Here is a 57,671-nt window from a genome sequence, read left to right on the forward strand (position 1 = left end):
CTTTAGGGCCTGGGCGGCTTATCAATATACTATCGAACATTCGGTATATGTACATGCAGATTACCGTAGGCGGGGTATTGCCAAAATGCTATTAATGCAGCTAGTTGAAACAGTTAAGCAAAAGTCTGTGCATACTATTATTGCGGGTATTGATGGGGATAACGAAGCAAGTTTACAATTACATCAACAATTGGGGTTTATCCAAATTGGTACATTTAAGCAGGTAGGCTATAAATTTAACCGTTGGCTCGATCTTAAATTCATGCAGCTGATTTTAGACAATGATCCGGCAATTCTTGAAAAATGATCCCAAAAAAGGGATGATATATGCTAACAGGGCTTCAAAAAAATAAAATTACTTAAGGATTTTATTTTATGGCTTAAAGGTATATATTTGCACTCCCGAAATGGGGGATTAGCTCAGCTGGCTAGAGCGCTTGCATGGCATGCAAGAGGTCATCGGTTCGACTCCGATATTCTCCACTGATTATTAAGCACTTACGAATTTGTAAGTGCTTTTTTTATGCTTTATCACCTCCTTTTTCCGAAATAACTTATTCACAATATAAGTCTATAATCTTATTAAGTGTTTGAATATAAGATGTTTATTGATAAATTGTCTTCAAGGGGTCAGCACAGAGAATAGATAGAAATTTTCTATCTAAATTCTGATTTTGCAAAAAAGTAAAACAGGGGTAAAATATGCATCATTTAAACCGTTAAATAAGAAGGTAATCGACTTGCTGCCCGAAATTGTGTTCAGGAGTTAAAAAAAAGTATTTTCATTTTATTGATGCGAGACAAGAGCTTAGATTACGCTGCAAGTTGGGTATGTTACATAACGACCGCAGGCTGAGTAGAAAGGCTGCTTAGGTGTTTGCTCAGTGATTGGGGCTGCTAAAAGGTATACGGGAGGAGGTCCGGTGAGCACCACAGGCTAAACAATCATCTTCAATTTTAAAAATGATTTAATAGATTTATGCAGTCGGGATAAGTCCACCTAATTAGAATCAAAGATGCTCCTAAATGGAACCTGTAATCATAAAAAAATCAAAAGAAGGGGAAGCGGACACAAGGATCGGGTGTTTACTTGTAATCATTTTTCCTATCATTTGGGCGATATATGGAATAATTCATCCGCTCGGTGCTTTTGATGTATGGTTTTTTTTCTGCTTCATTGCAGCCCTTTTGCTATTACCATTGGAGAGTTTTTTGGTTTCCAGGCTCCCGGTAGCTCCTTCAATAACCTTGGCAAAGGAAGGATTAACACTTTCCAGGAATCACAAAAGATACGGAGGGCTCGCTATAGTAAGGAGATTTTTTCCAGTTCAGGAACAGCTGATTCAATGGGATGACATAGAAAATTTCAGACTGGATACCAGTTACAGCGAGAGGCCAAGTGGAGATCAGGGCGGCACTTATATCTTAAGGACAGATACCCTTTTTATTAATGGAACTCCCGGCAAGAGTAGTAATTATTACCCGATAGGTGGTTTAGATATTTTGCCTGAGGAAATCCTGACGCTTTGCAAACAGTTTCACAATGCATATCACAATTCACATTTAGCGCCCCAATAAGTAACAATTGATTTTTCCATCTTGAAATGAAGCTCGCCGATCGGATAACATGGATTATATCGAGGTTGTCTGGATACTAATATTCCGCTGTTCGAAATTGTAGATTATGCTTTACCGGACAGTAATAGTCGGAGATCAAACTGCGGGGATATAACCGGATTATAATGAATGTAGTCTAATTTCTGTTCAAGTATAAAAATCTTTAAGTTGTTGATAATGATTTGTTTGTGACTTTCTGACTGTAGCAAAAGTTGCCAGTTTAGACACATAGCTGTGAAAAATTCTATTCCCTAATGTAAGGAATAAATAGAAAAGTTGCGTTGGTGTTACCGCCTGAGATTTTAATATTTGATAACGACGAGAAACAAGCTCGTCGTTATCAAAGTCTAAGGATATCAAATGAAAAGCTTATTCGAAATGGGCTCGGTGTTTACGGATAAACTCCCGCATGCCCAATGGCTCGCGACCGGTAATATCCTTTACCGCTGAGTTGGTCCCCGCAAACACCCCGCCCCGGCAGTCTTGCGCCACACTTGATATATGCTGAATAAAGTGCGGATGGTAACCTTGCTTAGGAGCTTCTGCCTGATAAGTTTCGATACTTATGGGTTCATAAGTAATTTTCCTGCCCAATTCTTCGCTCAGGATGTCGGCAAGATCAAAAACGTTGTACTCAACCGGTCCGTAAAGCGGATAGATCTTACCTTCATGTCCTTCCGGGTTTAAAAGTAATTCTGCGATAACTCTTCCCTGATCCTCTGCTGCTATAGGTGCATAGCGGCCTTCGCCAAATGGCAGGATCACTTTGTCCTGTGTTTTGATCGTGTCGCTGTATATCAGCCATTCTGCAAAGAACGTTGGACGAATATGGCTGACTTTAAGACCTGACAGGTCCAGCATACGCTCGGCAACCCAATGGTCCCTGGCACCGTTGCTTTTTGCCTCACGGCGGGCAGAAATCTGTGACATATTTACAATGTTGCGAACATCTTGTTCCCTTGCAGCCTGTATCAAATAACTTGTACTGGCAAGTATTCCCGGAGTAAGGATCGGATAAAGAAAATAAACCCCTGTGATACCTTGCAACGCATTGCTTATCGCATAAAAATCATTGATATCACCTTGCACAATTTCGACGCCCTGTTCTTCCAATTTTTTGGATCGTTCGTCAATTTTGTGTACCAGGCCACGTACCTGTACGCCTCTCTTTAGCAGTTCGGGTATTACATAGCCTGCTGTGTAACCTGTTGCTCCTGTAACCAAAAATTTTTGCTGATTGCTCATCATATTAATTTGAATGTTAATTACTAACTGTTTGTTTAATAAAATACCGTTTGGTATATTTTATATTAAAAAATTGCCGCAAGTTCTCCTTGATTTTACTGGTCAATTTTCATTTTTTTTAATGGCGGGACAGATTTCCGGAAACTGATCAAGTATTACCATCCAGGAATAATTTTGCTTGCAACACGAAATGTTCATGGAACTGATAATGCGAGGCATGGTTAGCATCCGGGTATAGGATCAGTTGCGCATTGGGTAAGTTCTGTTGCAGCAGGTAAGAGTTGACGGTGGGAAAGATAATGTCATGCTTACCATTAACTACCAGCACGGGATGCGTTATTTTTTGCAGGTACTCAAATGATCCTTCGCTTTTCCTGCCCCATTCCGAGATTGCAGCAAGTTGCGCCGGTACCACCTTGTCGCTTATGGCGATATCCCTGTCCTCTTTTCTTGCCCTGATGCGTTCCAAAAATTGCCGGCCGGCAGCCTGGCTGCTCTCTGTTGGTACAAAGAAAGTATCCAGTAATAGCTCATCCGGTTGATTGTAGGGCTTGTCGAACAATGCCCATACTTCCGGCAGGAAGGTTTCCAGTCCTTCGCCGCCTCTCGGGCCCGAACCCACCAGGATAATGCGGTTAACTAATTCAGGGCGATCCACAGCTACCTGCTGGGCCGCAAAGCTGCCCATGGAAAAGCCGAACAGGTCGACTTTTTTAAGCTCGAGGGCGTCAATAAAATCTTCAGCATCTTTAGCAATTTCTGCAATACTGTGCTTTGGGTCACCGCCTGATTTAGCGATTCCCCTGGTGTCAAAAATGATGACTTCCCGGTTTTCAGAAAGCGGATCAAGAACGGCCGGGTCCCAGTTGTCTAAAGTTCCGGTGAAATGCTGGAAAAATACAAGAGGCAGGCCGCTGCCTTTTCCAAATCTGCGATAGGCGAATGAAACGCCGTTAACATCTGCGAACTGCGTTGGTGCAGTATTATGGGTGTGAATACTCATGATTTTTATATTTAAAAAGTTTACTTTGAATCAGCCTTATTGAAGGAACTCGTTTACCTGTTGCAGGAATTGCGCGGGGTATTGGTAATGCGGCGCATGATTAGCATCCGGATAAACGATCAGTGAGGCATCAGGCAGGTGCTCTTTCAGGATCAGGGCGTTAACTGTAGGACAGATAATATCCTGGTCTCCGTGTATGATTAGGGTTGGCTGTTTGATCTCTTTGAGGTAATCAAAGCTATTTTCTGCAGGTTTTCCCCAACTGAAGATCGCTGCCAGCTGTGCGGGCACAACTTTATCAGTAAGCGCAGGATCTTTTTTTACCCGCGCCCGGATCCGGTTCAAATAAGCCCATCCGGCTTTCTGACTTTTCGCGGTCGGTGTAAAAAAAGTATCCAGCAATAATTCATCAGGATGCGGGTACTGCTTTTTGAACAGCGCCCAAACCTGCGGCGAATAATCTGCCATCCGCTCACCCCCGCGGGGGCCGGTTCCCAACAGGATCAGTTTCCGAATGAGTTCCGGACGATCATAAGTCAATTGCTGGGCCACCATTCCGCCTATCGAAAAACCGAACAAGTCGATTTTCTTCAGACCAAGCGCATCAATAAATGCCGCGGCATCCTTTGCCATTTCGGCGATAGTATCAGGTGTTTTGCCCGCTGAGGCTGCCACGCCGGCATTGTCGAAAATGATCACTTCCCGGTCCTTCGCAAAGCGGTCAATGACTGCCGGGTCCCAGTTATCCATAGTGCCGGTCAGGTAATTGGTAAGTACCAGTGGCAGCCCGCTTTTTTTACCATACCTGCGATAGGCAAATTTTACACTTTGTACATCGACAAAGCTGGTAGGTACCGTTCTGGCTGTATAGGTGCCGACCGAGCCGGCTAACAGCTTGCTTTTTGGCAGCAGCGCAAGCCCTGCGGCGGCAATTGAGCCAAGTTTTAAAAATTCTTTTCTTTCCATATCAGTAAGTGTTTACCCGCCATATAGTTGATCAGGCTATCCGGAGGGTACTGTGTTATAAACTAATAATTATGCGTTCATGCTAGCCACGATCGACGGGACAAATATAAAATGAACGATTGTTCATTATGAATAGCCGGAATTGATATTTACTTATTAATGACAAAAATGAACAATCGTTCATTGTACATTTGCTTTTGTATTCAGAGTCAGATAATGAACAAAGCGGAAAGAACAAGGCAGTTTATCATTGAAAAGACCGCTCCGATCTTTAACACCAAAGGGATAGCGGCAACTGCGGTAACAGATATTATGGAGGCCACAAAAATGGCCAAGGGCAGCCTCTATGTACACTTCCAGAACAAGGAGGAGCTGACCCATTGCGCTGTTGACTGGAACCTCCGCCAGTTGACGGATAAGTTTAAAGCAGAGGCAGATAAGTATACGGGTGCAAAAGATAAGTTTTTTGGACTGCTGGATTACCTGAGCGACCCGATGAATCCTCCGGTCCAGGGAGGCTGTCCCATGATGAATTTCGGTATGGAAGCCGACGATACCAGTCCGGTAATACGGGAGAAGGTGCATCAAACTATCTGCGATGTCAGGCAGGGCATGATGGATATCCTGGAAAAAGGGATTGAAGACGGCGAATTTAATTCTGACTGGAACTACACAGAATTTGCGATGAAGGCCTATGCGATGATTGAGGGAGGAATCCTGGTAGCCAGGGTATCCCAGGACATTTCGCAAATGAAAATGCTGATGGACATCCTCAAACGTGAGCTTAACGGACATGCCGGAGAAACTCATTAAATAGACAACATCAGCTACAAAATAAAAATGAAAAAACATCCATTAAGGCAATTCAAAGAGTCGCCCGGTGCGACATTAACAGGACTAAAAGCGCTGCTCGCAGATGATGTGGTTTTCTCGAGCCCGATATTTTCCAGGGAAGTGAAGGGCAAAGACCTGGTGGCGCAGGTTATGCTCACTTCCACATCAGTCCGCGACGGTCGGTTCACGCACGAATTTAAGCAGGATAACGAGACGGTGCTGATCTGGGAAGGCAAAATCAATGGGCATAAGCTGGTCAGTTTTGAGCTGATTGTGGATAATGAGGAGGGGAAGATCAAGTACCGCTCTGTCGCTTTTAAGCCGTTCCCGGTGACCGGATTATTCAGGGATGCAATGTATGAGCAGTTAAAAGGTATTATCCCGGAGGATATGTGGCATCTTCAGCCGGTATCTGAGGAATGAGTTGCTTGATTTAGTGTGATTGATAAATGGCTGCCTGAATATTCAGCAGCCATTTTTATTTATTGACATCAGCCGGAAGGTTTCAAATTAAAGAAATGGAAAAAATAGAGCGATTGGAAAACATGGTGAGGGGAATTTCCGGAATGTCGGAAAATGACTTTGCGATATCAAAGCCATTTTGGCAAGAGAAAGATTACCGAAAGGGCGAATTTTACAATGAGTACAAAAACGTATGTAAGTATTTGGGCTTTGTGGTGTCGGGTGTTTTCAGGATCTATAAGTACCATGAACCGACAGGGGTGGAAAGGAATATGCTGTTTTTCACCAACAACCAGTTCATGAGTTCTTTTAAAAGCTTCTTAAGCCAAACCAGCTGCGAATATTATACCGAGTCGATGACCGATTCAGAAATACTGTATATTCATTACGATAATCTGCAGCATTTGTACAGCACTTCACCGGCCTGGGAGCGGTTTGGGCGCATCTTTGCAGAATCTGCACTCCATGCGATCATGCACAATACCGAGGGATTTCTGTTTAAAACAGCGGAAGAACGTTACCTGGAAATGCTTAAGCAGCACCCGGAGATCCTGCAGTCTGTACCACTTTACCATATCGCTTCCTATCTCGGAATTGAAGGGCCATCCTTGAGCCGTATTCGTAAAAGGCTGATGCATAAATGAACTTTATTGTTCGATGCATCCGCTACCGATTTTAACCCAGGTTAAAGTTTCCCCACTATTTCAGGGATAGTTTTGCCCTGTCTGTACAATCAGGCAAAACATAGACAATGAAAAAAGTAATATTATCACTACTGTTATTAGTATCCTTTACAGTAGTGTTTTCCGCATGTTCAAAAGATGATAACAATCAAATTTTTAAAACAAAAACCTATATGCTCGTACACGGTGCGTGGCAGGCACCGTATGTGTGGGACGCTGTGAAGTCAGGCCTGGAGAAAGCAGGTAATCATGTAATAGTGGTTGAATTGCCGGGCCATGGCAGTGACCAAACCGCACCGCAAAATTTAAGCATCGATGTTTACAGGGACAAAGTAATAGAAGCGCTTTCCAAAGTAAACGGAAAAGCAATACTGGTAGGTCACAGTCTTGGAGGTGTGATTATTTCAGCAGTCGCAGAAAAAGTGCCTTCCAAAATAGAAAAGCTGGTTTATATAGGGGCCTATCTGCCTGCTTCCGGCCAGTCACTGTTAGATCTCGCACAAACCGACCCTGATGCGCTATTGGGAAAATCCTTGATTCCATCGGCTGATCAGCTGACACTGGATGTTGTGCATGACAATATTACCGGCATTTTTATCCAGGATGGAACCGAGGCGATCAAAAGCCTGGTATTAAAAAATTATCGCGCCGAACCTGCAATTCCTTTTACGAATAAGATCATATTGACCGGTGCCAATTTCGGATCGGTTGAAAAAGTATATATTAAAACCCTGCAGGATCATGTGATATCACCAGGTTTACAGGTTCGGATGATCGCTGCGGCCGGGATCAAAAACGTCTACCAGTTAAATACCAGCCATTCGCCGTTCCTGTCTAAACCGGATTCAGTAAGTATCCTTTTAACAAAAATAGGCCAATAGATTAATCAAGTAATTATTGATCCTGATCCCGTAACCCGGTAAGAGCAACCGGGAAAGGGATCAGGATTTAATTCACACAATAATGAAAACATCAGGAACCGGAGGTTATATCCCGGATCCGCCGTTCGTTCGGAGAATCGAGCTTCTATAGCTGTAGTCGCCAGACTACAGGGTTGATAATAATTTGTTTGCGGCTTACTGCTGTAACAAGGTTTGCCAGTTTAGACACGAGTTGTGAAAAATTCTATTCCCCGGTGCATTCCCTAATGTAAGGAATAAATAGAAAAGTTGCTTTGGTGTTTTGCTTAGTGATTGGGGTTGCAAAAAGGCAAACCTGAGGTAGCAGTGAAAATACTGACCACAGGCTGAACAAGTTCATTCAGCAGTTGCATAGCTGTGCCTTTATTAAACTTTCCTATTGTAACGGGTAAAACGCAATGAAAAAGGCGTAATATCCGCATGATAATCACGTAGTTAAACTCGTGCCCGAAGCAAAAATACCTTGTTATTTTGCTATGCGATTTAAGATAAGGCTAAGGAAAAGCCTTTTATATTTTAACAAACAATTAAAACATCAAACTACCATGAAACATTTTAATCATTTAATTTTCACATTTATTACTGCAACTGTAATTCTTACCTCTTGTGGTAAAGATGGCGCTGTAGGGCCGGCGGGGCCGTCAGGTACTGCAGGCACAACCGGAGCCGCAGGCGCTGTTGGTGCAACCGGTGCTGATGGTACCAAAATTTACTCTGGCACAGGCGCCCCTGCAGCAACGCAGGGAACCACAGGCGATTTCTACCTTGACGTTTCTAACAGCAATTTTTATGGCCCTAAAACAAGTTCGGGATGGGGAGCAGCCACCAGCCTGAAAGGAGCAACAGGAGCAACAGGAGCAGCTGGAGCTACAGGAGCAGCAGGAGCTACAGGAGCACAAGGGACCGCCGGCTCTAAAATTTATAGCGGCGCTACTGCACCGGCATCTTCATTAGGGAAAGATGGAGATTATTACTTAAATTCTACAAATTACTTATTTTACGGCCCCAAAGCAAGTGGCGCATGGCCCTCACCTATTAATCTAAAAGGAGCCAAAGGCGACCCGGGAACCGCTAATGTAATATATTCTGACTGGTATACCCCAGCTACATATGCCAAAACAACCATTTTTGGCACTATTAACTTTACAGCCGATATCGCTGCCTCTAAAATTACCCAGGCTATTTTAGACAATGGCGCAGTAGTGGTATATGCCAGGCTTAATGGATATAATCCTGCTATATGGCCTACTAACCAGGTGAGTACCTTACCTATTGCAATTAATTATATGAGTGGCGCTACTCCTAACCTTGATACATGGTCGGCACTTTGCACAGTTGGGAATGTAAGGATAAGCTTAACCAGTAGTACAAATGCTTACAGCAACATATCAAACGCACACCAATTCAGGTATATTATAATTCCGGGTGGCGTACACACACTCAGCGTTGTCAATCTCAAAAACTATAAGGAGGTACAACAAGCATTGCATATAAATGACTAACCTGTAAAAAACTATCATCTACCTTTGCAATTGTTAGCATAAAAAATTAAAACGCCGGGTACCAAAGTTTCCGGCGTTTTAATTTCCAGGCCGAATTACACAGTTTATCATCTTTATTTGTCCATAAATTCAAGCGAGGGGCGTTCCCCCAGGGAAAATGCGCAGCAGCATGAAAGTCGGTTTTGTATAAAATAAAGTCTGTTTGGAGTAATTCAACTTGGGTGACTTTATATAGTTTTGTTTTAATCAAATAGCCTGACTGACCAACATAAGAGTTATTTGCCAAAAGCCTTTATAAGCCAACCGAAAAATGGACCACACGCTAACTACAGCGGCAACCGGTATTGAAACCGGAACCTGCATTAACTGTGCAAGGTTTTTATGGACACCAGCCAGCTCAGTGTTTTCAAATTATGTATAAGCAATTTCTTATTGTTATCATCCTAATTGCTACTGTTAAATCAGTAAGAGGGCAGGATAATGATAATCCAAAATGGAACACCTGGGCCACCTGGGGAGATCAGAATAATGGCACTTATCGGAATCCTGTATTGCCGGCAGACTACAGCGATCTTGATTGTATCCGTGTAGGAGATGATTATTATGCCATATCTTCTACTTTTCAATATTCTCCGGGAATGATCATTCTTCATTCAAAGGATCTGGTAAACTGGAGGATAAAAGGCCATGCAGTGCCGGATATTACACAAATATCTCCTGAAATGAATTGGAATCGGATGAACCGGTACGGTACTGGTATCTGGGCAGGAGCAATACGCTATCACAAAGGTAAGTTCTGGATTTTTTTCGGAACGCCTGATGAGGGGTATTTTGTGACAACTGCTAAAAATATAGAAGGGCCCTGGGCTCCGTTACATAAAATCATCGGGGAAGCAGGTTGGGACGACTGTTGTCCTTTCTGGGATGATGACGGCCAGGGATATTTCATTGGTACAAATTTTAAAAATGGCTATAAAATACATCTCTTTAAACTTACTGCCGACGGTAAAGATATCATTAAGGAGACTGATAAGGTTATTTATCAATCGAAGGGAAGTGAGGCCAATAAACTTTATAAGATAAATGGAACCTACTATCATTTTTTCAGTGAAGTGAAGGGCGACAGCCGGACTGTAATGATGGAGCGCTCAAAGAATATTTGGGGGCCTTATACCGAAGTTAAGCAATTGAGCCATGCTCAAAATGATATAAAATCACCCAACCAGGGCGGTATTGTACAAACCCAGAATGGCGATTGGTATTTTCTTACCCATCACGGAGACGGAGATTGGTTCGGCAGGGTCATGAGTTTAATCCCGGTGAACTGGGTGGATGGATGGCCTATTTTAGGAAAAGTGGGAGATGATGGTGTTGGTACCATGGTTTGGGATGGCAAGAAGCCGGTTAGCGGAACAAAAATCATTACTCCCCAAACAAGTGATTCTTTTTCGGGAACCCGGTTGAATGAGCAATGGGAGTGGAACTACCAGCCGAGGGGAGGCAAGTGGTCTTTGCAAGAAAGAAAGGGGTGGCTTAGGCTTTACGCGTTCGGTTCGCTTAAAAAGAATGACAACCTTACAAAGGTGGGTAATATCCTTACGCAGCGGTCTATGTCAACTAAGGCTAACGAAGTAATTGTTAAACTGGATTTAAGCGGAATGGCAGACGGCCAAAAGGCCGGTTTCACTCATTTCGGACACCCAACTTATTCGGCCATAGGTGTACGTTGTGATGGCAAAATAAAAAGATTGGAATACAACTTAAAGGGCCAGATAACAGAAGGTGATCAAATAAATCAAAATGTTCTTTGGCTGCGGTCTGTCTGGGGCCTTGATGGTGTTAGCCAGTATTCTTATAGTACAGATGGTAAGAATTTCAAGGATTTCGGGCTCGCGTACAAGTTAATGTGGGAGGCATACAGGGGTGATCGACTGGGAATATATTCTTACAATAACAAACAGGAAAAAGGATATGTCGATGTCGACTTTTTTAACTATACGTTCTCGGGACCTGAAAAAACAAAGAAATAGTAAAGCTTCGTTTTGTGGGTTTTGATACTTCAAATTCTGTTAATTGAATTTCAATTGCTTTTTGAATGTGGAAATCACTGGACCGTCGACCAGCTCATTCGAGAATAGCGGCCCCGCTGTTCTCTGATTTCGAGCCTATATGCTTGTAGTCTCCAGGCTACAGGGTTGATAATAATTTGTTTGTGGCTTACTGCTGTAACAAAGGTTGTCGGTTTAGACACGTAGCTGTTAAAAATTCAATTTCCTGGTGCATACCCTAAGGTAAGGAATAAATAGAAAAGTTGCTTTGGTGTTTTGCTTAATGAATAGTAAGTGCCGAGCGTACCTTATTGCGTCTGGTCTTTTTATTGAAATTAAAAACTTATTAAATATTTTAGAAAGTTAAAAAAGAATTTATATTTTCGTAACATAAAATCAACATCAAAGTGTTATTGGACAATTCAAATCACTTATCTGTAATTAAGGCATTGTATTTTAACGGATCGATCGGTTGTTCTGAGGTCAGTAAAATCACGGGGTTCAGTATTCCCAATGCTCAAAAAAACTTAACCGAGCTTATAGAAGAAGGAATTGTAATTGAAAAAGGCCTTGCTTCTTCAAAAGGGGGGCGCAAGCCCATACTTTACGCCCTGGTACCTGGCAAATTTTATATCCTATCAGTAGCTGTTGATCAATTTAATACAAAAATTGGCCTGGTAAATGCGCATAACGAATTTATTGGAGAGGTTGAATACTTTAAATTTAACCTGTATGATAAAGCAACAACTACCGATAGTTTGATCAGAAAGATCAATGGTTTTATTGCCAGGTTAACTATAGATACCACTAAAATTTGTGCTATTGGAATATCAATTCCGGGTTTTGTAGATGTTGAAAAAGGTATCAATAAAATTTTCCTTAAAGATACTGGGGGAAGTCTCCGCGATTATATAGCTCAGCATACCGGATACTCCACTTTTATTGATAACGACTCCAGTGCTATAGCGCTGGCAGAGCTGAAGTTTGGAATAGGGCGGGAGAAGAAGGAGGTTATGGTGCTCAATATAGGCTGGGGTATTGGTTTGGGGATGATTGTAAAGGGCGAGATTTTTAGAGGCTTTAGCGGGTTTGCAGGTGAGTTTAGCCATATACCCCTTTTCAAAAATGAAAAAATATGCAGTTGCGGTAAAAGAGGCTGCCTGGAAACCGAAGTTTCACTTATACTTTTAGAACAGGAAGCGGCGGCAGCTATAAAAGATGGGCAAACCACTACTATTACGGCTGATGATAATGGCCGTGTTTCCATCGATTCAATTATAGCCGAAGCAAAAAGTGGCGATGACCTGGCTATAAAACTGATATCCAATGCCGGGTATCAAATAGGTAGAGCCCTGGCTGTGTTGGTACATATTATGAATCCCCAGGCCATTGTTCTAAGTGGCAAGGGCCGCGAAGCCGGCAAATTGTGGCTGGCCCCAATACAGCAAGCTCTCAATGAGCTATGCATACCAGTACTATTAAATGACAGCGAAGTAGTACTATCTACCATCAGAAGCAACACCCAGCTTATAGGCAGTGCCGCCTTAGTGATGGAAAACATTCAATGTATCACTTTCTAAAGTTCAAATTCAAATTCAACAACAAATAAACAAATACATTAAATCACTAAATTTTTATGCAAAAACTCTACGAAGTTTGTAAATGTTCATTAGTACTGCTGCTGATCATCCTATCGCACAGTGCTTTTGCTCAGGCTCCGGTAACCGGGAAGGTTACTGATGAAACAGGTGCGCTACCAGGTGTTAGCGTAATGATAAAAGGTACAACCACGGGAGTACAAACCGATGTTGAAGGTAAGTTTACCATTAACGTAAAAAGCGGCGACGTACTCAGGTTTTCCCTTATTGGTTATGGTACAAAGGAGGTAAGCATTACTGGCCAAACGGTGCTTAATGTTATCCTTGTTGTAAACACCAATCAATTAAAAGATGTTGTTGTAACCTCTTTTGGTATTAAAAAACAAGAGAAATCTTTGGGTTACGCAACAAGCACTATCAGTTCAAAAGACATTACCGAATCAGGTAACACCAACTTTGCATCGGCTTTATACGGTAAAGCCGCGGGGGTTATTGTTAGAAGCCAGCCCGGTGGTGCAAGTAGTGCTGTTACCGTACAAATTCGAGGTATTAACTCTATTAACTATAACAGGCCGCCATTATACGTTGTAGATGGTGTAATTATCAGAAATCAACAGCAGTATGGCGTAGCTGGTTTTAACAACGGTGGCTTTTATAACGATCAGCGTGTAGAAGGTAACGGTGTTTTGGACATTAACCCATCCGACATCGAGAGCATCAACATACTTAAAGGCGGTAGTGCTACAGCCCTGTATGGTTCTGACGGTGAGGGGGGTGTAATTGTTGTTACTACCAAAAAAGGCGTAAAAGGGAAAGGCCCAAGTGTAGATTTCAATTATGTTGCTACCCAGGAGCAAGCTGCTTTTTTACCTAATTATCAGAATGTTTACGGTCAGGGTTATGACCGTGCAACTAACCTTTCGCTTGGTTTTAATGAAGATGGTTCTGTCCCGGATACAAAATCTCCTGCCGGCTGGAGGCCAAACTTTAGGGCATATGCAGATTTTGGTCCAAAAATGGAAGGGCAGCAGGTGCGTTGGTGGGATGGTTCCATACAATCATATTCTCCTCAGCCTAATAACTACAAAGATATATTCCGTACAGGTACAAGCTCAAGCGCCAATTTATCTATCTCAAACCAAACAGATAAAGCTGATTACAGGTTTTCCTATACCAGGCTTGATTACAATGGTATTCAAAGAGAATCAGGCGTTCATAAAAATACGTTTAGCTTAAACAGTTCATTAAAATTAAGCGATAAAGTAAGTGTAGATGTAGTTGCCAACTATGTAAATACGTTAACACAAAACCGCCCGTACCAAACCAACAGGCTTGCCCAATCATTTGATGGTTTTTTTGGCAGAAACGAAAAGATGGATTTGGTAAGACAAAAATTCCTTACATCAGAGGGGTTTGAATACGCACCTTTAGAAAATCCGCAGTATAATCCTACGGAAGCTTTTGTTTTCAGGGTACGGCCAAATCTGTACGATTACTTTTTCAGTACTTTAAAAAACACCTATACTGAAAACGAGAACAGGTTATACTCAAGTGCCACACTAAACTGGGACATTTTAAAACATCTTAAGTTTCGCGGAAGGATAGGTAATGACTATACTGCCCGTAATACCGAAGCCAACAACTATAATACTTATCCCGTAGCCTTCAATACAGGTGGTAACAGTACAGGTGCCTTTAACGTGGCAACCGGCGTTTATTCTATAATATACGGAGATGCTTTGTTAACCTATAGCAGAGATATTGTAAAAGATTTTAACGTATCGTTAACCGGCGGTTTTACTGCCAGACGCGAATCTTATCGTGATGAAGCATCCGGAACAACACAGGGTTTAGTAACCGAGAATTTCTTTTCGTTAAGCAACTCAACCGGCATATTAAGCACTTCATATACCAGGCAGTTTGAAGATAGCCGTGGTGTTTTCGGTTTGTTAGATCTGTCATACAAAAACTACCTGTTTTTAGAGGGGGCTTTACGCCAGGAAGTATCTTCAACTTTGCCGCCGCTAAACAATACTTACTATTACCCGGCGGTTAACGGAAGCTTTGTTTTTACAGACGCGTTTAAAAACGCCATGCCATCGTTTTTAAGCTATGGTAAATTAAGGCTTTCTTATACTCAAAACGGTAACCCCGCTCCAAGATACAAATCAAACATAGCTTACTCGCAAACTTCGTTGCAAACAGTTATCGGTTCGGTACCACAGCTTACATTATTAGGCGATTATGGTAACAACACCTTAAAGCCAGAACGGAAACACGAATATGAGGCTGGTTTAGAAGTGCGCTTTTTAAACGACAGGATTGGTTTGGATGCAAGTTATTATACCAACAAGATCAATAACCAGATATTAGGTTTGCCAGCTGCGCCAAGTAATGGCGCAGGTAGCCAAATTGTAAACGTTGGCACTATTGGTACCAAAGGCGCCGAGTTTGCTTTAACAGCAACGCCAATTGTATCTAATGGCTTTAAATGGGATATCCGTTTAAATTATTCGGTTTATCATACAAAAGTTTATTCGCTCGCAGATAACTTAAGCGAGTTGATTTTACCAGGTACAACCTTTGAAGGCAACGCTATAAAAGTAGTGGCAAGAGCAGGCGAAGACTTAGGCAACATTTACGCCTACGGACAGCAAACAGACGGCAAAGGCAACAAAATAGTTGATGCCAGCGGTTATTACAACGCAGATAACTCTAAATATATTAAAGTTGGTAACATACTTCCAAAGGCTTCTGGCGGTATCTCTAATACATTTAGCTACAAAAATTTCTCGCTTACCACCATGGTTGATTACAGGTTTGGTGGCCAGATGATTTCGACCCCATTAAAATATGGTATAAGCTCAGGCATGTATACCAGTACCTTAAAATACAGGGATGCGGCGCATGGCGGTTTACCATACTATATCAACGGTGACACCTATGTGCCGGTGGCCTCAAATGTTACAGCCGGGCCTGCCGGGCAAAAAATATATCATGATGGTTTAATACAGCCGGGAGTTGTTGCAACAAGCACTGCAGGTGTTTACACCCCTAATACCACTATTATTGATGCTGCAAGTTATTACGAAAACCAGTTTTCGGCCGGCGATCCTAACAGCCAGAACGATGGTAGCGCTATCTACAAAAACAACTACATCAAATTGCGTGAAGTTGTGTTGGGTTACAATTTGCCAAAAAGTTTTGTTCAGCATATAGGAATGTCAAAAATCAGGTTCTCTTTAATTGGTCGCAACTTACTGTACATATACCGTACACTTAAAAATCTTGATCCTGAAACAGCAATCGGAAACCAATGGTATAACCAAGGTATAGACAATGGTTCGGTACCTGCTACAAGAAGCTTTGGTTTCTCTTTAAATGCTACTTTTTAATTATTCAAATTGATCAAAAGATGAAAAAAATATTTATATACACCGCTGTCCTTCTTTCGCTTGCCGTGTCGTTCAGCGCATGTAAAAAAACTATTAATGATAATTACCTTAACCCCGAATTGTCAACAAAGCCTATTGTAAGCGGCTTTTTTACCGCCATGCTCAACAGCGATCGTGTAAGGCCCGCTTACTGGAACCTGCGTACATTTTTCTTTCCGCAGTTATCTGTTTACGCCCAAACAACCACATTTGATAATGTACCCACAGCCTATAAGCACAGGGACGATTATATAGGTCAATACTGGTCAGATTTTTACTACCCGGCCGGTAACGGCAGCGGCCCTATGGCTCTTTACCGTGCTATGCAGGCTGCATATGCGGGTTTGTCTAAAGCCGATCAGGCAGATCAGTTGGTTTATATGGAAGCAGCTAAAATAGTTTTAGCCGAGCGTGCTGCTAAGATGATCGATATCTGGGGCGATATTCCTTTTTCGCAGGCAGGTAACCTCGAAACAGCAAGCACTATTAAAAACCCGGTTTTTGACGATGCTAAAACACTGTATAGTTCACTTATCAGTGATCTTGATGAAGCGGCAACTTATTTTGGAGCTGTACAATTATCAAGCCCTGTGAAGACGGCATTTAACAAAGCCGATATTTTAAACATCGGCAGCACTGCTAAATGGCAGGCTTATGCTAATTCTGTACGTTTACGTTTGCTAATGCGCATCTCAAACGTTGATGAGGCAACAGCTAAAGCGGCAGTAACAACCATGTTAAGCAATCCTGCAAAATATCCCCTTATAGATGGTGCGAATAGCCCTAACTATAGTCCTTCAACTTCTGATATACTTTTACAGCCGTTAACAACCACAACCAGCAGTACATTATCTTCAGCATTAACTGAAATTGATAGTTACTGGGCTCCTGATTATAAGTTGAACAAGGTAATGAAACCAGCAAATGACCCAAGAATAAGGGTGATGTTTGATAAGTATGGCGCAACTGTTGGTGGTACGTTTCAGCCAAATAAAGATTTTAGGGCGATGCCTATCAGCTACGGTTCGGGCCAGCAGGATACCGCCTTTACTAAATATGCTATTGTAGATTCGGCTACGTTTTTAAATAACATTAAAATGCCGGGTATAGTGATCACTGCTTCAGAAGTTAACTTCTTAAAAGCCGAAGCGTATGAGCGTTGGGGCCTTGGTGTTGCGGCAGATGCATACAACACAGCTTTACAACAATCTATCACTTTCTATTTTTATTTGAACAATATTGGTGGTGGTTCTGAGGTTGCGCCAACCGCTACAGAGATCGGCGCGTTTTTAGCAAATGCAAATGTTAATTATGCTACAGCCGGAAACCAGACCAACAGGCTTGCATTAATATATGTGCAAAAATGGTTACATTATGGCTTTTTACAATCTGATGAGGCCTGGGCCGAATACCGCCGGACTAAATATCCTGCGCTTACCTTCCCGGTGGCAACTCAAACAGATTACCAAAATCCGCCAACAAGACTTTTATACCCAACGGTTGAAACCAGTTACAATACTAACTACAATGCGGTAAAAGCAAAAGATACCCGTACAACCAAAATATTTTGGGATGTAAAGTAATCAGTGTTAATTAACAATAAAAAAACCGCCCTCTGGAAACAGATGGCGGTTTTTTTTATTGTTAAATGTGTTTAGCCGGGGTTTGAGTTCATTTAATGCAACCGTTCAGTTAACGGCTATGGTGAAAACACCGACCAGAGGCTGAATGAAGGGCATATCAAATTATCCTTCTTTTTAAACTCTGATTTTATCAATTTCCTTTCAGGGATTGTTAGACATTTTATTGACTACTTAATAGTTGCGAAATAAACGAAATTGGCGAATCTATAATCAGTAGAATTGCTCATATACAGCGGGGTGATTTTATTAAAGCTAAAGAAACAATTATCATAAATAACAAGATATTCGGGCCACGCTCTAAAATATCTGAACAGATAAGATCAATGCGCACTAATTTGCAATTTATTGGGTCAGGGCAGGACAATAAAGTACTGTTATTTACATCGAATATAAGTGGTGAAGGTAAATCATTCGTGTCTCTGAACTTAGGAGCTAGTTTGGCAACAACAGGAAAAAAAGTAATTATCCTCGAACTTGATTTGCGTAAACCCAAATTGCATTCAGCCCTTGGATTAGAAAATACGGTTGGGTTATCCAACTATCTTATTGGAAAAGTTAATTATAAAGATATCATAAAGCCAATTCCACAACAAGAGAACTATTATATCATAACAAGTGGTTCGGTACCCCCTAATCCTGCAGAACTTTTATTGAACGGTAATATTGAAAATTTAATAAGCGAGCTAAGAAAAGAGTTTGATTTTGTAATGCTTGACGCCCCTCCTGTTGGATTAGTTACAGACGCTCAAATATTAGGACAATGGGCCGATTCAACTATGTTTATTGTTAGACATGATTACACATTTAAAAATCAAGTAGAGTTGATAGATGATTTTTATAGGAGGAAAGTATTTAGAAATCTTAATATCGTTTATAATTCAATTGAAAAGGGCAGCGGTTATGGCTATGGTTATGGTTATGGCTATGGTTATTACGAAGAAGATAGTTCAAAGAAAGGTTTTTTTGGGAAAATCTTTAATAGATCAAAATAAAATAAATTCAGCTTTACTAAATTATTGAATGAAAAGAATACTTGTAACCGGAGGAGCCGGATTTATAGGCAGTAACTTAATAAGTAAATTATTAAGTAGCAATCTGTATGAAGTAGTTTGTTTGGATAACTTTGAAGAATTTTATGATCTTAAGCAAAAGGCATCCAATATGAAACCTTTTAAAGAAGCTGCTAATTTTAAATTAATTGATGGGGATATTAGAAATACTTCCGATCTTTTAAAGGTTGGCCACGTTGATGCGATTGTACATTTGGCCGCAAAAGCTGGCGTTAGGCCTAGTATTATAAATCCTGTGTTGTATCAGGACGTGAACGTAGCCGGCACTCAAAATTTGCTTGAATTTGCAAGTAAACAAGGAATTAAACAGTTTGTTTTTGCCTCGTCGAGTAGCGTATATGGCGTAAATGAAAACATTCCTTGGGATGAAGAGCAAAAGCTCCTCCCAATAAGCCCTTACGCATCAACAAAGCTTTCTTGTGAAATGTTAGGGCATGTTTACAGTAGTTTATATGGCATAAGATTCATTGCCCTTCGTTTTTTTACTGTTTATGGGCCATCTCAAAGGCCGGATTTGGCAATACATAAATTTTTTAGATCTATCTTAAGTGGTGAACCAATACCTGTATTTGGAGATGGAAGTACAAGTAGAGACTATACTTTTATTGATGATACAGTAAGTGGTATAATTTCGGCTATAGAATACGAGTCATCCAATTTTGAGATCATCAATTTAGGAAACCATCAAACCGTTACCTTAACAGAGCTTATTAGTGCCATTGAAGATACTTGCGGTAAAAAGGCAATAATTACTCGTTTACCAGATCAGCCTGGCGATGTACCCCGTACTTACGCTGATATTTCAAAGGCCCAGAAATTGCTCAGTTATAATCCTAAAACAGATATTACTACCGGGCTAAGAAAATTTTTAGACTGGTATTCAGCTTATTATCAAAACGTTCTCAACTAAAATTTTAACGTCCCTTAATTTGAACTGTTCACCCCACCATTTTAAGGAAGAACTATAAAATTTGAATTATAATCCATATGGATAAAAATAAAAATGTGTTTTGGGGATTGTTAACGCAATACATTTACCAGATAGTTTTAATGTTGCTACAAATTTTTATAGCACCATTATTATTAAAAAAAAGTGGTTCTGCGGCCCTAGGGGGCTATGCGGCAATAGCTCAGTTTACCGGCTATTTGACACTTTTGGACCTTGGTTTTTTTAGCACTTTATCAAGATATCTATCTCAAGCCTATCATCTTGATGATAACAAATTGTCATTTAGGAATTTATTTGCTATCGGAAGGTGGTATTTGCTGGGAGTTTCATCTTTGATGTTTTTATTAATAATAATTTTTAGTTTTATAATTCCAGGTTCGTTAAAGTTGAATGCCCAGATGCAACATGATGGGCAGTTGGCTATGATACTTATGGGAATTTGGTATGGTTGCAGATTCTATCTTTTAATGTTTGGTATATCTTTATATGCGTCGCAAAACATGCAGCTGTATAATATTTGTAGTACTGTTGGCGTATTAATCAGGTTTTTAGCTACCTTAATATTTATACGTTTGGGATTTGGTATAACAGGTATAGTAGGGGCAAATATAGCTGGAGATTTTATAACATCATTTTTGCAAATGGTAATATTTCGGTATAAAAATCCCGGATTAAAGCTTTCATGGAAGGTATTGGATAAATCAAAGTTTAAGGAATTGGCTTCGTTTGGAATTAACACCTTCTTGATAAATGTTTCTGCCCGTATTATCACCAGTACAACGATTTTTATATCCGGTGTTATTTTGGGCGCAAATATAGCTTCACATTACTATTCAATGTATACCCCAATTTCGTTGATTAACACGATGATTTTGGTGATTATGTATAATTTATTGCCAGGTATGAACGCTATGTTTTCGAAAGGCGATATGGATGGCTTAAAGGATACCTTTACGAAAACGTTCAAGTTCAAATTGACATTATTATTTGCGGCGAGTTGTGGAATTTTATTATATCATAGGTTTATTATTGATTTATGGGTTGGGGATATGCAATACGAAGGGTACATTTTTACCATACTATTAACCATTTATTTGATAGTTTATACGTTGGCAAATTTTAATGAAAATGTAATTATTGTTATTGGAAATGTTAACTGGTATAGTCGACTGCAAATAGTAAGTACCGTAATAGGACTTTTGATAACGGTTGTAGCCGGTAAATACTTTCAGCTATTGGGTATAGTGGCCGGTAACTTATTTGCTATTTTACCCGTAGCAGTTTATTCATTTTACCGGCTACTCAAAATCTTAAAAATGAAATGCTCACTATCTGATTTTGCTCCTAATTGGGTTTATACTTTGCTCTTGGTGGTGATAACAGCATTCTTATTAATTGTTCAATACAAATTTTTAATTAAAGTAAACATTTGGCAAGTGTTTGCAACATTTATTGTATTTCTTATCATCATTTTTTTTAAAGGTATCGATAAAACTCAAAGGGTGCAGTTTTTAAAACTTATAAAAAAACAATAATTTGGTTTAATGGGTAATTAATTATGCGGGAAATTTCTTTTGTCATTTTTTTATTAACTACATTATACCCCGTATTTCGCGCTTATAGAAATCAGGAGGAGATTTACCAACTTCCATTTTTATCCCGCTGTTCGAAGTCTCAGACTTCGAACCACTATGCCTGTAGTCTCCGACTACAGGATAACTAAAACAAACAATCAACATCAACTATCCCATCAATACCTGCATAATTGGATGCGCTTGAATAGATGTAATCTTCGGCACGGTATACCAATCATGCCCTAACGGGATTTTGATGAATATAGTCGATCTTTTGTCGCGTTACTGCAGGTGAAAACAGTTCGATAAAATGATTGTCGTTCAGCTTGAAAACACCGGCCACAGGCTGAATAGAAAGGTTGCTTTGGTGTTTTGCTTGGTGATTGGGCGCGAAAAAGCATACCGGGGGTAGTGCGGTGAAAACACCGACCACAGGCTGAAATAAATGTGACTTTGCGTTCAACATTTTAAAGCCCCTTAGCGCAAATTAACCCCCGCTGTAAGTAATAAATTGAAAAGTTGCTTTGGTGTTTGCTTAGTGAATGGGGTTGCTAAAGGGTATGCCGGAGGTGATTGTGAACGACGACAAACGCATTTAGTATGACAAACTATCCAACCGATTTAAGCCAATAGCCAATGGCAATTTATAAAAAGACCTTACAGTAAAAAATCAAGTGCCCCTCCAGTCAGGAAAGCCACTTGGTTAGTCTTAATAATTATTTATTCAGCCTGTGGTCGGTGTTTTCACCGTACCACTTCCAGTTGGGCTTATCATATCCAGTGACATCTTATATAGTTATGGCAGCCTTTATATATGTTCCATGTAGTGTGTAATGAGGTCATTTTCAGTATTTCAGCCTGTGGTCGGTGTTTTCACCGCACCACTTCCAGTTGGCTTATCATATCCAGTGACATCTTATATATTTTATGGCTGCCTTTATATATGTTCCATGTAGTGTGTAATGAGGTCATTTTCAGTATTGAGGATATAATAAGGGGCCGAAGAATATAGGTACTCTTCGGGGAATTGGTATAAGCCGGCTTTAACCGGATTATAGTGAATGTAGTCTAATTTCTGTTCAAATACTTTACGATTGTACATGGTAGCCTTAAATGGCCGTCGCTCCAAAAACTGGTATTCCCGGTCGGCTTGCGTGCTTTTATACATATCAAGATTGCCGGAGTTATTGATGATACTGAATTTAAGTTGCTGAGCGGTAAATTTACTAAAGTGCTGCTGCACATTTTTGTTTAACCATTCCGGTTGTTTGCACCAAAGTATATGTACATGATTATCCATAATCACATAACCGTGCAGCCAGATTCTTTTGTTCTCAACCAAAAATTTTAAACTATTGATAATGATTTGCTTGTGGCTTTCTGGCTGTAACAAAGGTTGCCAGTTTAAACACGTAGCTGTGAAAAATTCTATTCCCTGGTGCATTTCCTAATGTAAGGAATAAATAGAAAAGTTGCTTTGGTGTTTTGCTTAGTGATTGGGTTGCTAAAAGGCATACCAGAGGTGGTGCGGTGAAAACACCGACCACAGGCTGGATGAAGGGCATATCGAATTATCCTTCTTTTTAAACTCTGATTTTATCAATTTCCTTTCAGGGATTGTTATACATTTTATTGACTACTTAATAGTTGCGAAATAAACGAAATTGGCGAATCTATAATTAGTAGAATTGCTCATATACAGCGGGTGATTTTATTAAAGCTAAAGAAACAATTATCATAAATAACAAGATATTCGGGCCTAAGCCGGTTTAAAAGAGCATATTACCTTTATAGCCGAACCAACTCCCGATAGGCTTTTAATGTGTTGCCTTTTTGCTTTTTAAAGTATTTATTAAGATGGCTTACATCGGTAAAGCCAAACTCCTCGGCAATTTCATTTAGACGCTTGTCGCTGAATTTTAGGCGGTGCTCAATGAGCCTGGTTTTATACTGAGTGATATAACCTATCATGGTCTCCTGGGTGTGCTGTTTAAAATACCGGCCTAAATAAGCGCTTGAAACGCCAAAAACATCGCTTAGATTCTCAGTTTTCAGTTTCTCCGGGAAGTAGATGTTATGCTGTATATATTGCAAAATTTCAAGCGCCTTACTCTCCGTAGTAGTAGATACGTTTTCAGGCAGATATTTTGCAATGTTCCGTGCTATGATGATAATAAGCGTATTTATTAACTGGTGCACCAATTCCTGGTTATACAGATCTCTGGTTGTATTTTCCCGGTATATCGCTTCTACCAACTGAAGAACCAACGCTTTATCGGTTACATTTTTTAAGATGCAGCCGGGCTGGTGATTGGCATTTTGCAGGATGTATTCTAACCGGCGGATGTGCTCCATAGCGAAACCGCTGTTCCGGATATATATATCATTAAACTGCAAAAAGAAAAACTCCGTTGTGGTCTGAATATCAAATGAGTGGCAGTCGTCTGGCGTAAGGAGAAATAAGTGACCTGGCTGGTACTTAAACTTACTTTGATTTATACACTGCATGCCAGAGCCTGAACGTACATACACCAATTCAAAAAAGCTGTGTTTATGCTCAGGTTTAGGGCAAACGTCTAGCGTTGCGAAATTAATGGAATAAGACTGGTAGAGATTTTCCTTAAACATCCACAAATGTACCGAATTATAGAAAACATGTACTGTTTTAATCGCTTTTAATTAGTATATATTTGCTTTTATAATTAAAAAAATATGAAAGCAATAATTTTATCTGCGATAGGCTCTACTGATAACCTGAAATTTAAAGAAATACCTGTACCTGCACTGCAAATTGACGAGGTATTGGTTAAAGTACACGCCATCAGCATAAATCCGGTAGATGTAAAAACAAGAGGCGGCGCGGGTGTATTTCGTTATGGAAACATTAGCAAAGAAGCTGAACTGGTTTTGGGATGGGACATATCGGGCGTGGTAACAGAATCAAAGTCTCCTCTGTTTAAAGCAGGCGATGAAGTATTTGGAATGGTCAATTTTCCCGGAGCTGGTAAAGCTTATGCTGAGTATGTGGCTGCTCCGGCTAACCATTTAACGTTAAAGCCAAACAACATTACTCATCACGAGGCAGCTGCGGCTACGCTCGCGGCACTTACGGCGTGGCAGGTTTTAGTAGATCAGGCAGGCATAAAAGTCGGCGACAGGGTATTGATCCATGCCGCTTCAGGGGGCGTGGGCCATTATGCAGTGCAACTGGCGAAGCATCTCGGCGCTTATGTCATTGGTACTTCTTCAGCCGATAACAAAGACTTTGTGTTGTCACTTGGCGCGGATGAACACATTGATTATCAATCCCAAAGTTTGGAAGATATTAAAAATCCGGTTGATTTCGTGTTGGATAGCCTTGGTATAGAGAATATCCTTCGCTCGATAGATATTATTAAAGAAGGCGGTAGAATTATCAGCATCGTTAGTCAGTTTACCGATGAGGTGATGCAAAAGGTTAAAGACAAGAATATCAATGGAGGTTTTTACCTTGTTCACTCGGATGGTGACGATATGCAAGCTTTAGCTACACTTTTAAGTGAACGCAAAATTCATTCGCATGTATCCAAAGTCTTTTTATTTGATCAAATGGCTGCTGCACATAGCCAGATTGAAACCGGCAGAACGGTAGGTAAATTGGTGATAACCATTAACAATTAATACAAATAAAATGAATAATCAAAAATCAATGCTCACCTATAACCTAGGTGGTGATATGAAAGTCAACAGATTAGGATACGGCGCTATGCAGCTTAATGGCTTCGGTGTCTATGGCGAATCAGAAGATCGCGAAAATGCGAAACGTGTACTGCAGGAAGCGGTTAAGGCCGGAGTGAACTTTATAGATACTGCTTACGCCTATGGCCCTGAACTTAACGAATCACTCATTGGTGAAGCTTTATTTCCCTATTCTGATAATTTGATCATTGCAACTAAAGGCGGGGCAACTCTGGCCGGCCCTAACCAATGGGTCATCAACGGCGATCCTGAATTTATACACCAAAGTATTGAAGGCAGTCTGTCAAGGTTAAAACTAGATAAAATTGACCTATGGCAATTGCATCGAATCGACCCAAATGTACCTGTTGAAGATACGCTGGCACCGGTGGTAGACGCTGTGAATACGGGGAAAATAAGACACATCGGTTTATCTGAAGTGACAGTTGAACAGATAGAGCGGGTAAGTGCGATATTACCGGTAATCTCGGTTCAAAACCTTTACAATCTTGCAGACAGGCAATGGGAGGAGGTTGTGGCTTATACAGAACAGCAACAAATGGCATTTATCCCGTGGTATCCGCTCGCATCCGGGCCACATAAGGTTGCAGATAAAGTGCAGTTGATTGCTCAAAAGTATAAAGCAACTACAGCCCAGGTAGCACTAGCCTGGCTTTTAAGACGCTGGCCGCATACGTTGCTCATTCCAGGTACCAAATCGATTAGCCATATGTATGAAAACCTCGAAGCTGGCAATCTTGATCTTACAGAGCAGGATATTGAGATCTTATCAAAACATTAGGATTGATTGCATGGAAATGAGGTGCGAAGAACCTCCTGTTCGGGTTACCGTGCATCATCTTGCTAAGAATGGTTGGAGTTGAATGTTCTTGATCAGTTAGGATCAATTGGGTAGATGGCTATCTTGATAAAAATCCTACGTGTAATTCAAGATTTCTTTAAAATAAGAGTATTTATTGGGAACAGCGTAAATTAAATAGTAGGGTTTGTTGCGGCTTTTATGATCACTTTCAGCTACACGCTCTGGATGGGAAATATAAACGGCGTGGTACTTGTGTTCATGTTATGTTGTTTTAAATGGTTATTTGTAATAGTCTTTTCCCCGGATATTACTATGATCAGGCATGGGTAGCGCGGACCTTAATCCATTTCTGGATAATCGGTATAACCTTGTTCGCCCCCGCTGTTCGAAGTCTCAGACTTCGAACCACTATGCCTGTAGTCTCCGACTACAGGATAACTAAAACAAACAATCAACATCAATGATCCCATCAATACCTACATAATTGGATGCGCTTGAATAGATGTAATCTTCGGCGCGGTATACCATTCCTGTCCTACGGGTTACTGTAGTTGCAAACTACTGGCATAGGCGTTCGGAGAAAATCGAACAGCGGGGGTGATGTGGTGAAAACACCGACTGCAGGCTGAAGCCAATAGCCAATGGCAATTTATAAAAAGACCTTACAGTAAAAAATCAAGTGGCCCTCCAGTCAGGAAAGCCACTTGGTTAGTCTTAATAATTATTTATTTTTCCCGAATTGTATCGCAATACCTACATAGATAAAGCTGAACGGGTCGTTTGAAACGTTCGATGGCAAATTGGTTCTAAAATATGCCGCCGCTCCAACCTTCGGAAGTAGGCTCAGGCCAGTTCCCAAAGGTAATTTCACAAAATTGAATTCGAATTTTGAACTCACTAACTTACCCGCATTGCCATAGCTTGTATGGTTCAGATTGACCTCGAGGCTTTCATCAAAGTAGAATTGGTCTTTTGCCGCAACGTTATCATCGTAAGGTAAACCAAAAATCTTGTTGATAAGATATTTTGGATAGAGCGTTATTCCCCCACCTACAGAAACAACATTGAGCCTTGGATTAGCATTTTTTCCAGCCATTGTATTATAATTTCCAATGGCATTGAGGGATACAAATTTCCCTAAGGAAAACTCCCGCCGTAAGCCCACAGAATAATACGTTTTGAGGAGATTATGTGTGTAGTCATTTGGCAGACCAAACCTGTTGATCACGCTGAATTCCGAACGCAATTCCTTATAATTACTCTGCGCCTTACATTCCATTCCACTTACGATTAACACGAGGCAAACCAGATATTTAAACATATTCAAATTTATTAAATTATTAGTTTCTAACTAAGCGCCCATTTCCAAAGGTTCGATTTAGCAATTTTGTCATATCCCCATAATGCACCGCCAAGCGCATCGATTTGTGCGAAAGTATTCTGACCATTCGAATTTGAATCACCGAGTGCCGTTATTACCAGACCGGCAACACCGCCTACTACAGCAGCACCAACAATCACAACAGCACTTACTACAACCGCGGCTACAACCTTGGCAACCGCTTTCACGATTTTTACGAGTTTGCTGAAAAAGCCATTAACATGTATAGCATTTAGCTTATTAAGCGATTGACTTGCCAGTTGTCCACCAGCCGATACGGAACTTCGGAAATCAACTGCATCCACGAGTTGACTGGCGTTGTAACTTGCTGCCAGAACGACTATCTGCTCGCTCGGGGTCATTAACACCTGGTTGCCGACATTCGACATGTATTCGTTAAAAACGGCAGCGGTTTTAACCTTCACCGAAGCAAAGATAGCATCCTCACTGAAATTAGTGGTATCGCTTGTGCCATCAATGTAACCACCGACTTCGCTTGTCGCAAGCGTTTCGAGTTTTGCAGAAAGATCGTTGACGCTTCCCTGTACAGCAGAGGATGCTTGTGAGGCAGTCATTAATCCACTAATATCAAAATATTGGTTTAGGTCGGAATTTACTTTTTGCGATAGCTCGGTTGGAGCTAAAGTTTCAACGTCGGCAGCTGTTGTAAGAGGCACCGGATTATATGCTGTTTGAACCGCTGTGGCCGGAGCAATGTATGCGGCTGCACCGTCTGTGCCATACGAGTCCGTCATGTATTCCTGCCCGTAATTTTCGTTGTCTGGCGCAGCAACAGCATTGATACCAAGTTTACCAATTTTTTCAAGCTTCTTGGCTTTTACAAACGTAGCGAAGCTTTTGATGTTCTTAGTGATGGCATCCTTGTCAAGACTTGCTACCTTGTTAATTTTGTTCGTTTGATTGCGGCTTTCTTTTTTACAGGCAAAAAGGGACGTAACGAGAAGTGCGGCGGCCACTGCCGTCACCCTAATAGTAGAGGTTTTGTTCATTGTTTACGGTTTAGAGTTTAATATTATTTTTTATAAAGATATGCATAGAAAATTACTTTTTATGCTATAATTAAATATTATTTAATCAAAATGAAATTATAACTATTTAAAAGAAAAGCAAATGTACCTTCAGTCAAAATAATATCTATTCAGTCTGTGGTCGGTATTTCAAGCTGTGGTCGGTATTTTCCGGCTGACCGGGAATGAGCAGTTAATTATTCTTTTCCTAATTTCTTTAAATGCTCAACGGCATTGCTGCTTTTAGGATCAAGTTCAAGCGCCCGATTATAGTTTTTAATAGCCAAAACTTTGTTTCCCATATGCTCATAGGTTTCGGCCAGGCTATCATAGGTATTTGAGCTTGCAGGGTAAAGACTTACATTTAATTTAAATACCTCCAGCGCCTTTTCTTGTTGGCCCATGTTTAGGAATTTATAACCCAATGAATTCATTTCTCCCTCCGACAATTTAAACAAATGATCGTGTTTCTTTAAATCATCTGCTACTTTAATTGCATTTTCAAACCCATATTTGTTTAAAGTATCAAGCAGGGTATTGGCAGCAGCAGAAAATCCAAAGCCTTCCCTCGAACGCTGGGCTGCGTTAAAATAAACCTCATTATAAGTTGTTTGGGCCATATCAGCTATCAAATCTTGCGCCTGATTGTCACTCTCATTTGTAAGTATTACGATACCGTAGTTTCTTTCGGGGTAGAGATCAATAAAACAGGAATGGCCAAACGTGCCTCCCGATGTCCATATTTCCCTTTTACCGTCAAAGCCTGCTTTTGTGAACCAGTTTAAACCAACTGCAACGCTTTCGGGGTTTCCCCAGGTGGGTTTATGGCTCATAGTTACCACGGCATTTTTCTCTTCAAGCTGATACTTTAGATACGCGATCATATCTGTCAGGGATGATTTTAGTCCCCCTGCACTTCTCGCGTCCCTCGGGATTTCAGGCATCAATATGCCGTTTCCGTTGTAACCCTTGGCACAGAGTGCTTGTTTTACTGTTGGTACGGTAAAAAAAGTACTTTCCATTTTTAAGGGCCCAGTTATATATTTTATGAGGAGGGAATCATAGCTTGTACCATAGATATTTTCGAGTAAAAACCCTAACAGTTGGGCTGCTGTGTTAGAATGTGCTGAGTTTAATCCGGGTTCTTTAGTCAACTTTACTGCATGAAGCGCTGTAAAAAATTGAGCTTGTGTAAAGGCATCATGAATTTTTTTAATCTCAAAAATTTGTGAATCGGGACTCATCGTTTTAAAAGCAGGCATTTTTTCGGGAAGGTTATCCGGAAGGCCCGAGGTTAAATTAGCTAAATGCTGCAATTGGATGGGTTTGCCATTATATTCCAGATTGGGATAGTTTCCTTTAAGATATTTCCGGATATCATCGCTTAAACTAACCTTTTTTTCAACTACAGCCTGCGCCAGTAATATGCTGGTAAATGTTTTGGTAATTGATCCTATTTCGTAAATTGTTTGATCGGTGGGGGTATCGTTTATATTTTTTTGGGTGTTGCCGAAATTGTATCGATAAGTTTGGCCGTTTATAATGATTCCAACAGAAAATCCAACCCGTTTTCCGCTTGCCATAAAAGTGCTTGCAGCATGTTTTACCGTAGAGTCGATGTTTTGAGCACTTACCAGGTTACCGGTGTAAATAAACAGGGTAAATAATAGTAATAATTTCTTCATTCCCTGCTACAGTAAAATCTATGCCAAAATATTAATTAGCTAATAATCAGTATAGTGTAATCGATGGATTAAAAACCTTTGTGATGAAACCGAACACCCATAGTTCGCTTTTAAATTATTTTGAGCTTTCCGGTCAGCCTGGAAACACCGCTCACAAGCACGCCTGCCATTCTATCCATTAATTCAGGGCGTCCATCCCATACCTTTTACATATTCCACCAGGCGCGGATCATTTGTTGAAGTTGGTGAAATCCATAGGCCGATCTGTTCGCGATTCCACCAAAGGCCCTGGGGATTGCCTGGCTTCGCGAATGTATAACGATACAGCACTGCCCGGATATACCGCGGCGGCCCGGTGGGGAAGGGGTTGCCCGCAAACAAACTTATTGCACCGGGATCGTTATGAAGAAGCTTCCATACCAGGTTATAGGTCCACGGATATTGATCGGCGGTCGACATGGCGGCAAACCACATTTGCCAGTCTAAACGTAACTGGTAGGGCGCTATTTGCGGCGACGGCTTGTTAAGCAGCACCGGCAGGCCTTTGTAGATGTAAGGTTTCCAGTTGGCTTTGTCGTTGGGTACCTGGTCCATCGTTCCTTCAAATACCACGTTCAAACGTTCCCGCCCTACAGATCCGAATGCGCCATAGGTATTTACAAGGTCCAGCTGGTCGAAGGAGGAGTTCATGACCTGCCCCGGGGATAGCAGGTTCAATGCAGGCTGGATGCTCAGGATGGCAATTAAGCCGGCAACTACCCATGAGGTGGTGAGCATAGGTTTGGATTCTTCGGCGCCCCCGGCCGCAGCTTCCGCCTTACGAACCAGTATGCCGGGAAGAACCCTGGCCCAGAAGCTGTCATCCAAACAGGCCAAAGCCGGAATAATGGTAAGCCAGTTTAAAAACGAAAGATTGCCGCTAAGTATAATACTAACCTGGAATAACACGATCACCGTTCCCGCGATATGACGCGCAACCTTTGGCCCGAATACGAACCATGGTGCTATCAGCTCGCCAAGCCAATTGAACCAGATGCCGGTCTTCAGCATTATCCGCGGCAGAAAATGAAACCACCGGCTCAGCGGGCCGGGAATAGGTTGTGTTTCGAAATGGTAGTAGAGGGCAGTGCCATTACGCCATATTTCATCCCCCCGGTATTTGATCAATCCCGAACCCAGCATAATGCGGAAGGTGAGCCAACGGAATAAAATGATAATGGGCAGGGGAGGCGCATACCGTGGAAACGGGCGCAGGCTGAGCAGCGGGCAGAGGAAGATAGCCAGAAAGCCGGTTTCGTTAAGCTGGATCTCCCAGCCGTACCCATACCAATCCTGCCCCAGGTGAACAAACGACATGTACAGAAACCAGAGTACAGCAAGCAGCGGCGCATTGGCGTAGCCTGCCACTACTACGCATGAAAGCACAAACCCGATCCAGGCGGCAGTTAAAAGCGCGGCATCAGAATGCCAGAGCCAGAAGAGCGACGGCAGCCGTACAAACCCCGCCCCCGCCGACCCCAGGGCAGCGCTCACCTGCTTCAGGTAAATCTCCAGGGGAAGAAGTCCATGAGAACCGATCAAAGGTACCACCTGGTTGATGGCCACCAGGAAGGCAACAGCATACACTACCCCCAGTAGCCGGAGGATGACAAAGCGCGTAAGCCAGTAGCTGGGAGGGGCGCCCGGCATCCGAAAAACGCCGCCGGATCCGCTGTCCATTTTGTTTCCCGGTTCCACTTCCATTTACTTAGTTGCTTTTTGCACATTACTTAATAATAGTACAACATTCCTCAATAATAGTACATTAATAGTAGTATATAGTTTGTTAAAATTTATCCTAAAATCTAATAATTATCGCGGAGTCCGAAAGGTGGTTGCAAGGAGTCTAAAAGGAGTGTGGTGGGTGCATAGCGTGGCCTCCCGAAGGGCGTAATAAGGTATTACAGGGAAGCAAAAATAAGGAGGTGCTGTCAGCTGGTGCCAGTGTTGAAAATAAATGACAATTAAATTATACAATGTCTATGTATTTAGTAGAATATATTCTACATTTGCAGGCGAAATAAGTTCTTTAATTTAATTATCAAGAAAGACTGAGGGAAAGGCCCGATGATGTCTTAGCAACCTGTAAGCCCATTGTTATAAAGGTGCTAATTCCTGTCCGCTGTAAAAAGCGGAAAAGATAATATCCGCAAATTATTGCGCAGCTTATGGCTGGTCGTTATGCCTTTCTCTCCAAAATTTCCTGTTTAATTAGATTTCTGAAAATTTCTGCCTGCATAAAATAGGCATTAAAATTTACAACTATGAATATTAAACATCTACTAATTACCTGCTCGTTTTTAATAAACGCACTGTTTGTCGGCGCACAAACGGCAAAACCAGCCGATAGTGCATCTGTTGACCGTGGCTATATTGTAAAAGTTGGCGACCAGGCCCCTGCCGATTTTGAGCTTGTATTGGCCGATGGCAGTAAAACGTCATTAAAAGCGTTGCGTGGCAAAGTAGTTATCCTGCAGTTTACTGCCAGCTGGTGCAGTGTATGCAGGCAGGAAATGCCTCATCTTGAAAAGGACGTATGGCAAGCCTACAAAGACAAGAATCTGATCCTGATAGGGGTAGACCGCGATGAACCCCTTGAAAAGGTACAGCACTTTCAACAGGAAATGAAGATCAGCTACCCATTGGCGCTTGATCCGGGGGCTAATATTTTCGGGCGTTTTGCCAATAAAAAAAGCGGGGTAACCCGTAATGTAGTTATTGATAAAGATGGGAAGATTGTTTACCTCACCCGTTTGTATGACACACAGGAATTTGCATCAATGCTAAAAGCAGTAGATGCGCTGGTTAACAATAAAACTGCATCTGTAAACTAAATAAAGGCTTAAAGCTAAATAGTGATTTTAACTTTGTATTTAAACTGACCCTGTTACCATCTATATATCAAATTGTTATGAAAACAACAAGAACACCTTTCCAAAACGTACCCCCTGCCAGTAAATTGGTATCATTTTCCTCCGCCTCTGTTTACCTGTATATGCAGTGTATGCGTTGTTGCTGTTAATTTAATGGCAACGGTTATTAGCCCCATGCCTGCTGCAGCTCGCAGCATTTGCTTATAACCAACACAATCAATAATGAATTTACCGGCACTATAAAGTATCCAGCGGGGATTGTTTTGCCCAAAAAGCGCTGCTGACTGGCTTTGCTGTGCCGGCAACAAAAACTAATTAATCATTAACCATCATGTTAAAAAATTACAAATTTTTACTGGCAATTCTGTTGCCCTTTTTTCTCATCCAAGCGGTTGCGGCGCAATCTGTTAAAATAAGCGGGGTGGTAACCGCCAAGTCAGACGGCCTGCCATTGCCTGGCGTTAATATCTCTGTTAAGGGTAGCACAACCGGTGCTCAAACCAATGCTGATGGCAAGTTCAACATCTCAGCCAATGTTAACGATGTATTGAAGATTACCTATATAGGTTTTGCAACACAGGAGATAACGGTAAGGCAAAATGAAATCAATTTACAGATCATATTACAGGATGCACCTAATTCTCTTAACGAGGTTGTAATCACGGCGCTTAATATTTCTAAAGACAAGAAATCACTGGGTTATTCTGTTCAGGGATTAAAATCAAAGGACATATCTGAGGCTAAGGAGACCAACCTGGTAAACGCGCTGGCAGGTAAAATTGCAGGTGTACAGGTTACCAACAGCCAGGGTGATATGGGATCATCCCGCATCATAATTCGTGGCGAAACCTCTATAGCCGGTAATAATCAGCCGTTATTTGTGGTAGATGGTACTATTGTAGATAACTCCCAGTTCCTGGGTACAAATGGTTCAAGGGATTTTGCCAATGCCATAGCCGATCTTAACTCCGAGGATATTGAATCTGTAAGCGTACTTAAGGGCCCAAACGCGGCTGCGCTTTATGGATACCGGGCTGCTGCGGGTGTTATCCTTATTAAAACCAAAACTGGTAAAAGTTCAAAAGGATTGGGTATCACTATTAATTCAAATACAAGTTTCTCCAATCTGCAGGTTTTGCCCGATTACCAAAATCAGTATGGTCAGGGTTCAAACGGTAAGTTCAGCTACGTGGATGGTAAAGGCGGTGGCGTAAATGATGGTGTCGACGAAAGCTGGGGGCCGGCTCTTGACGGTTCACTTATACCACAGTTTTATTCAAACGGGCAGGCTGTGCCATTTGTGGCGCATCCCAATAATGTGAAGGATTTTTTTAAAACAGGTGTAACCCTTAATAATGGTGTAGCGCTATCCGGGAGTAGCGATAAGGCTGATTACCGCCTATCCTACAACAACCTGCATCAAACGGGTGTTATTCCAAATACGTCACAGGGCAGAAATTCGTTTTTACTGAACTCTACCTTCAGGCTTAGCCCTAAATTAACAATAACTACCATTGCCAATTACATCAAAGATGATGCAGATAACCTGCCTGGGGCAGGTGGCAGAAGAGCTACCAGTACTATGCTGCAGTTCACCTGGTTTGGCCGCCAGGTTGATATTAATCAATTGAAAAACTATAAGGATGCCAATGGCAATACTTTTAACTGGAACAACAGCTATTATAGTAATCCATACTGGCTGGCTTATGAAAACACCGTTGGTCAGCACAAAAACCGCATTATAGGTAGTGTTGAGTTAAACTATAAGATCATCGAAGGTTTATCGGCCAATTTCCGTACCGGTACTGATTATTATAACGACCGTCGTAAAATAAAAGTAGCCTATGGTACCAACGGAACACCGTTTGGTTCGTACGAGGAAGATGCCTATAGCGTAAACGAAACCAATACCGAAGCCCGCCTGCAATACACCAAAAAGATCAGTAATGATTTCTCATTAGATGTATTGGGCGGTGGTAATATCAGCACCATAGTAAATGAGCAAAACGACCAGGTAGCACCCAAGTTGGCAGTCGCTGGTTTATATACGCTCAAAAATTCGCGCGATCCGCTGGTGTCATCAAATGACTACGGCAAGCTGAAAACGTATAGCTATTTTGCATCGGCACAATTGGGTTATAAAAATTACGCGTTTATTAACCTTACAGGCCGTAACGACTGGTCATCAACTTTGCCGGCGGCTAACTTGTCTTATTTCTACCCATCTGTAAATGGTAGCTTAATATTATCAGAAGCGCTGGATATTAAGAGCAACGTGCTAACCTACGCTAAATTAAGAGGCGGATGGTCAAAAGTGGGTAAGGCAACCACACCATACCAACTGATCAACGTTTATGATTTTACGGCTCCTTTTAACACAAATCCGCAACAAAGCGCAAACAGTGTAGATCTAAACCCAAATCTGAAACCCGAAACCACAACATCTGCAGAGGCTGGATTTGAATTAGGTTTTTTTCAGGACAGGGTACATTTGGATGTGAGCGTGTACAACACCAATAGTGTAAACCAGATCATAAAGGTTGATGTAAGCCCATCTACCGGTTACAGTCAAAAGCTGATCAATGGCGGCAAGATCAACAACAAAGGTTTAGAAGTTCAGCTGGGTTTAACCCCAATAAAATCAAAAGATTTTACCTGGGATATTACTACCAATTATTCCCTTAACCGGAGTAAGGTAGTTTCGCTTGATGCCGAAGGCCGTTTACAAAGTTACATCCTGGGTACCGATCGTACGGTACAGGTACTGGCTGCTGTTGGTCAGCCTTATGGCACCTTGTTTGGCAACGCGTACACCCGTAATTCATCCGGACAGATAGTTATTGGAGCTAATGGTACACCGGTTATTAATCCCGCCAAGCAATATCTGGGGAAATTTACACCAAATTGGCTGGGTAGTATCAACAACAGTTTTACCTATAAAGGTATTAATCTGGGTGTTTTGGTTGACGCGCGCTTTGGTGGTTCTATTTACTCAAACACCAACCGTACCGGTACCTACACTGGTGTACTGGCATCAACATTGCCGGGGCGTGGTGCCGCAAATGGAGGTTTAAGTTATTACTATCCGGGTAATAATACCTCCGCAACGGCTGTGCAGGCAGGTAGCGCGCCTAATGGCGAAACTGTTTATCATGATGGGGTGATATTTAAAGGCGTAAAGGCTGATGGGACAGCTAATACTACCATATTACCTGCGCAATCCTATTACAAGGGTTTTACAAATGTTGATGAAGCATTTGTATATGATGCCTCCTATATTAAACTGCGCGAGGTAAAGTTGGGTTACACTTTTCCATCTAAGTGGGTTAAAGGTATTGGCCTTCAATCGGCGACCTTTTCTATTGTTGGGCGCAACCTGTGGATCATCCATAAAAATGCACCCAATATCGATCCGGAAACTGCCTTCAACAATGGCAATGGCCAGGGCCTGGAAGACCTTACCCTGCCAACCGTACGCAACATCGGTTTTAATATCAACCTTAAATTCTAATGATCATGAAACTTAAATATACAGCTACATTATTGTCAGGTGCACTTTTGCTATCAGTTGCATCCTGCAAAAAAGATTTGGTTGAGATCAATCAAAATCCTAATGCTGCGCAAACTGCACAGCCAGATTACTTACTTACTGCGGCCACAAAGGTCACCGCCGATACTTACTGGGGTACAGCCAATAACATGGATGCCAGCTTGCTATTTGTGCAATACTGGGCCAAAATTCAATATACCGATCCTGATAGGTATATATACAGTAACAGCGCTTTCCAGGAATTGTGGACGGTTGGTTATTCAAAAAGTATAGTAAACCTTAACCAGATCATTAAACTGGGCGACGCGCAAGGCAATACCAATTACAAGGGCGTAGCGCTGGTGTTGCGTTCGTGGGTGTTTACCTTGCTTACCGAAGCTTATGGCAATATCCCTTATAAACAGGCAGCCAATATCGATCAGTACCTTACACCGGCTTATGACACGCAGAAGGACGTTTATTTTGCTTTACTGGATGACTTGAAGGCAGCCCAAACCGCGCTTGATCCATCGGGCAAAGCCATTGCAGGCGATGTTATTTATGGCAACAATATAGCCCTGTGGAAAAAGTTTGCCAACTCGCTGCGCCTGCGCATCGCCTTACGCATTGCCGATAGGGAACCCGCGAAAGCTAAACAGGTTTTGGCAGATATCCAGACAGAAGGCGGCGCCTACATCAGTGCCAATACCGAAACCGCGCAGTTTACTTATGTAGATTCGCCAAACCAAAACCCTATCAGCAATTTGTTTGATACCCGGGATGACTATCGCATCAGTAAAACTATAGTAGATAAATTGGTTGCGCTGAATGATCCCCGACTGAAGGTTTATGCCAGCCCAACCAAAGATGCTACACCGCAAACCTATGTGGGGATACCAAACGGTCTGCTGGTTGGTGACGCCAGTAACCTGGGCTTTGCCAAAACATCAAAACCGGGAACTTACTTTTTGGCGCCGCATGCCCCGGCGGTGATCATCAGCTATGCCGAAACCTTGTTTGACCAGGCCGAAGCTGTTGCACGTGGCTTTATTACCGGCGATGCAGCCGGTTTATACAAACAGGCGGTAACCGCCTCGCTAAAGCAATACAGCATTGCCGATGCGGATATTATTACTTACACCGCCCTGCCCGCCGTGCAATACGATGCCACCAACTACAAAAAATCAATAGGCGAACAAAAATGGATAGCGCTTTTTGGCCAGGGCCTGGAAGCCTTTGCCGAGTGGCGCAGGCTTGATTATCCGCAATTACAGCCCGCTGTAGCCGGTACTTTGAGTGGCAAACTGCCATTAAGGTTTATTTATCCCGGTACCGAGCAATCATTAAACGGTACTAACTATAAAGCGGCGGTGGCCAGCCAGGGTGCAGATGTGCTTACCACTAAATTATGGTTTGATGTAAATTAGAAACAGGTAAGCGGCCATATTTAGGTAGCTACCTTTTATGGTCGCTTTTTAAAAAGGCGGAGTGGCCGAGTGGCTTAGGCGGGGGTCTGCAAAACCCTTTACGGTGGTTCGAATCCATCCTCACGCCTCATTATTAAAATGCTAAAATATCATTCATCTTAAAAAGCAGCCCTTTAAGGTTGCCCCGCATGATTACGATTGAAAATTAATTGAGAATAGCAATTGATTTTTTAACTTAGTTTTCTATTGAATCATGTGAAATGAAAATAGCTACCTATAATGTTAACGGCGTTAATGGACGCCTACCCGTGTTACTCCGCTGGCTGGCAGAAACCGCGCCGGATGTTGTTTGTTTGCAGGAACTCAAAGCGCCACAGGAAAAATTCCCCGAACAGGCGATCAATGATGCCGGTTATAAGGCCATTTGGCACGGACAAAAAAGTTGGAACGGCGTGGCGATCTTATCCCGTAATGGCGATATCCAGGAATCCAGGCGTGCATTACCCGGCGATCCTGAAGATCTGCACAGCCGCTATATTGAAGCCATGGTGAATGGTGTGATGATCGGCTGCCTCTATCTGCCGAACGGTAACCCGGCACCGGGACCTAAGTTTGACTATAAGTTGCAATGGTTTGACCGCCTGGCCGCTCATGCCCTGGATCTGCTTAACCAGGAGATACCGGTGGTTTTATGCGGCGATTATAACGTGATGCCCACCGAGCAGGATGTTTACAAGCCTGAACGCTGGCTCGACGATGCCCTGTTCCGCCCCGAAACCCGTGCAGCGTTCCATAGCCTGTTGACGCAAGGCTGGACCGATGCCATTAGGAAATTGTATCCTACCGAAAAGATCTATACCTTTTATGATTATTTCCGTAATGCCTACGGACGTGACGCGGGCCTGCGCATCGATCATTTCCTGCTCAGTCCAAAATTAAAAGACCGGCTTAAAGCCGCCGGTGTAGACCGCCATGTGCGCGGCTGGGAAAAGACCAGCGATCATTGCCCCGTCTGGATCGAACTAACACCTTAACCCTATGCCCAACCTCTGTGGATATAAAGCGACAGGAAAAAGCCATAACGACGATACAGAGTGATCTTTGCGCAAAAAACATTTTGTCATCTTAACGCCATTATGTTTGTGTCTTTGAAATGTTTCAGGCACCTGCTCGTCTTAGCTGTATATGAAGAAACGAATCCTTGCCATTGTACTGCTATGGCTGATAATTGATACCTACTTTTTTACGGCGGTTGAAACGCTGACTCAAAACTCCTTTATATTCCTGGCCTACTGGTTATTTGACGCCTTACTGGCGGGTACTATCTTATTTAGTGTGATGACCAGGAAAACCAAACTCGTATCCTGGCTGATGGCGCTGATGCTGCTCTCTTTTGTACCCAAGCTGGTGGGCTCCATAGTTATGGTGCTCGAAGATTTCACCCGCGTGTTCCGGGGCTTCCCGCCGCGCAGCTATGGTGTAAGCGAGTTTGTGCTGATCTTAGCCGCGGTGCTTTTCGGGTTATTGCTGTTTGGCATTACGCGTGGGCGTCATTACTATAAAGTTCGGCGGGAGACACTTTATTTTGATGATTTGCCCGAAACCTTTGACGGTTTTACCATTACCCAGTTATCTGACATTCATTCCGGCAGTTTCAGCGATAGGCGGGGAGTACAAAAAGGACTTGACCTGGTTAACGCGCAAAATAGCGACCTGATCCTTTTTACCGGCGACCTGGTTAACAACACGGCGACCGAAATGGATCCATGGATACCGGCTTTCGCCGAATTGGAAGCACCTTATGGCAAATACTCGGTACTTGGTAACCATGATTATGGCGATTACATACAATGGGAAAATAAGGCGGCGCAACAAGCCAACCTAAACCGCCTGAAGCAGGTGCACCAGGAAATCGGGTTTCAGTTACTCCTTAACGAGTCTATGCCAATTCAGAAAGATGACCAGTCTGTAGCATTGATTGGTGTCGAAAACTGGGGAAAGGGTGGTTTTCATAAATACGGCGATCTCAAAAAGGCTACAGCCAACGTGCCCGACAACGCCTTCAAAATATTGATGTCGCATGACCCTTCGCATTGGGACGCAGTAACGCTTGGCCATCACCAGCCAATTCACCTTACGCTGGCAGGTCACACACATGGGATGCAGTTCGGCTTTGAATTATTCGGCTTTAAATGGAGCCCGATCAAATATGTTTACAAACAATGGGCGGGCCTTTACCAAAAAAGCGGTCTTTACCTGTATGTTAACCGGGGTTTTGGGTTCCTCGGTCTGAAGGGGCGCGTGGGCATCTGGCCCGAAATAGCAGTGCTCACTTTAAAACGTAAATCCTTAGTTTAGCGCGATGAGTCCCGTAACAGATCCTATGCTGCCCGCATCCTGCTTTGATTTTATGCGCATGCTGGCTGCTAACAATAACCGCGAGTGGTTTGCCGCATATAAGGATGCTTATCAAAAAGAGCTCGGCCTGGTGGAACACTTTGCCGACGCCTTGTTGAACGACCTTCAAACACATGATGTTATCGAAACACCTGCAGGTAAAAAAAGCCTGCACCGCATCTACCGCGACATCCGTTTTTCCAAAGATAAAACCCCGTTTAAAACAAACTGGAGCGGCGGTTTCCGGCGTGCCACCAAATACCGCCGTGGCGGTTATTATTACAACTTTGAGCCCGGTAACAGTTTTGTTTTGGGCGGTTTCCGGGGGCCAAACCCACAGGATTTAAAACGGATAAGAGATGATATTGCTTTTGATGCCAGGCCATTACGCAATATCCTCGGCAGTGCTGCTTTTATTAATACATTTAGTAAGCTGGAGGGCGAACAAATAAAGACCAGCCCTAAAGGTTACGATCCGACTCACGACGCCATTGATTTACTGCGTTACAAACAATTTCTTATCGTCAGGCGGTTTTCAGATCAGGAAGTTTTAAATGAAAATTTCTTCCGGGAGGTATGTTGGGCATTCAGGAACATGCGTCCGTTTTTTGATTACATGAGCGATGTACTTACAATCGATGTGAATGGGGGATATGATTAAGGAGCAGCACTGCCTGTAAAATTAATTACAGTGAAATGCCCTTGTTGGTTTCTTTGCCAATTCTTTTGTCCCTGTGCGAGATAAGCTCACATACCCTGATCGCGGATGCTTCAAAATCATCGTCGTCTTCCCTGATCATCTGCCAGCCTGAATCATGCATTTCACCATTGTCGAGCACAAAGCCGGTAATAGCTGGGATATCAAGTTTAAGACTTTCATGATGTTCTTTCGTGGTGGCAATCCATATTCCATTAAGGTTCAGGTTTTTGCTAAGCTTGCGCAGGATAAGTACTATCTTTTTATCCAGGTAGATATAATACATGCCAAACGTTTGTTTAACAACAACATCACGCGGCAAATAATCCAGTATAAAATCGTAAGGAATAGTCCGTGCCATAAGCTGTAAAGGTATAGCTTAATGAGATAACGAATACCATTAGCGGGAATTGATCGGTAAAATCGCGCTTCCTGTAAAGTATTCCAACCCCTTTTTTCGCTTGCCTAACTTTAAGTTATGAAGCTTAGCCTGGTCGGGTAAAAGCGATTGGACCGATTTCTAATATATATAGTAAATTCGTGTAAACAATGGCGTATGAAAATAGAATCTGTAATACCTGTTCTTTATTCCGATGATGTTTCGCGCAGCCTGACTTATTACACGGAGGTGTTGGGTTTTGAAGAAAAATGGACCTGGGATGATCCACCGACATTCGGTGGGGTGCTGACCGGTGATACTACTATTTTCTTTTGTAAAGGCAACCAGGGGCACCCTGGAACCTGGCTTTGCCTCAACGTGACTAATGTTGATGGATATTACGATGCCATTAAAGCAAAGGGCGCCGTAATCCTGGCCGTTCCCGAAGACAAACCCTGGTTTATGCGGGAAATGCTGGTGAAAGATCCGGATGGACATATCCTGCGGATTGGTCACAATACCAACTGTGATTAATGAGTTGACTATGCTACAAAACCGCGTCGATCCGCAAGGGAATATAATCAAAACGAGCGCCCGTGGCGCCTGGCTGGGTAACCGCGGGCAATTGCACGGCAGTGGTAAAACTATCCTGCGCCCCTTTAAACACCAGGCATGGATCATCTGCCTGCTGGAATTTAAGGGCAGGCACCGCGAGGTGATGTCGCCAAACCTTTGGACAGAATTATTCTTTCTGGATGAAGCTACAGCGTTTGCAGCCGGGCACCGGCCCTGCTTTGAATGTCGCCGGGATGATGCTAATCGTTTTAAAGCGGCCTGGCTCAACGGCAATCCCAAATTCGGGTTTGATAGCAAAGTACCTATCGCTAAAATAGACCAGGTTTTGCACGAGGAGAGGATAGCGAAAAACGGCAATAAAGTAACGTTTAAAACAACTATTGAGGGCTTGCCCGATGGTACCTTTATTGAACTGGATGGCCAGCCTTATATTTTAGCTGATAATCACGTTTATCGATGGACGCCTGCCGGCTATGACAAAAAGCAGCAATTGCCAAAAGCTACAGAAGTGACAGTGTTAACGCCCCAATCTACAGTTAACGCTTTCGGGGCCGGTTACAAGCCGAAAATTGCCATCAATTACTGAACTGTTTATTCCATCGTTCACCTAATTTTATAAATCTTTATCAAAATCCTGTAAAATTAAAACCTGTTGGCAGTGGTAATTTTGTGGTGTTGAAATATCAGCACCAATGGAAACACAACAATTACAATGCTACATTTCCCGTTACCTGGATGATATGCGTTTTCTGCGGATCAAGTGTTGAAACCATGATAGGTGCTCAAAAAAAGATAGAAAAAGCAAAGGGGATTCCAGAAATACAATCAATAAAGACTGCCTTCACCCTAAAATAACACAGCCTTGAAATATGCAGCAGTCGGTGCGATCATAATCTTTAATATTAATAATAATATCTATATGGAAACTTTCAAATTCAAAACAAATATACATTGTGGCGGTTGTGTTGTTGCTGTTACACCGGCTTTAAATAACCTGAAAGGGGTAGACAAGTGGGAGGTAGATACCGACAATCCTGATAAAATACTTTCCGTTCAATCCAATGCCGGAATATCATCAGCAGAAATCATCAGCGCCTTAAAACAAAAAGGATACAATGCCGAGATGGTTTAAACGTTAAAAGTCAGTATCCCCCAACGCCCGTGCTATCGATTTTTAATTGTAATACGTTTTGCGTAATTTTATAATATAATTACAGAATTCTATAAATACCTTATTCTGTAAGCTGATAACTTTGTTATCCTATGAAAAAAACAGCAATTCTTAGTATGGCAGCATTTTACCTGTTACTTACAACAGGGATGTTTGTTTGTATTGTGCATTGCGCTGCCGAAATCATGACCGAAAAATCACCCATGCAAATGGGGCATGCAAAGGCAAATGAGCATCAGCATAAAAAACACTGTACAGGCGGCGGTGATTGCGGCTGCTGTAAAAAACATGGCGAATATGTGATCAAGGAAAACCTGAAACCAGGATTTGATTACCAGTTTTCGCAGATAGCTGTTTTAGTTAATTACCCAATTTTGACCGGGTGGGGAGTGCATAAACTAGTGGTAAGCAATTACACCTGGACAGACAGCAAAGCACCACCAGGGAAATCCGGAAAAGCGCTTTCCATTCAATTACGCTCTCTTCAGATCTGATCAGGCTTAACCGCACCCATTGCGGACAGGACATCTATTGTCTTTGATTTACTATATAGCCTGAAGAAAAACATGACATTACATATTAAAAATATGGTTTGCGACCGCTGTATTATGGTTGTTCACCAACAGCTCGAAAACTTAAAACTGGAAGTTAGCAGTATAAGCCTGGGTGTGGTAACCATAAATCCTGAGCCGGACGAAAGTAAACTCACAGAAATTGCATCGGCCCTAAAGTTGCTTGGTTTTGAATTGATTGACAGTGAAAAAGATAAGCTGATTGAACTAATAAAGAACATCATCATCCGGGCGGTGCATTATTCAAACCTCGCCGAAAGTAATATTAATTTTTCAAGCTTGCTTGCCGGTAAATTAAACAGGGACTACGCTTATTTAAGCCGCCGGTTCTCGGAACATGAAGATACTACGATTGAAAAATATATTATTCAACAAAAGGTTGAAAAGGTAAAAGAGCTGTTGCAATATGGAGCGTTAAACCTGAATGAAATTGCCTGGCAAATAGGCTATAGCAGCAGCGCACATTTATCTGCGCAGTTTAAAAGTATTACCGGCATTACACCCAGCCAATTCAAATCCACAACAATCAATAGCCGCAAACCGATTGATAAATTATAGAATTAAATTCAAAAACATTTAAAATCATACATCATGAAAACCGTAAAAACATTGCTATTGGCTTTAACTTTAATAATAGCCTCTACACAGGCCAAAGCCCAGGAGCTTACCGGGGGCAGTGCCATAAATAATGTGGTAACCGCCTACCTGAGTGTTAAAAATGCACTCGTATCAGATAATAATGCCGTTACCCAAAGCAAAGCAAAAGATTTACTGGCAGCCATCACCGCTGTGCCAATGGGGAAACTAACCCCCGATCAGCATAAACTCTGGATGACGTATATGGAAAAACTACAGTTCGACAGCAGGCACATCAGCGAAAGTGCGGCTTTGGATCACCAGCGCGAACATTTCACCAGCCTGTCTAAAAATCTTTATGAAGTTGTTAAGGGATTAAAACTAAACAGCACGGTAATTTATGAGCAATACTGCCCCATGAAAAAGGCTACCTGGTTAAGTGAAACCGCTGCCATCAGAAACCCCTATTACGGCAAGCAAATGCTTACCTGCGGAAAAACCACGGAAACGCTTCCTGCGGCAACCAAATAGTTAACTAAATGCTGCCGGAGACGATCCGGCAGCTTATTTTACCATGAAAATATACATTCCATTTATACTGAATCTTTTCTTATCCGGATTGGCCTATGCACAGCATGGCGGCATGAAAATGAATGAGAAAGTAATGCGCAAACCATTTTATACTAAGATTGGAAAACGGGAGATTTATCATTTATATATAGCAGATACAACAGTTAACTATACGGGAAAACCAAGGCCGGCTATGGCTATTAACAGCAGTATACCTGCTCCAGCATTAGAATTTACGGAGGGTGATACCGCCGAGATCTATGTGCATAATGAAATGATGATGGAAACCTCTATTCACTGGCATGGGCTGATATTGCCTAACCGCTATGATGGTGTTTCTTACCTTACAACAGCGCCTGTTAACCCCGGTGAAACCCACTTTTATAAATTTCCCCTGGTGCAGCATGGTACTTACTGGTATCACTCACATACCATGACCCAGCAGCAAAGTGGGATGTACGGCGCTTTTATAATTCGCCCCAAACAACAAGTTACGCAAAAGGAATATACTTTACTGCTTAGCGACTGGACGAACGAAAACCCCGACCAGGTAGAACGATCATTACATAACCAAACAGATTGGTATGCCATACGTAAAGGCAGCACGCAAAATTATGCGGAAGCAATTGCCGAAGGTCACTTCAAAACAAAACTAACCAATGAGTGGAAGAGAATGGTTGCCATGGATGTAAGCGACGTTTACTACGATCGCTTTTTTAGTAATGGAAAGGCTATAAGTAAGGCTCCTCAGTTTAAAAAAGGTGACGAGGTAAAGCTGCATATTGTAAATGGCAGCTCATCCACTTATTTCTGGCTAAAATATGCGGGTGGCAAAATCACTGTTGTGGCCAATGACGGTGAAGACGTACAGCCGGTACAGGCAGACAGGCTGATTATAGCAGTTGCCGAAACTTATGATGTGGTAGTTACCATACCCAAAGATGGCAGCTACGAATTTTTAGCTACCGCCGAGGACAGGACCCGCGCTACATCCTTATGGTTAGGGAGCGGGCCCCAGGTGAAAGCAAAACCCTTGCCCAGGCTTAAATATTTTGAGGGGATGAAGATGATGAACGATATGATGGGTATGGACGGCAACATGAAAATGATGGATGGTATGGTAATGACCAACCAGGTGATGGACATGAACACGGTTATGTACCCGGAAATAAATGGTGATGATGCCATGAAAAAGGATACCGCTACAGGCAATAAGAAAATGGAAGATATGCCTGGCATGGACATGGGAAATAATGCCGACCTGGTAACCCTTAATTACGGCATGTTAAAAGCCGTTAAACCTACCAGTTTGCCGGCGGGGCCCATGAAATTGCTGCGTTTTAACCTTACCGGTAATATGAACCGTTATGTTTGGACCATCAATAACAAAACAGTTTCGGAGGCGGATAAAATCCTGATTAAAAAGGGCGAAAACGTGCGGATCATCATGTACAATAATACCATGATGCGCCACCCCATGCACTTACACGGCCATTATTTTAGGGTGTTGAACGGGCAGGGTGATTATGCGCCGTTAAAAAATACGCTGGATATTATGCCGATGGAAACGGACACTATTGAATTTGCTCCTACAGAAAGCGGCGACTGGTTTTTCCACTGCCATATTCTTTACCATATGATGAGTGGTATGGGGCGTATATTCAGCTATGAAAATTCGCCGCCAAACCCCGAGCTTCCCGATCCTGCCAGTTCCATAAAAAAGGTTTATGCTGATGACCGGCGATTTTTCGCGATGGCCAAAGTTGGTTTGGAAAGCAATGGCAGCGATGGAAATTTAAGTTTTGCAAATACCCGCTGGAAACTATCCACCATGTGGCACCTGGGAATAAACGGCACAAAGGGCTATGAAAGTGAAACCATGGTTGGCCGCTATTTTGGGCAGATGCAATGGCTGTACGGCTATGCCGGTTTTGATTATCACTATAAAAAAACAAATGAGCAGGAAAAGAACCTGTTTGGCCAGGTGAGTAATAAAAATAACAGGAAAACTGTAGTTGCGGGTTTGGCCTATACTTTGCCAATGCTGTTTGTTGCCGATGCAAGAGTTGATGGTAATGGCAAATTCAGGTTCCAGTTAGGCCGGGAAGATATACCGTTAGCCAGCCGTTTAAGGCTTACGCTTATGGGTAATACGGATAAAGAATACACGGCGGGTTTAAGGTATATCGTTACCAAATATTTTTCAGTGTCGGGCCATTATGATAGTGATATGGGGCCGGGCGGTGGTTTGACCCTGACTTACTAATTGCATTATCAGGAATATCAAAAATCGAAAAAAATGGAGCACCAAAGCGAAAAACGTATGGATATGGATCAAATGGACCACAAGCACATGCATCATGCCACCAAAACTTCCATGAGTATGGCCGGTCATGATCATCATGCCATGATGATTGCTGATTTCAAAAAACGGTTTTATGTAGTGCTATTTCTTACTATCCCCGTCATGTTGCTTTCTGCAATGATTCAGCAATGGCTGCACCTGTACATCAGGTTTGCCGGTTCTGGTTACGTGCTTTTTGCCCTTTCAACCATCGTTTTTATTTACGGAGGCTGGCCTTTTTTAACCGGATGGTTCAGCGAGCTCCGCACAAAGAATCCCGGTATGATGACGCTGATTGGTTTTGCCATTAGTGTGGCCTATGGGTACAGCGCAGCTACGGTATTTGGTTTAAAGGGAATGGATTTCTTTTGGGAACTGACAACACTGATCCTGATTATGCTGTTAGGCCACTGGATTGAAATGCGGTCTGTAGCGGGGGCCTCCCGCGAACTGGAATTACTGGTGCAGTTAATGCCCGCGGAAGCTCACCTGTTTAAAGGAGATGTTACCGAAGACGTAAGAACGGACAGCTTAAAAGAGAATGATGTTATTTTAGTTAAACCTGGTGAAAAGATAGCCGCCGATGGCATGATTGAAGATGGCGAAAGTTATTTGAATGAATCCATGCTGACCGGAGAATCGACGCCTGTACGGAAAACTAAGGGGCAGGAAGTAATTGCAGGATCGGTAAATGGCAATGGAGCTTTAAAAATAAAGGTGACACACAGCGGAGAAGATTCCTATTTGTCAAAGGTGATCACACTGGTTAAAAACGCGCAGGATGCTAAATCCAATACACAATTACTGGCTGATAAGGCTGCCCGATGGCTAACTATTATTGCCCTGCTTGCTGGTATTGGCACTTTTGTTTTTTGGCTGGCAGACGGAAAAGAGTTGGCTTTTGCGATGGAAAGGATGGTAACCGTTATTGTTATTTGCTGCCCTCATGCTTTAGGTTTGGCTGTCCCGCTGGTAGTTGCCAAATCCACTTCGTTATCGGCACAGCATGGCCTTTTGATCAAAAATCGTACTGCTTTTGAAAATTCGCGCAAAATCACAACAATTGTATTTGATAAAACAGGTACGCTTACTTTCGGCAAATTTGAAGTATCGAAAGTAGTGTCATTAAATAAAGAGCTGAACGAAAAGGATATTATTCGGTTGGCCTCCGCATTGGAACAAAAATCAGAACATCCCATTGCCACCGGCATCCTGAAAAAAGGAAAAGATTGGTCTGTGAGTATACCGGCAGCAGAAAACTTTAACGCCATTACCGGCCAGGGTGTAGAAGCTACGGTAGAGGGCAGCAAAATAATGGTGGTTAGTCCGGGTTATTTGAAAGAACATAGCATTCAAGTCCCTGTTGGTTTTAATTCGGATGATACAGAGACAGTAATATTTCTGATGGTTGATAAAGCATTGACCGGATATATTGCTTTGTCGGATAAAATCCGACCCGAGTCTAAAGCAGCCATTCAAACACTAAGAGAAGAAGGTATCAAATCCATATTACTTACAGGAGATAACAGTAAAGTAGCTGGTAGTGTAAGTAATACTTTGGGTATGGATAACTTCATTGCCGAAGTATTGCCACATCAAAAATTAGAGAAGATAAAAGAGCTTCAAAGTAAAGGTGAGTTTGTAGCCATGACTGGCGACGGTGTAAATGATGCACCTGCATTGGCACAGGCTGATATTGGTATCGCAGTAGGTTCTGGCAGTGACATTGCCGCAGAAACCGCAGGGATTGTTTTGGTGAACAGCAATCCAAAGGATATAGTGAGTTTGATACTTTTTGGCAAAGCAACCTACCGCAAGATGATACAAAACCTGGCATGGGCAACCGGTTATAATGTTATAGCTTTGCCATTGGCTGCAGGTGTATTATATAACCAGGGGATTGTATTGAGCCCTGCGTTGGGCGCAGCTTTAATGACCGTAAGTACCGTAGTTGTTGCCATTAATGCAAGCTTACTAAAAGTAAAATCATCTACCCGTAATTAAACGGATTATTATAAAGATCATTCACAACAATTAAAATTCCTTATCACCAATTTCACTGGTTGGCAGTTTTAATTTGCTGGTGAACTTGTTTAAATTAAAACTGAGATTTATCAGGAACACATCTGTTTCATAAATATAATTTGTAGATGTATAAAAGTTAGGCCCGGAGGTAGTAATACGTTGTTTACTGGCTCCCAACATCCCTAAGTTTATGTTTTGCCACTGTAGTGAAGCTGATAGACGACCGTTAATAAAAGTTTTTTTAACCGAAGTGCTTGGTACAAAAAACTGCGAGTCTTCTCCCTGGGCAGTTGGACGCCTGGACAGGTAATTTACATTTCCCTGTAAGCTTAAAGTATGGCTTAGTTGAAAGCTGGTGTTGGCATTGATGGTATAAGCCCAGTTCTTGTTGGCTATGGTAGTAGGCGTATCCAAAATTTGTATGTTGCCATTAATTTTATAATTATAAATATTGGCGCCAATATAAAGGCTCCACCATTTAACGGGTTGTAAATTTGTACCGGCCTCCAGGCCAAATAAACGGGCATTGCCCGCGTTGGTATACACCCGGTTAAGTATCGTATCGGCATAAACACTGTTTAGCCGCTGAATAGGGTTTTTAATGTGCTGATAATAGAGTGTAGTAAAAAAGGAACCTTTGGTAAAATTTCTGATCAAACCTAACTCGGCGAGGTCAATAAATTCAGGCAGCAGGTCGGGATCGCCCTCTTCCAATGTTTCTGAATGTTCACGTTCGGGAATAGGGTTTAGTTCTGAGTTTGTTGTACGGTTAATACGTTTACTATAGCCGGCCTTTATTTTCCAGCTATCGGTAAGGCTATACAACAAACTGGCCGAAGGAAAAAAATTTGACAGGTTAAGCCGGTGAACATTAGCATCGTAGGAAAGCGCGACCGAGCGTGTAGCATATTCATAACGTAAGCCACCGTTGTATTCAAGTTTTTGTATTTTCCCCGAATATTGTGTGTAAAAAGCATTAATTTCATTCTCCGCATGAAGATTTCCCTGGAAACGTGCTGCATCCGGCTGAGAGGTAGCAGGCGTAACAAGGTAATCAAACTGGCCGTCCTGCGTGTCATATCTTAACTGGTACCCGCTTTCCAATTTCCCTTTACCAATGTTAACTCCATAATCAAGCTTAAAACGATAACCACTGATTGGCCTTTTGTAGGGGTTGTATACATATTGTATAGTATCGGTTGTATTGGGGTATTTTAAATTCCTGTTTTTGGTGTTGCCAAACAAATTGGCGTGCTCATAAATAATGCCGGCTGTAAGGGTTGATTTACTGTTGAAGGTATGGGTATAATCAAAATTTGCCAAAGCAAAATCACCTTCCTTGGTCTGCAGATTTGAGTTGTAATAGGTGGTGCTTTTTATTAGCGCATTGTCATTTAGGTTTGATGTGGTATTGTTGTATAAAAGGTCGGCCCGGCGGGCCTGGTATCGTTTGCCTATCAGCAATCCGCCAGAAAGTACATTGTTTTCATCAGCAGTGTAACTTATGGTAGCACGGCCTGCATAATTATACTTTATAAAACTTCGTTCTCCGTTTGATGGAAACCTGGTAATGGTGTTGTTAACAAAGTTTTTTGTATATGCCTCACCTTCGCGATAACCGGCATTATCGTTCCGGTTATAATTCCCGCCAACAGAAACAGCCCATTTATCTCTTTTGTAATTAAAGGTAAGGTCGCCTCCAAATCTCAGCGGCTTTTCTTTGTTGCCGTAATCGGTTGTGCTGGGTAAGCCGCCCTGAATATTAGCTGCAATGGTTATGCCATCGTTTGCACCTTTCTTAGTAATGATATTGACTATGCCACCCCTGCCATCCGGATCATATTTAGCAGATGGGGCGGTAATTAGTTCGATGTTGGCAATAACATTGGCCGGCAATTGCGATAAAACGGTTTGGGCATCGGTTAGCACAGGCTTGCCATTTACCAATACCATAAATGCCGTTGAGCCGCGAACGCTGATCTCTCCCTCGCCGTTTACCGCAACAGCGGGTAGATTTTTCAGCACATCAATAGCCGAGCCGCCCCTGGCCGATTCAAATTGTCCCGCATTGTAACTTTGTTTGTCAATTTTGTTTGCGGCATTGGCAGCCTGCCCCGAAACCTTTACTTCGCTCAGCATTTTATTGCCCGGGCTCAATAGCACCTGGCCTAAATCCAACTGCTGCCCGTTTACAACAGATACAGGCTTGATGTATTTAGTTGTGTAGCCAATGAAAACGACTTTAAGCCGATAAGTGCCCGCCGGAATATTAACCAGTTGAAATTCGCCATTGCCTTTGGTAACCGTTCCGGCCACGAGGGATGAATCTGAGAGTTTAAATAAGGCTGCACTTGCATATTCTACCGGCAATTTACTTTGGCCATCGGTTACATGACCTTTAATAGAGGCGACCTGGGCAAACAGGTTAAGTTTTAGAAAAAGAAGCGTAAGAAAAACAAATGCAGATCTATTCATAACAGCCCTAAGGTAAACTGCAATAATAAAAATATTTAACCCTGTGCTACGGTAGTTTGCTCATCATTCAAGGTATAATTAGTGCTTTTATTAGCGCTGATTAGTGCAAGTTCCCGGTATTGGCCAGGGGTTAGGTTAGTATTTGCTTTAAAAAATTTAACAAAATGAGATGTATCGGCAAACTGCAGATAAAGAGCAATTTCTTTGATTGACTGGCCTGTAACTGCCAGCAAGGTTTTTGACTCCAACAGGATGCGTTCGTTAATGATTGCAGATGGAGTTTTACCGCTGATTTGTTTGCAGATTAAATTCAATTGCGCAGTTGAGATATTTAAAAGGCCGGCATAATCCTGTACCTTATTTACCCGTTCGTAATTTTCATTGATCAGGTTTTTAAACTGGTAATAAACTGCCTGGAAAGGTTTTTCACTTACAGGAGATGAGTAAGAGGAGATCTTAAGCAGAACGAGATGCAAATAAGCTTTCAACAATTTTAAGTTTGTTGTATCATGATTGTAATCGCTGCAAAAGGTATCTGTTAATTGGAAAAAGCCAACGGGATCTGATACGGTGATGCAGGTATTCAGCTGGTAAATAATGGCCAGATCCTCTTTGCTTAATAGTTCCTCCCTGAAAAGTATCACATATCCTTTAGGTATTTGCGAAAAATTCCAGCAATGCGTTTGACCTGGTTTTAAGAAATAAACAGTTGGTGGCAAAACATCAAAAGTCTGATCGTCAATTACGTGATAACCGGCCCCCCGGCTCAATATTATTAACTCAAAATAACTGGCATGCTTATGCGGAACTGTCGGCTTGATCACTTCTTTAAACAGACTGATCTTTAAAACCTGGTCGGCTTTTATTTTGGATTTAACTGGGATGCCGTTCATAATTGTAACGAAGGTAACAATTGTGTTTTTTAATCATCTGATTTCAAAAAATCATCATCAATAATCAACAGCTTTATCGCTTTATTGGATAAAGAGTTATTCGCCACCCTCTTCGCTCTGTATAGCCTGACAAAAGATTAAGGCAAGCTTTAAGCCTTCGGCCTTAAGCTTTAAGCTTTTTTCCCCTTGCTCTTTTTTGCTATTTTATTAAACTGTAAAGCCAATGCTATCCAATGTTCAAACTTTTTGCCGGCATGCACGTCATCCCCGTCTACCCAAACAAAATCCTTCATTACGCGGCTGCCGTGAATCATCTGGCGGCAATCGCCGGTTTCTAATTCAATTGCAGCCTGATCCCGGCCAATACGACAAAGCAGGCCATTATCGCGGATGCAGATACACATTTTATCATCAACCATAAAGCATAAACCCTGGAACATTTTTACCTCCTCAACCACCGGTTGATGGATCAGGGCTTCGCGTACCCGGTTAACCAATTGTTCGTTATAAGCCATATTGATATAATTGAATATATAAAAATAGGGAAACCGAATTTCAAACCAATTGTTCAATGTCTTTATTGATCCTGCTTTTTTCGCTGCCGGTTTTGGCAAGTTTTAGTGCCGTTTGCAAATGGCTAATGGCTATTTGTTTGTCCACATCTTTATAGAGGTGCCCCAATAAAACATGATATAGATGGTTATCGGTAAGCTTTAGCTTTTCGGCTTCAATTATTGCTTCCTGTTTGCCACGGGATTTATATAAGGCATAGGTGCGGTTCAGCGCAACGGCAGGTGAGTAGGCAATTTGCAGCAGGCGGTTGTACAGCTGTAAAATGCTTTCCCATTTTTCGGTAGTATCATCCTTAATGGTGTGCCAGTAAGCTATCGCGGCTTCAAGGTGGTATTTTTTTATTTGATTACCCCTGGATGCCAGGTTGAGATAGTGTTTCCCTTTTTCAATCAGTTCTTCATTCCAAAGATTGGTATCCTGGTCATCATAGCGGATCATTTCACCATGCTCATCAGTACGGGCATCAAAGCGCGACGAGTGGAAACACATCAGCGCCATCAGGGCATTTGTTTCGGGCAGGTTGGTAGTCTCGTTTTCTATCAGCAGGTAGTTAAGGCGCATGGCCTCTAAACAAAGATCCCTGCGCAGTGTTGTATCTTGGCTGGTAGAATAGTAGCCTTCGTTAAACAATAAATACAAAGTAGTTAAAACAGTTTGCAGCCTTGCATTGATCTCGGCTGCAGCCGGAAACTCAATTTTAACCTTTTGCTCCCTCAGTTTTTCCTTCGCCCTGAATAAGCGCTTGTTGATAGTTGTTTTGTTTGATAAAAAAGCATCGGCAATTTCATCAATCCCAAACCCGCAAAGAATGCGTAACGCCAGGCTAATTTGTGCTTCGGTAGCCAAAACAGGCTGGCAAATGGCAAACATCAACTGCAGCTGGCTGTCCCTGATATGCTCTTCAGACAGGTCAATTTCAAATTCCGTATAATCCTGGTGTGCAAATTGAAGTATAGGTGCAACCTTTTGGTCAAAGATCTTGTTTCGCTTTAAGTGGTCTTTTGCCCTGTTGCGGGCTACCGCGTAAAGCCAGCCTACCGGGTTATCTGGCAAGCCTTTAAGCCCCCAGGTTTCGGCGGCGCTCAAAAAAGTTTCACTGGCTATATCCTCGGCAATTTCGGGGTGTTCAAAACCGAAATGCTTATAAAGTACCGATACTATTTTGCGGTATTCGGTACGGAATAGATGAGGTAATAGTTCAGTTTTGTTCATTACAGGTAAAATGCCACCTCCGGCAGCCGGAGGTGGCCAAAATTATTTACATTTCCATCGGTACAATCTGGCGTACTTCTACATTGCCGCCAACACGCAGGATTGGGCAGCCTTTAGATATCTCTGTAGCTTCCTCCAATGAATCGGCTTTGATGATAGAATAGCCACCTATCAATTCCTTAATTTCGACATAAGGGCCATTGGTAACCACCTCGCCGGGCCTCACCACAGAGCCGGTATCACCATACAGGCGGTTTCCATTGGTAACCAGTTTGTTTTGCGCGGCAATGCTGCCCAACCAGTCCATCCATAATTTCATGGTGCTTTGCATTTGCTCTGGCGATGGTTTTTCTGCACCAGGTGCTTCAACTTGTCTGAAGATCAATAAGAATTCGTTCATGATGTTTTAAATTTAATGATTAAAGCCATAAGACGATTGGTTTTTAGGAAATAGGACAATGCAGGTAAAAAATATTAAACAGGGCAATTGGCGGTTCAAGATACATCAAATTTGCAATTGATAAATCTTTTGATTTAAATGTAGCATTTTACAATAGCCTGTATCTAAAAAGGCATAAAGCAACAAAGCATGTCGTTCGAGGAGATCTACCATACTTACTATAACAAGATATTCCGCGTATGCATGGGGTACATGAATGATCATGACCGGGCCCGGGATGTTACACAGGAAACTTTTATTACAGTGTGGCAAAAGCTGGGGCAGTTTCGTAACCAATCGGCCATCGGCACCTGGATCTTCCGGATCGCATCAAATCATTGCCTGCGTCAGCTGGAAAAACAAAATCGCATGCCTCCGGGCGAAATGCCTTTTGAGCTGGAAGATAAACCACCACCCGATACCGAAAGCCAGGTGAAGCTGCTGTACAAATACATAGCCGAACTGCCCGAGATCGACCGCATCATTATCTCGCTTGAGCTTGAAGATATCAAACAAACCGAGATAGCCAGTATTACAGGTCTTTCCGAAACCAATATCAGGGTAAAAGTTTACCGAATTAAAGAAAAACTCGCACAAAAATTCAAAAAGTATGAGCAGCAATATTGATTTTAAAGTGCTTTGGCATCAACAGCCTGACGCCGGAAAGCCCGATATAAACACGGTGATTAATAAAGCAATGGATTTGAAGCGTAAAACCAGGAATAAATTAATATGGGCTAACCTTACGTTAACCATAATTGGTATTATCGTAATTATAATTGGTGTTAAGTTAGATACCCTTGTACTTACCACCACAGCAGGAATTATCCTGATCATTTTTTCTATAGCTTCTTTTATTTTAGTAAGTAGCGGTTTGTACCTCAATCTGTTTAAAAGTCACCCAGAGGCTGATACATTTACTTACCTGGCCGAATTGGTTGCTATACAAAAGAGACAGTATTTCATCCAAACCAGGGTGTTAAACCTGTACTTTTTGTTTTTGGGCCTGGGGCTGTCATTGTATATGATCGAATCTGCCACAAAACTGAGTGCTTTATGGGGCAGTGTGGCCTACATATGCCCGTTTGTGTGCTTAGCATTAGTTTATTTTTATATAACCCCCAGGGAGTTTAAAACGCAACAAGCCGAAATGAACGCTACAATACAGAAACTGCAGGCTATAAATGACCAATTGGTATTATTAAAAGAGGGAAAGTAAGCCGTTAATTATTAATGCTGGTGTTGAATTAAGCATTGGTTTGAAACAAATTCAATAGCTTTACATCTAAATACCATGGAAGGTCAAAAAATAACTCAGGCAATAGCAACTTTATTTAAAGCAATAGATGATCGTGACTGGCTGTTGGGGCTAAGTGTATTGGCAAAAGAAACTTTTCTGGATTATTCGTCGATGAACAATACAGAACCATCTGTGCATAACCATGAACAGGTAATTGATGCATGGGAATCTTTTTTACCCGGATTTGATAGAACCCAACACCAGCTTTCGGAATTTAAGGTACAGCTGCACGGTCATGAGGCCGATGTGTTTTATGTTGGCAAAGCAGATCATTTTATTGGCGACGAGATTTGGACAACAATTGGCAACTACAACACCCGGCTGGAGAAACAAAAGGGTACATGGTTAATAACTTACCATAAACTAACCTACGATAGGCAAAGCGGTAATACTAGTCTGCCAAAGCTGGCTCATCAAAAAATAACCGCAATGCGTAATAAGCAGTAAGCTGCTGTTTGAATTTTGTAAGTTTTGGTTTGATATTGATAACCTCCCGGTCTTATTGCCAGTTTAAATTTGTATCAACAAAAACAAAAAACCTATGGAATACAGAAATTTAGGGAACACAGGCGAAAAATTATCGGCCATTGGCTTAGGCTGTATGGGGATGAGTTTCGCTTACGGTCCTGTTGATAATGAGGAATCATTAGCCACACTTAACCTTGCGCTCGATCTAGGTATAAACTTTTGGGATACTGCAGACATGTATGCCAATGGCAAAAACGAAGAATTGATTGCCAAAGTACTTAAGCAAAACCGCGATAAGGTATTTATAGCCACCAAATTTGGTTTCAGGTACAGGGATGTCAACGCGCCGTATTCGGGCAGCGGGAGTTCAAATGTGTATTTCGATGGCTCGCCGGCTTATATTAAAACCGCGGTTGAAAAAAGCCTGAAACGGTTAGATATCGATACTATCGACCTGTACTACGCCCACCGCGTTGACCCCAACATACCCGTTGAGGATATGGTAGGAGCGATGTCCGAATTGGTGAAGGAAGGTAAAGTACGTTACCTTGGCTTATCAGAAGCTTCGGCAGCAAGTATCCGTAAGGCCCACGCTATTCATCCTATTGCTGCACTGCAAAGTGAATACTCATTGTTGAGCCGCGATGTGGAGCACGAAATATTGCCTGTGTTGCGGGAGTTGAACATATCATTAGTGCCATACAGTCCGCTGGCCCGTGGTTTGGTTACCAACACCGTGAGCAAGGATGATTTGGCTGCTGACGATTTCCGCCGGACGCTGCCGCGTTTCAGTGACGATAACTGGGATAACAACCAAAAGCTTGCCGATGCTTTTGCCGATATGGCGCAGCAAAAGAATGTTACACCAGCCCAACTTGCTTTAGCCTGGGTATTGGCGCAGGGCGATGATATAATCCCCATCCCCGGCACCAAAAAACGCAAGTACCTGCAGGA

50 protein-coding genes, 2 tRNA genes and 1 riboswitch (1 of these 53 running past the window's edge) are annotated in these 57,671 nt (G+C 42.2%); of the genes, 36 read left to right on the forward strand and 16 right to left on the reverse strand.

Features of this window, described 5'->3' with window-relative positions:
• The 3 genes from AC1DQW_RS02885 to AC1DQW_RS02895 all read left to right on the forward strand — a co-directional run.
• The coding region (locus AC1DQW_RS02885) for an N-acetyltransferase family protein (RefSeq protein WP_477452764.1) at positions 1-307 on the forward strand (307 nt) is incomplete at its 5' end.
• Between the two features lie 102 nt (positions 308-409).
• Positions 410-483: transfer RNA gene (locus AC1DQW_RS02890), tRNA-Ala, on the forward strand.
• A gap of 543 nt (positions 484-1,026) precedes the next feature.
• The gene (locus AC1DQW_RS02895; protein WP_477452765.1) at positions 1,027-1,578 is read left to right on the forward strand and encodes a hypothetical protein; all 552 of its coding nucleotides are present in this window, start codon (positions 1,027-1,029) and stop codon (positions 1,576-1,578) included.
• A 408-nt stretch (positions 1,579-1,986) separates the two neighbouring features.
• Here AC1DQW_RS02895 and AC1DQW_RS02900 read toward each other — a convergent pair whose 3' ends face one another.
• From AC1DQW_RS02900 to AC1DQW_RS02910, 3 genes are all read right to left on the reverse strand, one after another.
• The gene (locus tag AC1DQW_RS02900) at positions 1,987-2,865 is read right to left on the reverse strand and encodes an NmrA family NAD(P)-binding protein (RefSeq protein ID WP_477452766.1); all 879 of its coding nucleotides are present in this window, start codon (positions 2,863-2,865) and stop codon (positions 1,987-1,989) included.
• Positions 2,866-3,010: 145 nt separating this feature from the next.
• The gene (locus tag AC1DQW_RS02905) at positions 3,011-3,865 is read right to left on the reverse strand and encodes an alpha/beta fold hydrolase (protein ID WP_477452767.1); all 855 of its coding nucleotides are present in this window, start codon (positions 3,863-3,865) and stop codon (positions 3,011-3,013) included.
• A gap of 36 nt (positions 3,866-3,901) precedes the next feature.
• On the reverse strand, positions 3,902-4,831 hold the full coding sequence (locus AC1DQW_RS02910) for an alpha/beta fold hydrolase (RefSeq protein ID WP_477452768.1): 930 nt from the start codon (positions 4,829-4,831) through the stop codon (positions 3,902-3,904).
• A gap of 216 nt (positions 4,832-5,047) precedes the next feature.
• On the opposite strand from AC1DQW_RS02910, the gene AC1DQW_RS02915 reads away from it, so the two are divergent.
• From AC1DQW_RS02915 to AC1DQW_RS02970, 12 genes are all read left to right on the forward strand, one after another.
• The gene (locus AC1DQW_RS02915; RefSeq protein WP_477452769.1) at positions 5,048-5,644 is read left to right on the forward strand and encodes a TetR/AcrR family transcriptional regulator; all 597 of its coding nucleotides are present in this window, start codon (positions 5,048-5,050) and stop codon (positions 5,642-5,644) included.
• Positions 5,645-5,671: 27 nt separating this feature from the next.
• A complete protein-coding gene (locus tag AC1DQW_RS02920) occupies positions 5,672-6,088 on the forward strand; it encodes a hypothetical protein (RefSeq protein ID WP_477452770.1) in 417 nt (138 codons plus the stop codon).
• Positions 6,089-6,183: 95 nt separating this feature from the next.
• Positions 6,184-6,771, forward strand: a complete 588-nt coding sequence (locus tag AC1DQW_RS02925; protein ID WP_477452771.1) for a Crp/Fnr family transcriptional regulator — start codon at positions 6,184-6,186, stop codon at positions 6,769-6,771.
• A gap of 107 nt (positions 6,772-6,878) precedes the next feature.
• Positions 6,879-7,691, forward strand: a complete 813-nt coding sequence (locus AC1DQW_RS02930; protein WP_477452772.1) for an alpha/beta fold hydrolase — start codon at positions 6,879-6,881, stop codon at positions 7,689-7,691.
• Positions 7,692-8,275: 584 nt separating this feature from the next.
• The gene (locus AC1DQW_RS02935; RefSeq protein ID WP_477452773.1) at positions 8,276-9,232 is read left to right on the forward strand and encodes a hypothetical protein; all 957 of its coding nucleotides are present in this window, start codon (positions 8,276-8,278) and stop codon (positions 9,230-9,232) included.
• A 413-nt stretch (positions 9,233-9,645) separates the two neighbouring features.
• Positions 9,646-11,262: a glycoside hydrolase family 43 protein gene (locus AC1DQW_RS02940; protein ID WP_477452774.1), complete on the forward strand. Its 1,617-nt coding sequence runs from the start codon at positions 9,646-9,648 to the stop codon at positions 11,260-11,262.
• A 431-nt stretch (positions 11,263-11,693) separates the two neighbouring features.
• Positions 11,694-12,860, forward strand: coding sequence for an ROK family protein (locus tag AC1DQW_RS02945; protein WP_477452775.1), 1,167 nt, complete (start codon positions 11,694-11,696; stop codon positions 12,858-12,860).
• A 56-nt stretch (positions 12,861-12,916) separates the two neighbouring features.
• A complete protein-coding gene (locus tag AC1DQW_RS02950; RefSeq protein WP_477452776.1) occupies positions 12,917-16,273 on the forward strand; it encodes a SusC/RagA family TonB-linked outer membrane protein in 3,357 nt (1,118 codons plus the stop codon).
• A 20-nt stretch (positions 16,274-16,293) separates the two neighbouring features.
• Positions 16,294-17,895, forward strand: a complete 1,602-nt coding sequence (locus AC1DQW_RS02955) for a SusD/RagB family nutrient-binding outer membrane lipoprotein (RefSeq protein ID WP_477452777.1) — start codon at positions 16,294-16,296, stop codon at positions 17,893-17,895.
• 374 nt (positions 17,896-18,269) lie between these two features.
• The gene (locus AC1DQW_RS02960; RefSeq protein ID WP_477452923.1) at positions 18,270-18,947 is read left to right on the forward strand and encodes a CpsD/CapB family tyrosine-protein kinase; all 678 of its coding nucleotides are present in this window, start codon (positions 18,270-18,272) and stop codon (positions 18,945-18,947) included.
• A gap of 28 nt (positions 18,948-18,975) precedes the next feature.
• A complete protein-coding gene (locus tag AC1DQW_RS02965; protein ID WP_477452778.1) occupies positions 18,976-19,935 on the forward strand; it encodes a GDP-mannose 4,6-dehydratase in 960 nt (319 codons plus the stop codon).
• A gap of 77 nt (positions 19,936-20,012) precedes the next feature.
• Positions 20,013-21,509: an MATE family efflux transporter gene (locus tag AC1DQW_RS02970; RefSeq protein ID WP_477452779.1), complete on the forward strand. Its 1,497-nt coding sequence runs from the start codon at positions 20,013-20,015 to the stop codon at positions 21,507-21,509.
• Positions 21,510-22,485: 976 nt separating this feature from the next.
• On the opposite strand, the gene AC1DQW_RS02975 is transcribed toward AC1DQW_RS02970, so the two are convergent.
• Together AC1DQW_RS02975 and AC1DQW_RS02980 are read right to left on the reverse strand one after the other, a co-directional pair.
• On the reverse strand, positions 22,486-22,941 hold the full coding sequence (locus AC1DQW_RS02975; RefSeq protein ID WP_477452780.1) for a transposase: 456 nt from the start codon (positions 22,939-22,941) through the stop codon (positions 22,486-22,488).
• Between the two features lie 395 nt (positions 22,942-23,336).
• Positions 23,337-24,176: an AraC family transcriptional regulator gene (locus tag AC1DQW_RS02980; protein ID WP_477452781.1), complete on the reverse strand. Its 840-nt coding sequence runs from the start codon at positions 24,174-24,176 to the stop codon at positions 23,337-23,339.
• 84 nt (positions 24,177-24,260) lie between these two features.
• On the opposite strand from AC1DQW_RS02980, the gene AC1DQW_RS02985 reads away from it, so the two are divergent.
• Both AC1DQW_RS02985 and AC1DQW_RS02990 read left to right on the forward strand, forming a co-directional pair.
• Positions 24,261-25,208 carry an NADP-dependent oxidoreductase gene (locus tag AC1DQW_RS02985; RefSeq protein WP_477452782.1) on the forward strand — a complete coding sequence of 316 codons (948 nt, stop codon included), beginning with the start codon at positions 24,261-24,263 and terminating at the stop codon, positions 25,206-25,208.
• Positions 25,209-25,263: 55 nt separating this feature from the next.
• Positions 25,264-26,067 carry an aldo/keto reductase gene (locus AC1DQW_RS02990; RefSeq protein ID WP_477452783.1) on the forward strand — a complete coding sequence of 268 codons (804 nt, stop codon included), beginning with the start codon at positions 25,264-25,266 and terminating at the stop codon, positions 26,065-26,067.
• Positions 26,068-26,809: 742 nt separating this feature from the next.
• Here the strand turns inward: AC1DQW_RS02990 and AC1DQW_RS02995 are convergent.
• The 4 genes from AC1DQW_RS02995 to AC1DQW_RS03010 form a co-directional block, all read right to left on the reverse strand.
• The gene (locus AC1DQW_RS02995) at positions 26,810-27,409 is read right to left on the reverse strand and encodes a hypothetical protein (RefSeq protein ID WP_477452785.1); all 600 of its coding nucleotides are present in this window, start codon (positions 27,407-27,409) and stop codon (positions 26,810-26,812) included.
• A 26-nt stretch (positions 27,410-27,435) separates the two neighbouring features.
• Positions 27,436-28,479: a hypothetical protein gene (locus tag AC1DQW_RS03000; RefSeq protein WP_477452786.1), complete on the reverse strand. Its 1,044-nt coding sequence runs from the start codon at positions 28,477-28,479 to the stop codon at positions 27,436-27,438.
• Positions 28,480-28,694: 215 nt separating this feature from the next.
• Complete coding sequence (locus AC1DQW_RS03005; RefSeq protein ID WP_477452787.1) at positions 28,695-30,182, reverse strand: serine hydrolase; 1,488 nt, start codon at positions 30,180-30,182, stop codon at positions 28,695-28,697.
• Positions 30,183-30,365: 183 nt separating this feature from the next.
• Entirely contained in the window at positions 30,366-31,772 is a 1,407-nt protein-coding gene (locus AC1DQW_RS03010; protein WP_477452788.1) for a lipase maturation factor family protein, read from the reverse strand.
• 484 nt (positions 31,773-32,256) lie between these two features.
• Positions 32,257-32,368: riboswitch (SAM riboswitch) on the forward strand.
• Between the two features lie 117 nt (positions 32,369-32,485).
• Between AC1DQW_RS03010 and AC1DQW_RS03015 the strand changes: the two genes are divergently transcribed.
• Entirely contained in the window at positions 32,486-33,055 is a 570-nt protein-coding gene (locus AC1DQW_RS03015) for a TlpA family protein disulfide reductase (protein ID WP_477452789.1), read from the forward strand.
• 131 nt (positions 33,056-33,186) lie between these two features.
• Here the strand turns inward: AC1DQW_RS03015 and AC1DQW_RS03020 are convergent, their stop codons facing one another.
• Positions 33,187-33,399: a hypothetical protein gene (locus AC1DQW_RS03020; RefSeq protein WP_477452790.1), complete on the reverse strand. Its 213-nt coding sequence runs from the start codon at positions 33,397-33,399 to the stop codon at positions 33,187-33,189.
• A gap of 26 nt (positions 33,400-33,425) precedes the next feature.
• Here AC1DQW_RS03020 and AC1DQW_RS03025 point away from each other — a divergent pair, with 26 nt between their 5' ends.
• The 6 genes from AC1DQW_RS03025 to AC1DQW_RS03050 all read left to right on the forward strand — a co-directional run bounded on the left by AC1DQW_RS03025 (position 33,426) and on the right by AC1DQW_RS03050 (position 41,108).
• Positions 33,426-36,605, forward strand: a complete 3,180-nt coding sequence (locus AC1DQW_RS03025) for a SusC/RagA family TonB-linked outer membrane protein (RefSeq protein WP_477452791.1) — start codon at positions 33,426-33,428, stop codon at positions 36,603-36,605.
• A 5-nt stretch (positions 36,606-36,610) separates the two neighbouring features.
• Entirely contained in the window at positions 36,611-38,050 is a 1,440-nt protein-coding gene (locus AC1DQW_RS03030; RefSeq protein WP_477452792.1) for a SusD/RagB family nutrient-binding outer membrane lipoprotein, read from the forward strand.
• Positions 38,051-38,105: 55 nt separating this feature from the next.
• Positions 38,106-38,178: transfer RNA gene (locus AC1DQW_RS03035), tRNA-Cys, on the forward strand.
• Between the two features lie 132 nt (positions 38,179-38,310).
• The gene (gene xth, locus AC1DQW_RS03040; protein WP_477452793.1) at positions 38,311-39,084 is read left to right on the forward strand and encodes an exodeoxyribonuclease III; all 774 of its coding nucleotides are present in this window, start codon (positions 38,311-38,313) and stop codon (positions 39,082-39,084) included.
• Positions 39,085-39,235: 151 nt separating this feature from the next.
• Positions 39,236-40,408, forward strand: a complete 1,173-nt coding sequence (locus tag AC1DQW_RS03045; RefSeq protein ID WP_477452794.1) for a metallophosphoesterase — start codon at positions 39,236-39,238, stop codon at positions 40,406-40,408.
• Between the two features lie 4 nt (positions 40,409-40,412).
• Positions 40,413-41,108: a DUF2461 domain-containing protein gene (locus tag AC1DQW_RS03050; protein ID WP_477452795.1), complete on the forward strand. Its 696-nt coding sequence runs from the start codon at positions 40,413-40,415 to the stop codon at positions 41,106-41,108.
• 25 nt (positions 41,109-41,133) lie between these two features.
• Here the strand turns inward: AC1DQW_RS03050 and AC1DQW_RS03055 are convergent, their stop codons facing one another.
• Positions 41,134-41,505 carry a hypothetical protein gene (locus AC1DQW_RS03055; RefSeq protein ID WP_477452796.1) on the reverse strand — a complete coding sequence of 124 codons (372 nt, stop codon included), beginning with the start codon at positions 41,503-41,505 and terminating at the stop codon, positions 41,134-41,136.
• A 195-nt stretch (positions 41,506-41,700) separates the two neighbouring features.
• On the opposite strand from AC1DQW_RS03055, the gene AC1DQW_RS03060 reads away from it, so the two are divergent.
• From AC1DQW_RS03060 to AC1DQW_RS03095, 8 genes are all read left to right on the forward strand, one after another.
• On the forward strand, positions 41,701-42,057 hold the full coding sequence (locus AC1DQW_RS03060; RefSeq protein ID WP_477403409.1) for a VOC family protein: 357 nt from the start codon (positions 41,701-41,703) through the stop codon (positions 42,055-42,057).
• Between the two features lie 10 nt (positions 42,058-42,067).
• Positions 42,068-42,685, forward strand: coding sequence for a hypothetical protein (locus tag AC1DQW_RS03065; RefSeq protein WP_477452797.1), 618 nt, complete (start codon positions 42,068-42,070; stop codon positions 42,683-42,685).
• Between the two features lie 333 nt (positions 42,686-43,018).
• Positions 43,019-43,231 (forward strand): heavy-metal-associated domain-containing protein, encoded by a 213-nt coding sequence (locus AC1DQW_RS03070; RefSeq protein WP_477452798.1) that lies wholly within the window; start codon positions 43,019-43,021, stop codon positions 43,229-43,231.
• Between the two features lie 131 nt (positions 43,232-43,362).
• Complete coding sequence (locus AC1DQW_RS03075) at positions 43,363-43,764, forward strand: HYC_CC_PP family protein (protein ID WP_477452799.1); 402 nt, start codon at positions 43,363-43,365, stop codon at positions 43,762-43,764.
• A 72-nt stretch (positions 43,765-43,836) separates the two neighbouring features.
• Positions 43,837-44,400 carry a helix-turn-helix domain-containing protein gene (locus AC1DQW_RS03080; protein ID WP_477452800.1) on the forward strand — a complete coding sequence of 188 codons (564 nt, stop codon included), beginning with the start codon at positions 43,837-43,839 and terminating at the stop codon, positions 44,398-44,400.
• A 33-nt stretch (positions 44,401-44,433) separates the two neighbouring features.
• Positions 44,434-44,949 carry a DUF3347 domain-containing protein gene (locus tag AC1DQW_RS03085; RefSeq protein WP_477452801.1) on the forward strand — a complete coding sequence of 172 codons (516 nt, stop codon included), beginning with the start codon at positions 44,434-44,436 and terminating at the stop codon, positions 44,947-44,949.
• A 43-nt stretch (positions 44,950-44,992) separates the two neighbouring features.
• Positions 44,993-47,254, forward strand: coding sequence for a multicopper oxidase domain-containing protein (locus AC1DQW_RS03090; RefSeq protein WP_477452802.1), 2,262 nt, complete (start codon positions 44,993-44,995; stop codon positions 47,252-47,254).
• Between the two features lie 33 nt (positions 47,255-47,287).
• Positions 47,288-49,336 carry a copper-translocating P-type ATPase gene (locus AC1DQW_RS03095; protein WP_477452803.1) on the forward strand — a complete coding sequence of 683 codons (2,049 nt, stop codon included), beginning with the start codon at positions 47,288-47,290 and terminating at the stop codon, positions 49,334-49,336.
• Positions 49,337-49,366: 30 nt separating this feature from the next.
• Here AC1DQW_RS03095 and AC1DQW_RS03100 read toward each other — a convergent pair whose 3' ends face one another.
• From AC1DQW_RS03100 to AC1DQW_RS03120, 5 genes are all read right to left on the reverse strand, one after another.
• Positions 49,367-51,832, reverse strand: a complete 2,466-nt coding sequence (locus AC1DQW_RS03100; protein WP_477452804.1) for a TonB-dependent receptor — start codon at positions 51,830-51,832, stop codon at positions 49,367-49,369.
• A 35-nt stretch (positions 51,833-51,867) separates the two neighbouring features.
• Positions 51,868-52,725 carry a helix-turn-helix domain-containing protein gene (locus tag AC1DQW_RS03105; RefSeq protein ID WP_477452805.1) on the reverse strand — a complete coding sequence of 286 codons (858 nt, stop codon included), beginning with the start codon at positions 52,723-52,725 and terminating at the stop codon, positions 51,868-51,870.
• 170 nt (positions 52,726-52,895) lie between these two features.
• The gene (locus AC1DQW_RS03110) at positions 52,896-53,240 is read right to left on the reverse strand and encodes a TfoX/Sxy family protein (protein ID WP_477452806.1); all 345 of its coding nucleotides are present in this window, start codon (positions 53,238-53,240) and stop codon (positions 52,896-52,898) included.
• Positions 53,241-53,280: 40 nt separating this feature from the next.
• Positions 53,281-54,510: an RNA polymerase sigma factor gene (locus AC1DQW_RS03115; RefSeq protein WP_477452807.1), complete on the reverse strand. Its 1,230-nt coding sequence runs from the start codon at positions 54,508-54,510 to the stop codon at positions 53,281-53,283.
• A 46-nt stretch (positions 54,511-54,556) separates the two neighbouring features.
• A complete protein-coding gene (locus tag AC1DQW_RS03120; protein WP_477452808.1) occupies positions 54,557-54,910 on the reverse strand; it encodes a YciI family protein in 354 nt (117 codons plus the stop codon).
• A gap of 189 nt (positions 54,911-55,099) precedes the next feature.
• Between AC1DQW_RS03120 and AC1DQW_RS03125 the strand changes: the two genes are divergently transcribed.
• From AC1DQW_RS03125 to AC1DQW_RS03140, 4 genes are all read left to right on the forward strand, one after another.
• Positions 55,100-55,576 carry an RNA polymerase sigma factor gene (locus AC1DQW_RS03125; RefSeq protein ID WP_477416982.1) on the forward strand — a complete coding sequence of 159 codons (477 nt, stop codon included), beginning with the start codon at positions 55,100-55,102 and terminating at the stop codon, positions 55,574-55,576.
• Positions 55,560-56,168: a hypothetical protein gene (locus AC1DQW_RS03130; protein ID WP_477452809.1), complete on the forward strand. Its 609-nt coding sequence runs from the start codon at positions 55,560-55,562 to the stop codon at positions 56,166-56,168. Before AC1DQW_RS03125 ends, AC1DQW_RS03130 begins: the two co-directional genes overlap by 17 nt.
• A 75-nt stretch (positions 56,169-56,243) precedes the next feature.
• A complete protein-coding gene (locus tag AC1DQW_RS03135; RefSeq protein ID WP_477452810.1) occupies positions 56,244-56,696 on the forward strand; it encodes a nuclear transport factor 2 family protein in 453 nt (150 codons plus the stop codon).
• Positions 56,697-56,790: 94 nt separating this feature from the next.
• A protein-coding gene (locus tag AC1DQW_RS03140) for an aldo/keto reductase (protein ID WP_477452811.1) crosses the window boundary here: on the forward strand, positions 56,791-57,671 show its 5' portion. 127 nt of this gene lie beyond the right edge of the window; the window shows 881 of its 1,008 coding nt (coding positions 1-881); it begins with the start codon at positions 56,791-56,793; its stop codon lies off the right edge, out of view.

Source organism: Mucilaginibacter sp. P5_A4 (assembly GCF_056400605.1).

What these genes read in the sequence shown, in the direction of transcription:
- AC1DQW_RS02895 (WP_477452765.1), top strand. Translation starts at nt 1,027, where the DNA reads ATGGAACCTGTAATCATAAAAAAATCAAAAGAAGGGGAAGCGGACACA.
- AC1DQW_RS02900 (WP_477452766.1), bottom strand. Translation starts at nt 2,865, where the DNA reads ATGATGAGCAATCAGCAAAAATTTTTGGTTACAGGAGCAACAGGTTAC.
- AC1DQW_RS02905 (WP_477452767.1), bottom strand. Translation starts at nt 3,865, where the DNA reads ATGAGTATTCACACCCATAATACTGCACCAACGCAGTTCGCAGATGTT.
- AC1DQW_RS02910 (WP_477452768.1), bottom strand. Translation starts at nt 4,831, where the DNA reads ATGGAAAGAAAAGAATTTTTAAAACTTGGCTCAATTGCCGCCGCAGGG.
- AC1DQW_RS02915 (WP_477452769.1), top strand. Translation starts at nt 5,048, where the DNA reads ATGAACAAAGCGGAAAGAACAAGGCAGTTTATCATTGAAAAGACCGCT.
- AC1DQW_RS02920 (WP_477452770.1), top strand. Translation starts at nt 5,672, where the DNA reads ATGAAAAAACATCCATTAAGGCAATTCAAAGAGTCGCCCGGTGCGACA.
- AC1DQW_RS02925 (WP_477452771.1), top strand. Translation starts at nt 6,184, where the DNA reads ATGGAAAAAATAGAGCGATTGGAAAACATGGTGAGGGGAATTTCCGGA.
- AC1DQW_RS02930 (WP_477452772.1), top strand. Translation starts at nt 6,879, where the DNA reads ATGAAAAAAGTAATATTATCACTACTGTTATTAGTATCCTTTACAGTA.
- AC1DQW_RS02935 (WP_477452773.1), top strand. Translation starts at nt 8,276, where the DNA reads ATGAAACATTTTAATCATTTAATTTTCACATTTATTACTGCAACTGTA.
- AC1DQW_RS02940 (WP_477452774.1), top strand. Translation starts at nt 9,646, where the DNA reads ATGTATAAGCAATTTCTTATTGTTATCATCCTAATTGCTACTGTTAAA.
- AC1DQW_RS02950 (WP_477452776.1), top strand. Translation starts at nt 12,917, where the DNA reads ATGCAAAAACTCTACGAAGTTTGTAAATGTTCATTAGTACTGCTGCTG.
- AC1DQW_RS02955 (WP_477452777.1), top strand. Translation starts at nt 16,294, where the DNA reads ATGAAAAAAATATTTATATACACCGCTGTCCTTCTTTCGCTTGCCGTG.
- AC1DQW_RS02965 (WP_477452778.1), top strand. Translation starts at nt 18,976, where the DNA reads ATGAAAAGAATACTTGTAACCGGAGGAGCCGGATTTATAGGCAGTAAC.
- AC1DQW_RS02970 (WP_477452779.1), top strand. Translation starts at nt 20,013, where the DNA reads ATGGATAAAAATAAAAATGTGTTTTGGGGATTGTTAACGCAATACATT.
- AC1DQW_RS02980 (WP_477452781.1), bottom strand. Translation starts at nt 24,176, where the DNA reads ATGTTTAAGGAAAATCTCTACCAGTCTTATTCCATTAATTTCGCAACG.
- AC1DQW_RS02985 (WP_477452782.1), top strand. Translation starts at nt 24,261, where the DNA reads ATGAAAGCAATAATTTTATCTGCGATAGGCTCTACTGATAACCTGAAA.
- AC1DQW_RS02990 (WP_477452783.1), top strand. Translation starts at nt 25,264, where the DNA reads ATGAAAGTCAACAGATTAGGATACGGCGCTATGCAGCTTAATGGCTTC.
- AC1DQW_RS02995 (WP_477452785.1), bottom strand. Translation starts at nt 27,409, where the DNA reads ATGTTTAAATATCTGGTTTGCCTCGTGTTAATCGTAAGTGGAATGGAA.
- AC1DQW_RS03000 (WP_477452786.1), bottom strand. Translation starts at nt 28,479, where the DNA reads ATGAACAAAACCTCTACTATTAGGGTGACGGCAGTGGCCGCCGCACTT.
- AC1DQW_RS03005 (WP_477452787.1), bottom strand. Translation starts at nt 30,182, where the DNA reads ATGAAGAAATTATTACTATTATTTACCCTGTTTATTTACACCGGTAAC.
- AC1DQW_RS03015 (WP_477452789.1), top strand. Translation starts at nt 32,486, where the DNA reads ATGAATATTAAACATCTACTAATTACCTGCTCGTTTTTAATAAACGCA.
- AC1DQW_RS03025 (WP_477452791.1), top strand. Translation starts at nt 33,426, where the DNA reads ATGTTAAAAAATTACAAATTTTTACTGGCAATTCTGTTGCCCTTTTTT.
- AC1DQW_RS03030 (WP_477452792.1), top strand. Translation starts at nt 36,611, where the DNA reads ATGAAACTTAAATATACAGCTACATTATTGTCAGGTGCACTTTTGCTA.
- xth (WP_477452793.1), top strand. Translation starts at nt 38,311, where the DNA reads ATGAAAATAGCTACCTATAATGTTAACGGCGTTAATGGACGCCTACCC.
- AC1DQW_RS03045 (WP_477452794.1), top strand. Translation starts at nt 39,236, where the DNA reads ATGAAGAAACGAATCCTTGCCATTGTACTGCTATGGCTGATAATTGAT.
- AC1DQW_RS03050 (WP_477452795.1), top strand. Translation starts at nt 40,413, where the DNA reads ATGAGTCCCGTAACAGATCCTATGCTGCCCGCATCCTGCTTTGATTTT.
- AC1DQW_RS03055 (WP_477452796.1), bottom strand. Translation starts at nt 41,505, where the DNA reads ATGGCACGGACTATTCCTTACGATTTTATACTGGATTATTTGCCGCGT.
- AC1DQW_RS03060 (WP_477403409.1), top strand. Translation starts at nt 41,701, where the DNA reads ATGAAAATAGAATCTGTAATACCTGTTCTTTATTCCGATGATGTTTCG.
- AC1DQW_RS03065 (WP_477452797.1), top strand. Translation starts at nt 42,068, where the DNA reads ATGCTACAAAACCGCGTCGATCCGCAAGGGAATATAATCAAAACGAGC.
- AC1DQW_RS03070 (WP_477452798.1), top strand. Translation starts at nt 43,019, where the DNA reads ATGGAAACTTTCAAATTCAAAACAAATATACATTGTGGCGGTTGTGTT.
- AC1DQW_RS03075 (WP_477452799.1), top strand. Translation starts at nt 43,363, where the DNA reads ATGAAAAAAACAGCAATTCTTAGTATGGCAGCATTTTACCTGTTACTT.
- AC1DQW_RS03080 (WP_477452800.1), top strand. Translation starts at nt 43,837, where the DNA reads ATGACATTACATATTAAAAATATGGTTTGCGACCGCTGTATTATGGTT.
- AC1DQW_RS03085 (WP_477452801.1), top strand. Translation starts at nt 44,434, where the DNA reads ATGAAAACCGTAAAAACATTGCTATTGGCTTTAACTTTAATAATAGCC.
- AC1DQW_RS03090 (WP_477452802.1), top strand. Translation starts at nt 44,993, where the DNA reads ATGAAAATATACATTCCATTTATACTGAATCTTTTCTTATCCGGATTG.
- AC1DQW_RS03095 (WP_477452803.1), top strand. Translation starts at nt 47,288, where the DNA reads ATGGAGCACCAAAGCGAAAAACGTATGGATATGGATCAAATGGACCAC.
- AC1DQW_RS03100 (WP_477452804.1), bottom strand. Translation starts at nt 51,832, where the DNA reads ATGAATAGATCTGCATTTGTTTTTCTTACGCTTCTTTTTCTAAAACTT.
- AC1DQW_RS03105 (WP_477452805.1), bottom strand. Translation starts at nt 52,725, where the DNA reads ATGAACGGCATCCCAGTTAAATCCAAAATAAAAGCCGACCAGGTTTTA.
- AC1DQW_RS03110 (WP_477452806.1), bottom strand. Translation starts at nt 53,240, where the DNA reads ATGGCTTATAACGAACAATTGGTTAACCGGGTACGCGAAGCCCTGATC.
- AC1DQW_RS03115 (WP_477452807.1), bottom strand. Translation starts at nt 54,510, where the DNA reads ATGAACAAAACTGAACTATTACCTCATCTATTCCGTACCGAATACCGC.
- AC1DQW_RS03120 (WP_477452808.1), bottom strand. Translation starts at nt 54,910, where the DNA reads ATGAACGAATTCTTATTGATCTTCAGACAAGTTGAAGCACCTGGTGCA.
- AC1DQW_RS03125 (WP_477416982.1), top strand. Translation starts at nt 55,100, where the DNA reads ATGTCGTTCGAGGAGATCTACCATACTTACTATAACAAGATATTCCGC.
- AC1DQW_RS03130 (WP_477452809.1), top strand. Translation starts at nt 55,560, where the DNA reads ATGAGCAGCAATATTGATTTTAAAGTGCTTTGGCATCAACAGCCTGAC.
- AC1DQW_RS03135 (WP_477452810.1), top strand. Translation starts at nt 56,244, where the DNA reads ATGGAAGGTCAAAAAATAACTCAGGCAATAGCAACTTTATTTAAAGCA.